Annotated in this window: 40 protein-coding genes and 1 riboswitch (2 of these 41 cut by a window edge); of the genes, 18 read left to right on the forward strand and 22 right to left on the reverse strand. The window is 42.6% G+C overall.

The window, feature by feature from the left end; translation table 11 throughout:
* Positions 1-630 carry the start of an elongation factor G gene (gene fusA / locus MSI_RS00520; RefSeq protein ID WP_009102531.1) on the reverse strand. Its footprint begins 1,467 nt before the window's first position, so 630 of the gene's 2,097 nt are visible here — the first part of the coding sequence; it begins with the start codon at positions 628-630; its stop codon lies off the left edge, out of view.
* Between the two features lie 173 nt (positions 631-803).
* Entirely contained in the window at positions 804-2,165 is a 1,362-nt protein-coding gene (locus tag MSI_RS00525; protein WP_155815445.1) for a hypothetical protein, read from the reverse strand.
* Between the two features lie 131 nt (positions 2,166-2,296).
* Between MSI_RS00525 and MSI_RS00530 the strand changes: the two genes are divergently transcribed.
* Positions 2,297-2,767, forward strand: coding sequence for an arginine repressor (locus MSI_RS00530; RefSeq protein WP_009102535.1), 471 nt, complete (start codon positions 2,297-2,299; stop codon positions 2,765-2,767).
* Positions 2,768-2,834: 67 nt separating this feature from the next.
* Positions 2,835-4,151 (forward strand): hypothetical protein, encoded by a 1,317-nt coding sequence (locus MSI_RS00535; RefSeq protein WP_009102537.1) that lies wholly within the window; start codon positions 2,835-2,837, stop codon positions 4,149-4,151.
* A 12-nt stretch (positions 4,152-4,163) separates the two neighbouring features.
* Here the strand turns inward: MSI_RS00535 and MSI_RS00540 are convergent, their stop codons facing one another.
* From MSI_RS00540 to MSI_RS00550, 3 genes are all read right to left on the reverse strand, one after another.
* Positions 4,164-7,862: an alpha-amylase family glycosyl hydrolase gene (locus tag MSI_RS00540; protein WP_009102540.1), complete on the reverse strand. Its 3,699-nt coding sequence runs from the start codon at positions 7,860-7,862 to the stop codon at positions 4,164-4,166.
* 30 nt (positions 7,863-7,892) lie between these two features.
* Positions 7,893-9,929, reverse strand: a complete 2,037-nt coding sequence (locus MSI_RS00545; RefSeq protein WP_009102543.1) for a 4-alpha-glucanotransferase — start codon at positions 9,927-9,929, stop codon at positions 7,893-7,895.
* Positions 9,930-10,043: 114 nt separating this feature from the next.
* Positions 10,044-10,835 carry a hypothetical protein gene (locus MSI_RS00550; protein ID WP_009102545.1) on the reverse strand — a complete coding sequence of 264 codons (792 nt, stop codon included), beginning with the start codon at positions 10,833-10,835 and terminating at the stop codon, positions 10,044-10,046.
* Between the two features lie 142 nt (positions 10,836-10,977).
* On the opposite strand from MSI_RS00550, the gene MSI_RS00555 reads away from it, so the two are divergent.
* From MSI_RS00555 to MSI_RS00565, 3 genes are read left to right on the forward strand one after another with little or no spacing between them, the layout of a single operon-like run.
* Positions 10,978-11,382 carry a hypothetical protein gene (locus tag MSI_RS00555; protein ID WP_009102548.1) on the forward strand — a complete coding sequence of 135 codons (405 nt, stop codon included), beginning with the start codon at positions 10,978-10,980 and terminating at the stop codon, positions 11,380-11,382.
* A gap of 9 nt (positions 11,383-11,391) precedes the next feature.
* Positions 11,392-12,432, forward strand: coding sequence for a radical SAM protein (locus MSI_RS00560; RefSeq protein WP_009102550.1), 1,041 nt, complete (start codon positions 11,392-11,394; stop codon positions 12,430-12,432).
* A gap of 34 nt (positions 12,433-12,466) precedes the next feature.
* Positions 12,467-13,357, forward strand: coding sequence for a TatD family hydrolase (locus MSI_RS00565; protein ID WP_009102552.1), 891 nt, complete (start codon positions 12,467-12,469; stop codon positions 13,355-13,357).
* Here MSI_RS00565 and MSI_RS00570 read toward each other — a convergent pair.
* Together MSI_RS00570 and MSI_RS00575 are read right to left on the reverse strand one after the other, a co-directional pair.
* The gene (locus MSI_RS00570) at positions 13,340-13,948 is read right to left on the reverse strand and encodes a 16S rRNA pseudouridine(516) synthase (protein ID WP_009102554.1); all 609 of its coding nucleotides are present in this window, start codon (positions 13,946-13,948) and stop codon (positions 13,340-13,342) included. The two genes, MSI_RS00565 and MSI_RS00570, sit on opposite strands and share 18 nt — an antisense overlap.
* Positions 13,929-14,900, reverse strand: coding sequence for a DNA methyltransferase (locus MSI_RS00575; protein ID WP_009102556.1), 972 nt, complete (start codon positions 14,898-14,900; stop codon positions 13,929-13,931). The genes MSI_RS00570 and MSI_RS00575 overlap by 20 nt, the downstream gene beginning before the upstream one ends.
* Before the next feature lie 45 nt (positions 14,901-14,945).
* Between MSI_RS00575 and MSI_RS00580 the strand changes: the two genes are divergently transcribed.
* Positions 14,946-15,428 carry a YkgJ family cysteine cluster protein gene (locus MSI_RS00580; RefSeq protein WP_009102559.1) on the forward strand — a complete coding sequence of 161 codons (483 nt, stop codon included), beginning with the start codon at positions 14,946-14,948 and terminating at the stop codon, positions 15,426-15,428.
* Between the two features lie 101 nt (positions 15,429-15,529).
* Here MSI_RS00580 and MSI_RS00585 read toward each other — a convergent pair whose 3' ends face one another.
* Positions 15,530-15,889: a hypothetical protein gene (locus MSI_RS00585; RefSeq protein WP_009102561.1), complete on the reverse strand. Its 360-nt coding sequence runs from the start codon at positions 15,887-15,889 to the stop codon at positions 15,530-15,532.
* Positions 15,890-15,904: 15 nt separating this feature from the next.
* Positions 15,905-17,860 carry an ABC-F family ATP-binding cassette domain-containing protein gene (locus tag MSI_RS00590; RefSeq protein ID WP_009102563.1) on the reverse strand — a complete coding sequence of 652 codons (1,956 nt, stop codon included), beginning with the start codon at positions 17,858-17,860 and terminating at the stop codon, positions 15,905-15,907.
* A 243-nt stretch (positions 17,861-18,103) separates the two neighbouring features.
* Between MSI_RS00590 and MSI_RS13695 the strand changes: the two genes are divergently transcribed.
* The 3 genes from MSI_RS13695 to MSI_RS00605 are packed head-to-tail and all read left to right on the forward strand — an operon-like array spanning position 18,104 to position 21,428.
* On the forward strand, positions 18,104-19,165 hold the full coding sequence (locus tag MSI_RS13695; RefSeq protein ID WP_009102565.1) for a leucine-rich repeat domain-containing protein: 1,062 nt from the start codon (positions 18,104-18,106) through the stop codon (positions 19,163-19,165).
* Between the two features lie 35 nt (positions 19,166-19,200).
* On the forward strand, positions 19,201-20,145 hold the full coding sequence (locus tag MSI_RS00600) for a hypothetical protein (RefSeq protein WP_009102567.1): 945 nt from the start codon (positions 19,201-19,203) through the stop codon (positions 20,143-20,145).
* A gap of 14 nt (positions 20,146-20,159) precedes the next feature.
* A complete protein-coding gene (locus MSI_RS00605; RefSeq protein ID WP_039923804.1) occupies positions 20,160-21,428 on the forward strand; it encodes a hypothetical protein in 1,269 nt (422 codons plus the stop codon).
* Here the strand turns inward: MSI_RS00605 and MSI_RS00610 are convergent.
* The 3 genes from MSI_RS00610 to fliS form a co-directional block, all read right to left on the reverse strand.
* Positions 21,405-21,929, reverse strand: a complete 525-nt coding sequence (locus tag MSI_RS00610; RefSeq protein ID WP_009102572.1) for a dihydrofolate reductase — start codon at positions 21,927-21,929, stop codon at positions 21,405-21,407. The two genes, MSI_RS00605 and MSI_RS00610, sit on opposite strands and share 24 nt — an antisense overlap.
* A gap of 87 nt (positions 21,930-22,016) precedes the next feature.
* Positions 22,017-22,490, reverse strand: a complete 474-nt coding sequence (flgN, locus tag MSI_RS00615; protein WP_009102574.1) for a flagellar export chaperone FlgN — start codon at positions 22,488-22,490, stop codon at positions 22,017-22,019.
* Between the two features lie 14 nt (positions 22,491-22,504).
* Positions 22,505-22,945 carry a flagellar export chaperone FliS gene (fliS, locus tag MSI_RS00620; protein ID WP_009102576.1) on the reverse strand — a complete coding sequence of 147 codons (441 nt, stop codon included), beginning with the start codon at positions 22,943-22,945 and terminating at the stop codon, positions 22,505-22,507.
* A 144-nt stretch (positions 22,946-23,089) separates the two neighbouring features.
* Here fliS and ftsH point away from each other — a divergent pair, with 144 nt between their 5' ends.
* The 5 genes from ftsH (at position 23,090) to MSI_RS00645 (ending at position 30,721) form a co-directional block, all read left to right on the forward strand.
* The gene (gene ftsH / locus MSI_RS00625) at positions 23,090-25,108 is read left to right on the forward strand and encodes an ATP-dependent zinc metalloprotease FtsH (RefSeq protein WP_009102579.1); all 2,019 of its coding nucleotides are present in this window, start codon (positions 23,090-23,092) and stop codon (positions 25,106-25,108) included.
* A gap of 137 nt (positions 25,109-25,245) precedes the next feature.
* The gene (locus tag MSI_RS00630; RefSeq protein WP_009102580.1) at positions 25,246-25,911 is read left to right on the forward strand and encodes an outer membrane lipoprotein carrier protein LolA; all 666 of its coding nucleotides are present in this window, start codon (positions 25,246-25,248) and stop codon (positions 25,909-25,911) included.
* On the forward strand, positions 25,912-27,015 hold the full coding sequence (locus MSI_RS00635) for a RodZ family helix-turn-helix domain-containing protein (RefSeq protein WP_081481330.1): 1,104 nt from the start codon (positions 25,912-25,914) through the stop codon (positions 27,013-27,015).
* Entirely contained in the window at positions 27,008-28,438 is a 1,431-nt protein-coding gene (gene rimO / locus MSI_RS00640; protein WP_009102584.1) for a 30S ribosomal protein S12 methylthiotransferase RimO, read from the forward strand. The genes MSI_RS00635 and rimO overlap by 8 nt, the downstream gene beginning before the upstream one ends.
* Positions 28,439-28,447: 9 nt before the next feature.
* Positions 28,448-30,721 carry an ATP-dependent helicase gene (locus MSI_RS00645; RefSeq protein WP_009102587.1) on the forward strand — a complete coding sequence of 758 codons (2,274 nt, stop codon included), beginning with the start codon at positions 28,448-28,450 and terminating at the stop codon, positions 30,719-30,721.
* Positions 30,722-30,822: 101 nt separating this feature from the next.
* On the opposite strand, the gene MSI_RS00650 is transcribed toward MSI_RS00645, so the two are convergent.
* From MSI_RS00650 to MSI_RS00660, 3 genes are all read right to left on the reverse strand, one after another.
* Positions 30,823-32,253 carry a sodium:alanine symporter family protein gene (locus tag MSI_RS00650; protein WP_009102589.1) on the reverse strand — a complete coding sequence of 477 codons (1,431 nt, stop codon included), beginning with the start codon at positions 32,251-32,253 and terminating at the stop codon, positions 30,823-30,825.
* An 83-nt stretch (positions 32,254-32,336) separates the two neighbouring features.
* Positions 32,337-32,433, reverse strand: a riboswitch (glycine riboswitch).
* 44 nt (positions 32,434-32,477) lie between these two features.
* Positions 32,478-33,317 carry an RNA polymerase sigma factor RpoD/SigA gene (locus MSI_RS00655; protein WP_009102592.1) on the reverse strand — a complete coding sequence of 280 codons (840 nt, stop codon included), beginning with the start codon at positions 33,315-33,317 and terminating at the stop codon, positions 32,478-32,480.
* 399 nt (positions 33,318-33,716) lie between these two features.
* Positions 33,717-35,372: a putative manganese-dependent inorganic diphosphatase gene (locus MSI_RS00660; RefSeq protein ID WP_009102595.1), complete on the reverse strand. Its 1,656-nt coding sequence runs from the start codon at positions 35,370-35,372 to the stop codon at positions 33,717-33,719.
* Positions 35,373-35,480: 108 nt separating this feature from the next.
* Between MSI_RS00660 and MSI_RS00665 the strand changes: the two genes are divergently transcribed.
* A complete protein-coding gene (locus tag MSI_RS00665) occupies positions 35,481-38,222 on the forward strand; it encodes a transporter substrate-binding domain-containing protein (RefSeq protein ID WP_009102597.1) in 2,742 nt (913 codons plus the stop codon).
* Positions 38,223-38,228: 6 nt separating this feature from the next.
* Here the strand turns inward: MSI_RS00665 and MSI_RS00670 are convergent, their stop codons facing one another.
* The 5 genes from MSI_RS00670 to MSI_RS00690 are packed head-to-tail and all read right to left on the reverse strand — an operon-like array spanning position 38,229 to position 48,860.
* A complete protein-coding gene (locus MSI_RS00670) occupies positions 38,229-40,412 on the reverse strand; it encodes an ATP-dependent DNA helicase RecG (RefSeq protein WP_009102599.1) in 2,184 nt (727 codons plus the stop codon).
* 3 nt (positions 40,413-40,415) lie between these two features.
* Positions 40,416-41,009, reverse strand: coding sequence for a YggT family protein (locus tag MSI_RS00675; RefSeq protein WP_009102601.1), 594 nt, complete (start codon positions 41,007-41,009; stop codon positions 40,416-40,418).
* Positions 41,006-44,734 (reverse strand): DNA polymerase III subunit alpha, encoded by a 3,729-nt coding sequence (gene dnaE / locus MSI_RS00680; RefSeq protein WP_009102603.1) that lies wholly within the window; start codon positions 44,732-44,734, stop codon positions 41,006-41,008. The genes MSI_RS00675 and dnaE overlap by 4 nt, the downstream gene beginning before the upstream one ends.
* Before the next feature lie 14 nt (positions 44,735-44,748).
* Positions 44,749-47,160: an AMP-binding protein gene (locus tag MSI_RS00685; RefSeq protein WP_009102605.1), complete on the reverse strand. Its 2,412-nt coding sequence runs from the start codon at positions 47,158-47,160 to the stop codon at positions 44,749-44,751.
* A 2-nt stretch (positions 47,161-47,162) separates the two neighbouring features.
* A complete protein-coding gene (locus tag MSI_RS00690) occupies positions 47,163-48,860 on the reverse strand; it encodes an ATP-grasp domain-containing protein (protein ID WP_009102608.1) in 1,698 nt (565 codons plus the stop codon).
* 397 nt (positions 48,861-49,257) lie between these two features.
* On the opposite strand from MSI_RS00690, the gene MSI_RS00695 reads away from it, so the two are divergent.
* The 3 genes from MSI_RS00695 (at position 49,258) to MSI_RS00705 (ending at position 54,963) form a co-directional block, all read left to right on the forward strand.
* Entirely contained in the window at positions 49,258-50,601 is a 1,344-nt protein-coding gene (locus tag MSI_RS00695) for an acetate kinase (protein WP_009102613.1), read from the forward strand.
* A 132-nt stretch (positions 50,602-50,733) separates the two neighbouring features.
* The gene (locus MSI_RS00700; protein WP_009102615.1) at positions 50,734-51,903 is read left to right on the forward strand and encodes an acetylornithine/succinylornithine family transaminase; all 1,170 of its coding nucleotides are present in this window, start codon (positions 50,734-50,736) and stop codon (positions 51,901-51,903) included.
* A gap of 18 nt (positions 51,904-51,921) precedes the next feature.
* Positions 51,922-54,963 (forward strand): hypothetical protein, encoded by a 3,042-nt coding sequence (locus tag MSI_RS00705; RefSeq protein WP_009102618.1) that lies wholly within the window; start codon positions 51,922-51,924, stop codon positions 54,961-54,963.
* Between the two features lie 88 nt (positions 54,964-55,051).
* On the opposite strand, the gene MSI_RS00710 is transcribed toward MSI_RS00705, so the two are convergent.
* Both MSI_RS00710 and MSI_RS00715 read right to left on the reverse strand, forming a co-directional pair.
* On the reverse strand, positions 55,052-56,458 hold the full coding sequence (locus MSI_RS00710; protein WP_009102620.1) for an ATP-dependent 6-phosphofructokinase: 1,407 nt from the start codon (positions 56,456-56,458) through the stop codon (positions 55,052-55,054).
* 291 nt (positions 56,459-56,749) lie between these two features.
* On the reverse strand, positions 56,750-57,671 hold the 3' portion of the coding sequence (locus MSI_RS00715; protein ID WP_009102623.1) for an AEC family transporter. Its footprint extends 17 nt past the window's final position; only the last 922 of its 939 coding nucleotides appear in the window; the start codon falls outside the window, past its right edge — the gene reads right to left on this strand; the stop codon is at positions 56,750-56,752.

The following is a 57,671-nucleotide window of genomic DNA, read 5'->3' on the forward strand; positions in this document are numbered from 1 at the left end:
TTTGTCTGCATCTGCTTTCATAGCAGCTGGGATTTCTGCGATGCGGAGGTCTTCACCGTTAGGACCATCAAAGTAGATAGCCTTCATTCCAACGAGGTCAACAACACCTTCAAGTTTGTCTTCCAAACCGATTGGAAGTTCCATCATGTGAGCGTTAAGACCGAGTTTTTCGCGAACCTGATTACATACGCGGATTGGGTTAGCACCCTGACGGTCACACTTGTTTACAAATGCAACACGAGGTACATGATAACGTTTAAGCTGACGGTCAACTGTGATAGACTGTGACTGAACACCAGCAACGGCACACAAAATCATGATAGCGCCGTCAAGAACGCGAAGTGAGCGTTCAACTTCTACAGTAAAGTCTACGTGACCCGGTGTGTCGATAAGGTTGATTGTGTAGTCTTTCCACTGAACCTGAGTAGCAGCTGACTGGATTGTAATACCGCGTTCGCGTTCCAGTTCCATGTTATCCATTACAGCACCGACACCGTCTTTACCACGAACTTCGTGAATTGCATGAATCTTGTTACAGTAGAACAAGATACGTTCTGAAGTTGTTGTCTTTCCTGAGTCAATGTGGGCACTGATACCGATATTTCTTACTTTTGAAATATCCCAAGCCATATTGTTACCTCTTTAAAAAAAAATTCCTAAGTTTTAAAATACTGTCCTACAATAATATAGAAATTCCTTTTCTGTTTCAATATGCAAAAACTGATTTTTTGAGGCGAGTCCCGTCACCCACTCGCATTTCGGAGCTTGCTACGCGCGGTGCGTCGCACTTCCTTCGGAACTCCTCAATTCTCCCGCCTGCCATTATCTTCAATTTTTAAACTTATTCTTCCCATAAGACAAAGCCATTTCAGCCTCCAGGTTGCCGTAAGCGAGCTAGTATTTGTCTGCTTTGTGCTGACTCCGTCCTTTTGCGTAAAAGTAAAACTTGTATTTACGCTGATTTTCGGATTTTTACAGAAGGCTGCCGAAAGCCCGAGTTTTTCACTGCTTGTAAGGTTCTGATAGTGATTTTCAGGACTCAAAGTCAGGCTTGCACTTATTCCCGGACTGATTTTCTTAAAATACCAGCTGTTTGAAAAGAGAAAACTGGCAGAATCAAAGTCTGTTTTAGGCTGCCTCTGCTGTGTATCTATGGTAAAGTTTGCAAGTGCCGAAAGTCCAAAGGAATATAGGGGAGACTGAAGTTTTGCCCCTGCCGCTGCCTTAAACTTATGCTCATTATCTGACTGTAAAAGATTTGCGGCTGTATAGGTGCTTAAACCGGTCTTTAGAAATACTGGTCTCTTTTTCCCAACCGCATATTTAGTCTGAATTCCAAGTTTAGTCTGCAGCTGGGGTTTCAGACTTGTTTCATTTGACGTGATAAGCCCCTGGTTTTCATTGTAAAAAAACGAAAGGTTTAGAGTGTAGCGGCCCGCGGTAATTTTATTTTCACTTTTATAAGTTGAAAATACTTTTCCAAAAGGGCTTTCATAAGTGGCAGCTGAAAAGAGACTTTCAAAATGAGGAAGTGAAAGGTAAAGCTGTGGCAATAGGCAAAAATGTTTCCCCTGGTGATAGTAAAAGTCGGAAGTTGTAAACCAGGAGTTAAAAGTATTTTCTTCATAGGAAAAATAACCTGCAGTTGCGGCGGCCGAAATAACGAGATTTTTCCAAAGCCTTACAGATTGCATGGCAGAAAATACCGGAAACTCTTTTTCCGGGCAAAAGAAGCAATTCACTTTTGACTGAGAAAATACTTTCTTTCTATTAATATAGCCTAATTCTGCAAAGAAACTTTCTGTCTTATTATAGGTTGAAATTCCAGGAAGTCCCGCAGTAATTGTAGACACTTCTGTTCTTGCAAGCGAAAAAGGTGATAGGGTAGAAGATAAAGTGGGATTATTGAGTTTTGAAAGACCTCCGCCAGGTGTAAGCTTTCCCGCTTTGAAGAGACAGGGAAAGCTCTTCCACTTCTTTGGGGTAAAAAGGGCTGCACCCCAGTTTATTTCTTTCTTTTCAAAATCTTGCGAAGAGCGAACTTCTGCAAAGGTCAGTAAAAGTTTTTCCTGTACTGCTGCAGAAAATTCCTGAGTCGCCAGATTTTCCATTTTTAATAAGCCTGCGAAAATTAAAATCACTCTGTAAAATACTTTTCTTTTCATATATATAATATGACCTCGTTTATATGCGTTTTGACAAAAATTACGAAAAAAAAAGTAACTTTTTTATGAATTGCATAAAATACATAAATATTGTATATTTTTTGTATATTTATACATTTTTGAGGGCAAATATGAAAGAACGACAGTCTCGTCTTAAACTGATTAAAACTCTTATTAAATCAAACAGTATTGAAAGTCAGGATGTACTATTGTCGCTTCTTCAGAAAGAGGGTTTTGATGTAACTCAGGCAACCCTCAGCCGTGATCTAAAACTCTTAAAGGTAGGAAAGGTTCCTGACGGGAAGTCTGGCTATATGTATGCCCTGCCGGATGATGATGAAAATAACGAAAGCCAGTCAATTTATATCCAGGATTTTCTGCGCGGTTATGTAAGCATTGATTTCAGCGGAAATATTGTTGTAATCAAGACTTTTTCCGGCCATGCAAATACTGTCTGCAATGCTGTTGATAACCTCAATCTTGATGATATTATTGGAACTGTTGCTGGCGATAACTGTATGTTTGCCTGCCTTCGCGAAGGGGTAACCGGTGAACTCTTTATGGAGCATCTGCGCAAAATCATTCCGGACCTGGAAGACTAAATTTTTAAATTATAAAACTATTATAAAAGTAGATTTTCGCTAATTTCTGCTGTATGATTGAATTTATATGAACTTTACAAGCACCAGAAACGAAAATCTTTGCGTAAAATTTTCACAGGCTGTAAGAGACTGTATTCCTGAAGACGGCGGAGTTTTTATTCCGACAGACATTGAAGACCTTCGCCGTTGGATTTATTACATCAATAAAAAGACAACTTTTACTTCACTTGCCGGAACCTTGACTTCGGCCTTTATCGGAGATGAATTCAGCCCTATTATCTGTAACAAAATTGCAATGGATGCTTTTCCATTTTCTCCTGTTTTAAAACAGCTGGATGACCGGCTTTTTTTAATGGAGCTTTATAACGGTTATACAGGCTATCACCGTGATTACGGAGTTTCATATCTTTGTTCATATCTTGAAACAACTTCAGAATTAAACGGCGGAAATGCCCTCTTCCTTGATTTTACTCACGGAAACCTGGGTGCTGTTCTTGCAAATACTTTACGCGGGAAAAAGCACGTTAAGGCAATTCTTGTTTATCAGAAGGGAACTGTCCGCGGACTTGAAGAAAGCGATTTGTTCTGGAACGGTGGGAATATTTATCCTGTAGAAATGGAAGGCAGTGAAGAAGAGATTAAGGCTGAAATTGCTAAGGTTTTTGCCGACAGGCTTTATGTTCACGAAAATACTCTTACTGTTGCAAATACAACCAATGTCTGCCGTCTTTTAGGTCAGGTTTTCTTTTATCCCTACAGTTTTGCAAAAATCAAAGAGCGTATTTATGGTGACTTGTATTATGCCATGGATGCGGGAAACTACGGAACTCTTACTGCAGGTCTTATGAGCTGGAAATTTGCTCTTCCTGTAAACGGTTTTGTTATTCCTTCTACTAATGCACTTTCGCGGGACGGTATGGGAAATCCTGTGATTCTTGATTCTTTTGTTGATGTAGATAAACGCGGCGCTGTAAATCCTATTGCGCCTGCAAATCTTGAACGTCTTGAGCATTTCTTTGGTAAGAACGGAGTTATGCTTAAAAACTTTGTTTACCCGGTTGAAGTTTCAGAATTTATGGCAGAGTCTGCCGCAAAAGAACTGTATATAAAGTATGGTGTTTACTGTGATGAACAGGCGGCCAGAGCTTATGCTGCTGCAAAAGAAACTGCTTCTGATATTCTTGATGAAGACGGTGCTGTAGTTCTCTTTTCTTACAGCCATCCGTCAATTCATAGTGATTTCTGCCGCCATGCAATCGGTGAATCTCCGGACATCCCTTCCATTATCAGTTTCTCTCTGGAACATGTAGATTTGAACCGACCTTTTGCAAAGGGCGCCGAAGATTTGCGTAAAATTGTTGCAGAAGTGAATAAGGGGTTTTAATCCCCCTTATCCTTACTTCTTTTTACTTGTAGTTGACTTCTTTACAGCTGTTTTCTTCTCTGGTTCAGCTTTTTTTGAAGTTCCTGCTTTCTTTGCAGGGGCTTTTACAGCCTTTTCTGTCTTCTTTGCTGTGTCGCTCTTTCGGCGGGCAGCGGTTTTTGGCATGAACTGCTTAAGAAGAAGTTCACACTTATAAGCTGCCTTGAGTTTTGCAGTCTGCAAGGTCTTGTAGAGGGCAAGTATTGCAGGAACCTGGGCTGCTTTTGCATCAAGAAGCATTAAAAGCACAATCTGATTCAGGCTTGCTTCAATTACTTCTTTATTAAACCATCTGATATTATCAAAGGTATTTGCACCACTTAATCCGCCTGCATTATTGCTGTTTACAAGAAGTTCTACAATGTTGAGTGCAAGTTTCTTGCTATCTTTTTCAAGGCCTGTAGTTGAAGAAACTGAAGCCAGAATGAAAAGCTTGATGAAGGTGTATCTGTCTTCTTTTTCAACAATCTGCTCAGCCTTAAGGAACTGACTGAGTTTGCGTCCGAATGCCCAGTTTGCAGCAAGACCGGTCTCTGCAAAATCAGCGGTCAAAGCCCAGCTCAAAAGGGCAAGTTCGATATTCGGAGCTGCAGTTTCCATGATTTTTGCAAAACTTACAGCCTCTTTGCATTTTGCAAGGCTTGCTGTTACATCTTTTGGCAACTTAACTGCCTTTTCATTATGAACTTTTGCAAGAACTTTTACGCGGCTTTCAAAAAGGGCAAGCTGCTTTTCGGCAGTAAGAGTTTTTGTATCGCCGGCAAACTTTTTAGCTTCTGTAAAGAAGGCAATGGCGCTTTCTTCTGCATCTGCAAAAATAGCCTTAAGTTCTTTATCAGAAACAGTTGCAGGTTTTTCAGCAGTTTTTTTAGCTTTTGCCTTTGTTTTAGCAGCTTTTGTTTCTGCTTCTGCACTTTCTGTCTGAGCTTCCGGCTTTTTGTATTCAAGTCCGAATGCTTTTGCAAGAGGTTTGAGTGATTTTTCTGCAAAAACGTTGAGGGCGGCATACAAATCTTTATAGATGATTTCCTGCCAGGCAATTTCGATGTCTTCGCAGCCTTTTCCGTTCAGAGTTTCACAGAGAATCTTGTAGCGGTGGTCTGCAAAATCACTTACCTGATGAACGTCCAGCAGAACCTGGTATTCAAAGCCGTTGAGGGCAACGTACATACCTTTTTCGCAGATTTCGCTTGATTTTCTGATGTACCAGAGGTTACTTCTGTGCTCGCGGAATATCACGTATTTATCATCTTCTGCGGTAAGGTTCAGGCCTTCAGAAATTGAGCGGCTTCTCATCTGGATTCCGTCTGCTGTTTTTACTGCATAAGGATCTGACTGTTTAATCCAGCCTGAAGCGCGGTCGTATTTGTTATTGTAGAATACAACTGCATATTCGTTTCCACATGAGTTTGAATAGGCAAATACGTTTTCGTTTACGTGACCGTTATCCCACAAATCATAGAAAAGGAAGTTTTCTACGTTTGCAAAGATGTGGCGTTTGTGCATAAGAGGGAAAATTTCTCTCCAGTGACGGTCAACCAGCCACTGGTTAGGCTTTTCATCCTTGTAAGCCTTTGTATATTCCATTCCGTATTTTTCTGTGTAGCCTTCAATCTGACCGTGACCGAACATCGGGAGGCCAGGCATTGTTACCATGAGGGTACAGACACCAAAGTATTTGTCGCCGTCACCAAACTGTGCAATGGCAGTTTCCTCATCCGGGTTATTCATAAAGTTTACATAGCGCTTAAGAATCTGAGGATCAAAGGTGATTGTATTTTTTACGGTGTCGCGGTATTTCTGATTTTCCTCTTTTTTCAGCATGTTCATAAAGGCTGAGTTATAAACGCGGTGCATACCAAGAGTGCGGACAAAGAATCCTTCCATCATCCAGAAAGCTTCTGCAAGAAGAAGGGTATCAGGCACTTCCTGAGCTACGCGGTCAACAACTTCACGCCAGAATTCGTTTGGAATTGCGTCGTTGAACTGCTGGGTGCTGAGTCCTGTTTCGCTTCGGGTTGCAATGTCTCCTCCGTGTCCCGGCTCCGGGTACCAGAGGCGGCGGATTGATTTTTTAGCCAGAACCATTGCCGCATCAAAGCGGATAATAGGGAAGTTTCGTGCAACGTGAAGAATCTGCTGGATAACTTCCTCACGGGTCTGAGGATTAAGATAATCCAGCTGGGCTGTATCGTTCCAAGGAAGACCTGTTCCGTCGTTTCCGTGGTAAATATAGCGTACATCGCCGGTCTGATTATCTACTCGCTTAAAGACAACGGCACAGTCGTTCTTTGAATAATAGTGGTCTTCAAGATAAACGCTTGTGCGAGGGTCGTGAGAAAGATTTTCTCCATTGAAGGTGTAAGTTGGGAATGGACAGTCGCGGCGCTGAACAAAGAGATCAGGCTTATTCATAACCCAGTCGCCGTCCATACCTGTGTGGTTTGGAACCATGTCCGAAGCAAGACGGATTCCTCTCTGCCAGAGACGCTGACGCAAATTAGCCAGTGCATCCCAGCCGCCGATATTTCCTGCAATATTGTAATCAAAAAGTGAGTAAGCCGAAGCTGCAGCCTCAGGGTTTCCGCAAAGCTGTTTAATTCGTTTAGAAGCGTTACTGCGTTCCCAAAGACCGATCAGCCAGAGGCCTGTAAATCCTTCATCACGGAGGCGGTCAAGTTCTGCATCAGGAATCTGGTCCAGACGTGTAATTGGGTAGCCGTACTGTTTTGTAAGCTGGTCCAGCCATACAAGAACGGTTTTTGCCATCAAGATTACTTTCGGCATCCAGTCGCGGTCAGGACTAAAGCGTTCATATTCTTTTGTAAGCTCTTCAAAGCTGTAAGGCTGCATATCCGGCAAATCACCGCCGCCAAAGCCCTGCCAGGCTGCCTTTTCTTCCTCAGAAATAAGGTCAATTCCGGCAAGAAGTCGTTTGAGCCATTCGCCAAGAAGTGTAGCCCAGTGCTTTCTGATGTATTCGAGCTGGCCGCGCAGACTGTTAGGACTGTAAACAACCGGCTCTCTCAGCATGGAAATCAAATCGTGATTGAATGGACCGAATTTAGGTTTTGATTTTGCATAAGCCTGAATTACAGCCCAGGATTTATTGTAAAGTGGATTTTTCTGAAGTTCTAAATCATTAAAAAGAATGGCAAAAGGTTTGAAAGCAGGGTTTTCGTTGGCAAGGTGAAGAAGAATCATTTCTTCAAGCGTCTGTTCCCGGTTAGAACGTTCAAGTCCTGTTCCCGAATCTAGGCAGTTTCTTGAAAGGTATTCTTTAGCCGAAGTTTTTTCCTGATAAACTTCTACCGGCGGGAACTCCTTCATAAAATCAAGAAGAAGGCTGTCTACTTTTTGAGCCGTAAACTGCTTATCAAGGGCTGCAAGCATTTCCTTCATCATTGAACCAAGTACGTCGCGGCGGTAAAGCATGCAGACATAATGGAAAATCTCATCCAGAAGACCCATGGCGTTCAACTGGCCGGCAGAAATCTGTTTATTTTCCTGATTACGGCTTTTAAAAACGTCATTTATCAGCATGGCAAACTTACGCACGTTTGCCATATTTTTTATTACTACGTTTCCGGAAGAAGAAAAGAGTGACAGGTCAAAATTACACAAATCACGGATTTTTCTACCTACGTGAAACTCATTGTACGAAATGTTCATGTTGTTTTTTTCCTTCCTAACTTTATTAATTTATCGTTTTGCAACAGTTTTTATTTTTTCTATTAAAGTATCATCCTTTGAAAGTTCTTCAAGTTCAATCGGGAGTCTGTAAGTCCAGTTGAATTTTGAAACAGAGCCCGGAATGTTGATTCTTTCGTCAGCGGCATTATCAAGCCAGTAGCGTTTTTCCATATAAAGGAAATCCTGAATTGGTGAAATAAACCACATGCTGTTTGCTTTAGCGCAGGAAAGCATGATTTTTTCTGCAAGTTCAGGAGTAAAATCTTCATTAGAAAGTTTTGCAGCTTCGTTCCAGTCCTTTGCAATGCCAAAATCAGAAGCATTTTCGTAAACAAAGGCTTTTGCGCTGTCTTTTTCTTCATTCCACCACTGGCGGTTTGTAGAAGAATCGTGAACCGAGGTAGTTGCAACAGAAAGAGCAGTGTAATCTGCAAACGGAATATAAGGCTGTCCGTTTTCTGCCCATTTTCTTGTCCAGCGGATTACGCGGAGACCAAGAATACCGTTCTTTTCCATTACTACAGGGACACATTCAATATTTACACCCAAATCTTCTCCACAAGGAGTCATTTTTACAGATTTTGTAAGTGCTGAAAGTATTTCGTCAGACTGTTTTTTCCAGAGAACTTCGTTTTTAGCGTCCAGAGCGTCGAATTCTTTTTTAAGACTGTCTTTTTCGCGGTCAGAAAGTGTCTGCCATGAGGTTGATTTGAAGTAAATCCAGAGTGGAACAAACTTATTTTTTGCAACTTCAAGAAGTGTGCGGTTTGACCAGTAGTCTACAAGCTTCTGACGGATGCGGTTTGCAGCATCATCATTGCAGTAGGCAGAAAGGTCTGTCCAGTAAATCTGCTGAGAGCCTTTTACAGTTTTTTTGAAGCGCCAGAGTTCTTCGTTTTCAATTTTGTCGCAGAAAACAGAAAGAATTTTGTGGGCACTTTCATGGTTCCAGGTGATGTCTTCAATAACTCCGGTTGGAATGTGAGGCTGACTGAGCCAGCGGATTCTGTCATCATCAAAGCCAAGATTGTATAAATCTTCAATTTTAAGGGCAGCATAAGGTTCTGTGTGGCCATTGATAGCATTTGCATCTGTATCAGGAATAGCCCAGATTCGGAAAAATCCCAGAATGTGGTCTAAGCGGTATGCATCATAGTATTTTTCTGAAAGGGTAAGGCGCTTTTTCCACCAGGAATAATTATCTGCCTTGAGGTTTTTCCAGTTGTAAGTAGGAAAGCCCCAGTTCTGACCGGTTGGATTTTCGTTATCAACAGGAGAGCCTGCACGTAAGTTCTGGTTAAAGAACTGAGGGAAAGCCCAGGCATCGCAGGAATCGTCGTTCATCAAAATAGGCATATCACCCTTGATTTTGATTCCCAGTTCATGAACCTTTTTTGTGGCTGCCGTAAACTGCTGATCTGCAATCATCTGGCACCAGGCATGGAAAAGATGCTCTTTATAGAAGGCTTTTGTGTTCCAGAGTTTTTTAATTTCTTCCGGAGTTTTCTGCTGGTCTTCTTTAAGCCATGCTTTCCAGCTTGCCTGTTCGTATTTATGTTTCAGATTTTTATAAACGGCGTAAGTTTTTACCCAGTCGTTGTCAGAAATCCATTTTGCGAGGTCAGCATCAGGACTTCCTTTTTTGTAAGTTTCTGTTGTGGCCCAGAGAGAAAGAATCAGGGCTTCTTTTGCCTTTGAAATTCCGTCGTAGTCGTAACGAAGGGTATAGGCAAATTTCTGAATAAAATCGTCGTAGCGTTTTTTGAATTTTTCATCAGAATTATAAAGAGCTTCAAATTCAGGGATATCTTTTAGTCTGATGTAGATTGGATGAAGAGCATAAGCTGAAAGTCCTGAATAAGGAGAGCTTTGAGTTCCAGTGTCGTTTACAGGAAGAAGCTGAATTAAATCGATATCAGCTTTTTTACAGAACTCGGCAAAAAGGGCCAGATCAGGATATTCACCGATTACAGGATTTTCTTTTGTATACAAGGCTCCAAGCGGAACCGCAATACCAGTTAGTTTTTTTGTAGATGCTTTAGCCATGCAAGAATTATAACATAAAATAAGAGAAAAAAAGAATAAAAAAAGCCTTAGGATATTGAAAAAAGTAAAAAAAAAAATCCCGCCCTAAAGGGACGGGAAATTAAGTCAAAAAAACTATTCTTTGATTTCGATTACTGCAAGACCGCCTACATCAGCACGTCTTACATCCATAATAGTTCCCTTTACGTTGTAAGTACCAGATGAAGCTGTGTTGTTTGTATAAACCAATACAGGAACATATTCTGGCTTTGGAATTCCGCCTGAACCTGTTTTGTAACCACAGAAGGCTGTTCCGTTGATGCAGTTTGCATAGCCGTCAGCATTAACAGGATCTACCTTTGTAATCTTAATTTCAAATTCAGTTGGTTTTCCGATAATCTTGTTATCGCTTACGAACTTCTTGAAAACCAGAGCAGACTGTCTTGCAAGTGTTGTCATAATTACAGGAGAAGTAAGAGCAATATCAAGCTTCTTTCTGTATTCTTTATCACCCCAAGAAGAGATGCGTTTTGCAAGATCCTTCTGAATAACCAGCTGAGTTTTTTCAGTAGATTTTCCTGTGTTAGGGTTCATTGTAGCTGTTTCCAGTGGATTTCCTTCTTTATCACAGCCGATAGATGTCATGTCAGAAATTGTAACAAGAAGTTCTGTATCAGTTCTGTTAATCTGAACTGTATAATCCTGTCTTGTATATCCTACACCGACTTTTTTAACGCCCCAACCAGAAATCAGATATTCGTTGTTGGCAATATCAGCTACCTGAATCTCGCTGTCTCTGAAATACTCTTTGTCATAGGCAAAATCCAATACTAAAGGCAGAATATCTCTTCCTGCCGGAATTTTCTGTGCGAACATGTTAGCTAAACAAAAAACCGCACTTATAGAAAGGATAATAAGCTTTTTCATATTTTGTTCCTCCTGATGAAAAAAAATGAAATATTATATTTATTATAACCCAAAAAAACGAACACGCAAATTTTTTTTTACATAAAATCGGGTGAAAAAAACTGTATGTATCATTTAATTATTTTATGTTATAATCAGTTTTATGACAGATATTGCTAAATTCAACAGCGATGTGCAGCGTATCCTTAAGCATGACCGCCAGGAAAACAGCGGTAAAGGTGATTTTATGCGCGTTGCACCTGACTTACAGAAACTTTTTGCACGTTCAACAAGTGCACCAACTACCCTTGCAAATTCTATTTTTGAATACTGGGAAAATGAATATATTCACTCTTCGGCTGAGCAGGAAAATGAACCTACTGCTACTCATCTTGATAAGCTTGGTGCCATGCTATCTTTCCTTGAAAATTCAGATGAAGGTTATGACGAACTTGACCAGCATGACTGGCAGGAGCTTGGTGATCTTGTAAATTACGAAGCTGAGGATATGCCGATTGATACCCTTCAGAGCCTTATGGCAACCCTTGTGAGTAAAGGTGCATATTAATTTTATATTATGAACGAGATAATCGATTATTCTACATATTATAAGAAGTGTACCCAGTGTCCGCGAAAATGCGGTATTAATCGTCTGGAAGGAAAAGCCGGCATTTGTGGCGAAACTGCTGCTTTGCGGGCAGCCTTTGCAGGACTTCATTTTGGAGAAGAACCCTTAATTACCGTTCACGGCGGAAGCGGAACAATTTTTCTTACCGGCTGTACGCTTCGCTGTGCCTTCTGCCAGAATTATCAGATTTCTCAGAATGGACTTGGCGCAGAGCTCACCGGAGATGATTTTGTTTCAATCTGTCTGCGTTTACAGGAAAAAGGAGCTGAAAATATCAATCTGGTAACTCCAAGTCATCATATTCCACGACTTGCAGATTTTATTAAGCAGGCAAAAGACAGCGGAGTAACAATTCCTTTCTGCTGGAATTCTTCTGCTTATGAAAGCATAGAAATGCTGGAACTTTTGAAAGGACTTGTGACAATCTGGCTTCCAGACCTGAAAACCCTTAATTCAGAACTTTCAAAGAAACTTTTTGACGCAGAAGATTATCCGAAAATTGCAAGTGACGCTATTTCCTGGATGATAGAAAATAATCCTCTTAGAATTGGTGAAAAAAACGGTTTTGATAAGGAAATCGGAAAGCAGTGCAGTAAGGAAAAAATGATTTCCGGTGTAATTATCCGTCATCTTTTTCTTCCCGGCAGATTTGAAGAAACAGCAAAGGTGCTTGAATGGCTTAAGGAAAATGCTGATGAAAGGGCAATTATTTCTCTGATGAATCAGTATACTCCGGTGCCATTTTCTGAGAGTGAGGCGGCTGCAAAAAGACGGCAGGCTGCGCTTTCTACCATAGAAAACCGCCTTGTTACTTCTCAGGAAGACAGTGATATAAAAGATTTGATTGACGCTTATGATTTTGCCTATCTTTTCTATCAGGAATTGAGCGATGATACCAGCTGGCTTCCGGATTTTACCCGCCAGCAGCCTTTTTCAAACAAGCTTGCAACTCCGCTCTGGAACTGCAACATGCAGGAAGCTCTTAATTAGAGAAAAAGACTTTTATTTCTGATATAATCGCCATATGTTCAGCGATACACATTTTCATTTTCAGAATATGACAGAAAACCGCGGAGTTGACGGAGTAGCGGCCTTGACTGCAATGGCTGCCCGCAATTGCAAATTTGGTCTTGATATTGGAACTGAGGCAGATGATTTACTCAGGCGGGAGCACTGCCTTGAGAAAGCGATAACTGCAATGGATTTTGGAGCAGCAGAGAAGGCTCGTGATTTTGTTTATTTTTCTGCCGGAATCTGGCCTAGTGTGGATGAAATTCATGCCCGGGCTGAACGCATTGAAGTTTTAAAGTCTCAGATTGAGACTGCTGCAAAAGACGAAAATCAGGATACTATGCATAGAAAAATTGTTGCTCTTGGGGAGTTCGGACTGGATCACCACTGGAATCCTGCGGGAGCAGACGGCCGCTGCGAAAGTGATTTTGACAGCGAAACTTTTTTTGGCGAGCAGGAACTTTTTGAAATGCAGCTGAACCTTGCCCGCGACATGAAGCTTCCTTCTATTATACATAGTCGAGATGCCTTTGAAGATACTCTTGAATGCATTAAGCGGGTTGGAAATCACGATGGAATTATTCACTGTTACAGCTACGGACTTGAAGAAGCAAAGAAGTTTCTTGATTTAGGCTGGTACATCAGTTTTTCCGGCAGCGTTACTTATACCAAAAAATCAAAAATGGAAGATATGCTGGCTCTGCTGCGTTATGTGCCGGAAGACCGCATTTTGTGCGAAACAGATTCTCCTTATCTTGCTCCTGTGCCTTTGCGTGGTCAGGCCTGTTCTCCGGTTTTTGTTGAGCATACTTATAAGTTTGTTGCAGATGCCCGCGGTGTGAATCCTGAAACGCTGAGCGAGACGGTAGATAAGAATATTCAGACTTTATTTTTTGAAAGATAAGATTTCTTCTTGTGTAAGTTCCCGGTATTGACCGGGGGCAAGATTTTGATCCAGCTGAAGGCTGCCGATTGAAAGGCGGTGCAGGGCGATAACTTCGTTTCCAAGTGCAAGAAAAATGCGGCGGACTTCGTGGAATTTGCCTTCAGTAACGGTGATGCGGCATTGTGTGGCACTTAGCCATTCAAGATGGGCTGGGGCGGAGTCTTGTTCCGGGGCTTTATGGTCCGGGGGCAGGGTAAGGCCGGCGGCACTTTTTTTGATGTAGTCTTCTTGCTCTGCAGGTGTTTCGACCGGCGTTTTTAGAGTTACAAGATATGTTTTTTTAATGGCAGATTCCGGTGCTGTTATGTGGTGGGAAAATCTGCCGTCGGTAGTCAGAAGAAGCAGGCCGGAACTTTCAGTATCCAGGCGCCCTACCGTGTGTAAACGGCAGCCGCGTGGGGCAGAAGATGCCTGCTTCTTCTTATCATCATCTAAGAGAGAATAAACAGTAGGATGCGAATCCGAGGCAGTGGCACAAACGGCGCCAAGAGGCTTGTTCATCATCAGGTAGATGTGGGGAAAGTCTGAGTTACGGGCGGTTTTTCGCATTTGCGGCCTTTATGAGGTTATTTGTGTTGCGTTCCCAAAAGACACCGTCGGAATAGCCCTGAATTGAGGTGTCTGAGTCTGCCATGGCAAGGCGTTTTTCTGCCAGCATGGCGTATTCTTCGTTGAGTTCAACTCCGCACCAGCGGCGACCAAGTTTTTTTGCAACTACGCTTGCAGTTCCGCTTCCCAAAAATGGGTCAAAAACTATGTCGCCCGGACGGCTGCTTGCTAAAATCAGTTTTGCATAGAGTTTTTCTGGCTTCTGGGTTGGGTGGTCGGTGTTTTCCGGCATGGACCAGAAGGGTACGCTGATGTCGTCCCAGAAGTTAGAAGGGCAGGTGTCGCGGAAGTTTCCGCTTTCTGTTTCTTCCCAGTCTTTTGGTGCGCCTCCCTGCTTGTAAGGTGCAATTACGCGACGGCGGATTTTTACGGCTTCCAGGTCAAAATAGTAGTCATCGGGATTTTTTACGGCAAACCAGATGTCTTCCATTCCGTTTTTCCAGTTTGATTTTGCGCCGCGTCCTTTTTCCCGCTGCCAGGTGATACGGTTTAATATTGTAAGTTCTTTTTGAACGGCTCGCTGAAGGGCAGAAGTACATTTCCAATCTCCGCAGATGTAAAGGGAGCCGGTTGGTTTGAGTTTTTTGCAGACTTGAGGAAACCAGCTTGCTAAATATTCGTCGTAAGCTTCTTCGGATCGGGCGTTAAAATGAAGCCCGTTGAAGTTTCTGGTCAAATTATAGGGCGGATCAATTATGATCAGGTCTGCAAACGCGTCCGGGAGTTTTGGAAGGGCAGCCAGCAGGTCGGCATTTATCGTTCGGTTTATAAAAGTATTTTCGTCCGAATCGGAAACGCCCTCTGCGTGCATCAGGCGGGATGAAAGTTGTGCCTTATCTTCCTCGCTCAAAGTAATAGTTCTGTTTCGCGGTGCACGTTTTTTTTCTTCCATATTTATGATAATATCAGAAGCGCATAGTTTTTTTAAGAGGATTTAATGTCAGACTGTATTTATAAAAACGGACTTAATTTTGAGTGTCAGCGCTGTTCATTTTGCTGCGGCCATTCGCCTGGCTTTGTTTATCTTTCTCACCGCGATTTAACAGCCCTCTGTACTCATTTTGATATGAGCGAAGTTGATTTCGCCCGTAAATATTGCCGCTGGGCGGATTATTACTACGGAACTCAGGTGCTTGCCCTGCTGGAAAAAGACAATTACGACTGCATTTTGTGGGGTGCTGGCTGTACTGCATACGAAGCCCGTCCTGTTCAGTGTTCAACTTACCCTTTCTGGAGCTGGATGCTTGCTGACAACAAGACCTGGAACGAATGTGCTGCTGACTGCCCCGGTATGAACAAGGGGCGCAAATGGTCTTTTGAAGAAATTGACGCCCAGAAGCGCCGTTACGATGCCAACATCCCGTTGGACCGCCGCGATTTTGAAAAAATGTTTTGCGAGGGAAAGGAATTCAGGTTATAGGTGTTAGGTTATAGGTACTAGGATGCAGCGTGATACGAAAACTAAATTCGAGAAGAAAACTCAGCGTCAAACCTAGAACCTAACACCTAGAACCTAACACCTCAAACCTCTTCCTCTTCGGTGTCCATAAACAAATCGAGGAGTTCTTCCAGCTTGTCGTATTCTGCAAGGTCAGCCTCTTTTTGCGGGCTGTCCGGGTGGATTAAAAAGTTATCGGCGTAAGTTGCAATAAAATCGTAAACGGCGGTAATGCTTTCTTCGTCCATCTCGGCAAGGTCGTCTATTGTCTGAACCGTCTTTAATATAGAAGAAAGTAAATCAATATCGTCTGCGTAGTCCTGGCAGATATCTTTGTATTCCGGCGTGCCCAGGTCTTTTACGTAATCCCTGCATTCCTTCATGTCTGCAAGGGCCTTTTTGAGAGTTTCTATAAAAAATATATCTAATTCTTCGTCTGTCATTTTTCTTTCCTGTGCCTAAGCTAATGCCGCCAGTTCTTCCCAGCGCGCATATTTTTCTTCCAGTTCTGCCGCAATCTGATTGTAGCGTTCGCCCGCCGCCCGTGCAACTTCAAAATCGGAAGAAGCCATTTTTTCTTCCAGTTCTTTCTGTTCGGCTTCCAGAGCTGGAATTGCGGCATCAAGCTGTTCGAATTCTTTCTGTTCCTTAAATGTAAGCTTTTTCTTAGGGGAGGGGGAAGTCTCCCCCTGCGCTCCAAAGTCCTCACTCGCTTTGCTCGCTCCGGTCTTTTCCGCTACCCTCTCTGCGGGCTCAGACGCCGCCCGCAACGCCTGCTTGTTCTGTTCCTCTTTCCGTTTTTCTTCTCGGTATTCAACATATTCACTGCACTTACCCACAAAACCTGAAATGCTTCCGTCGTCTTCCAGAATAAAAAGGGTGTCGGCGCATTTATCCATAAAGTAGCGGTCGTGGCTTACGAGTAAAAGACAGCCTTCGTAGTTCATCAAGAACTGTTCCAGTATGTTCATTGTAAAAATGTCAAAGTCGTTAGTTGGCTCGTCCAGAATCAAAAAGTTAGGATTCTGCAGCAAAAGGCTTACAAGGTAAAGGCGTTTTCGCTCTCCGCCGCTCAGGGTGCTTACCATACTGTGCTGGATTTTTCCTTCAAAACCGAACTCTTCCAGAAATTTTGTGGCACTGACTTCTTTTTTGCCGTCGTTCAAGGTCATGCGCTCGGCAGTTTCCTTAATGTATTCTAAAACGGTAAGGCTTGTGTCCTTAAAAACCGGATTCTGGGTGTAGTAGCCGAACTTTGTGTTTACGCCAACTTCCACGCTGCCAGTGTCCGGCGCCAGCTGCCCTGTAATTATGTTCAAAAAGGTGGATTTTCCGCTTCCGTTATCGCCAAAAATCCCGATTTTCTGTCCTTTGGTGAATTTGTATGAAAAGTTTTTGATAACGGGAGTTGTTTCTGTGTTTCCTGAAAAACCTTTTGGAAAGTTTTTACTTATGTTATGAAGTTCCAAAACCTTTCCGCCAAGTCGTTTTCCTTTTACTTCAAAAGTAAAGCCTTTGTCTGTGGCAAATTTTTCCCGGTTGATAAGCTGCATGTCCCGCTGGATTCTTGCCTTAATTTTTGTTCCTCGTGCACATGGGCCTCGTAAAAGCCAGTCGCGCTCAAAGCGAAGGACAGATTCTATGCGGCGTTCGGTGTTGGCTTCAATTTCTGCTTCTGTTTCCTTTTTTTCAAGGTATTTGGAATAGTTTCCCTCGTAAAGTTTAAGCTTGTTGCGGGCAAGTTCGTAAATGTTGGTGCAGACAGCGTCCAAAAACCAGCGGTCGTGGGTTACCATTAAAAGGGATCGCTTCATGTCGTGCAGGTAATTCTGCAGCCAGGTGATGGTGCTGATGTCCAGATGGTTGGTCGGCTCGTCCAGAAGAAGCAGTTTTGTGTCTTCTACCAGAACCTGTGCCAGGGCAACCTTTTTTATCATTCCGCCGGAAAGAGTGCCCATTTTGCGGGTAAGGTCGTGGAGACCTAGAGTACCTAAAATTGAAGAAATCTGAGCTTCGTAATTCCAGAGTTCCTGCTTATCCATCTTTTCCATGGCAGCGTTGTAGGCCTTCTGCGATTTTTCATCATCACCAAGTGCCGCACAGGCATCCATATATTCGCGGATTGTGTTGAGCTTTGGAGAGTGGCTTTTAAAAATATGTTCACGGATTGTGTCTTCCGCATTGTAGGTCGGGTTCTGCGGCAAAAAAGAAACTCCGCAATCCCGGTTGATTGTAATAGTTCCCTCGTCGGGCTGTAAAACTCCTGCAATCGTATTCAAAAGAGTAGATTTTCCGGTTCCGTTGCGTCCAATTAAGGCTGCTTTTTCGCCTTCCTGAATGCCAAAAGTAACTCCGGTAAAAAGCGGCTTTTCCCGCCCGATTTTTGCAAGATTATTGATAGAGAGAAGATTCATATTGTTATAGTAAAGATGGAGCCTTATAGCGTCAACTGACCGCAGGGCAGTTGATTAGCAGCATAGAGAGAGTGATAGTTTTAATGGATTTTTTAAGCTGCGGCTTATATATGTTCTAGGGTGCAGGCGCTAGGGGCAGAGAAATTTCTTTTGATTTTCTCATTTACAAGCCAGCTTCATTGTTTCTAATTAAAAACTTTGTTATAGTTTTTTTAATATATTCTAATAAAAAGAGGGAAAAAAATGAAAAAACTATTAAAAACACTCGCTTTGGCAGCGTTAGGATTTACGCTGTTCTCCTTTTCGGCTTATTCAGATGAAAGTTCCTATGATGAAACTTATGACGAATCAGATCTAGTCTATTTCTATTGGGATTCAAGCTATAATAGTTACAAAGCTTATGCTGAATACAAGGCAGATTTTTTATATGAATCGGGCAATACAGAAGATGCATTCTGGTATTACCGCGTTCTGGCATATTTCTATCCGCGATATTATAAAGGCTGGTGGGGAATTATCAGATGTTTTTCCGGCGACTTTAAGAATCTTGATTTTGTAGACAGCGAAATTCTTATTGCAAAACTTGAAAAATCAGATTTTAAATCAGCAAAGAAAAAGAATGAAAATGATGTTCTTGCACAGTGGAATAAGGAACTTCCGGCTATTCAAAAAGCAAGAAAGGAACGCGCTGAACTTGAAGCTAAAAAACGTGCTGATAATCTTTACAATATGAAATTTGTAAGGCATAACGGAGTTCTCGAGCAGTACAATGGAAGTGACCCTGAAGTAATCATCCCTGAAGATGTTACTGTAATCGGACAGGCTGCATTCCGACAGACATGCGTAAGCAAAGTCGTTTTTCATAAAAATGTAACTGAAATCCAGAAGGATGCCTTCGCAAACTGTGGTTCACTTAAATCAATTTCAATTCCTTCAACTGTAAAAGTTATTGGTGAAGGAGCCTTCCGCCAGTGCATGAATCTTGAAAGCGTTGAACTTCCAGGCTCAATTAAAAAACTTCCAAATAATCTTTTCCAGGGCTGTAAGCGCCTTACAAATGTTCAGATTGGAAGAGGAACTGAAGAAATCGGAAAAAGTTTTACCAGCTGTGAGTCATTGGCAGCAATAACAATTCCTTCTTCTGTTACTATAATTGCCGAATTTGCTTTTTCAGGCTGTACAAAACTTACGGCAATTTCAATTATGAATGACAAGGTTACTGTTGGAAAACGAACATTCTTTGGTACACATCTTGAAAATAAGGATGCATTTGTTGCCCGCTTTGGCGAAGCTGCATTCTATTAATGAAATAGTATTAAATAAAAAAGAGACTTTATAAAATGAAAAAACTGATTTTAATCGCATCATTAATTGCTGGTCTTTGTTCAAGTATTTTTGGTGAAGAATTTCCTCCATCATGGTTCTCAAACAAGCTTACTTTTACAGAAACTGAAATTACCCGCAAGAATGCTGACGGTGTCTGGGTTCCATTTATCGACAGAACTTATACTGCCTGCGAATTTGTAAAGGTAACTGATGAGATTTATTCTCTTGATATGGCCCGCGATGCCGCTGAAAAGAAGGCCTCTGAAAGACTCGATGAATATTTCAAGGATTATAAAATCCCTGAAGGATTGAAGGCTAAGCACGTTCTTGCCGGCTACAAATATAATGATTCTTTGGCTGATGGTGGCGCTTATGTTAAGGTTGATGTTACTGTAAGTACTGAAAAAGCACCGGAAATTAAAGCAGCTGCCATTGGTTCAGATTTCAGAAAAGATACATCAGAACTTTCTGAGCTTCCTCGTGTTTTGGCTTATGAAGGTTCAAGACTTACTCTCGTAGATAAAATTAATTTTGGTTCTGAAGAATCTATTGAATCTCACAAGGTTTCGTATTTTAAAAAGCAGGATGCCTATGGCACGCCAAGCAATCACACAACAGTAAAAGAAGCCCTTTATTATCCGGATGGTGTTCTTGTTTATGATACGATAATTAAGTTAGACAATTGTCTTATGGAATTCCGTTTGAAAAATATTATTAAGGGAAGAAAAACTGTAATTATTATCCGTACAGACGTAAATTCAACAAACAGTGAGCTTAAAATTGATTATAACGGAAAAGAATATACTTCCAAAATAGAAAGAGATTTGAAAAACCGCTGGAGAAACTCAATCTTTGAAGTTGAAGAAGGAACCATTGTTGAATATTCTCCAATTTTTCATATAACAGACCTTCCTGCCAAACAGGGAATTGCTTCAATCTGGGTATATCAGCTTCTCTAGTTTTTAAGGATATTATGATGAAAAAGTATATTTCATATTTTTTCGAAGGACTTGCTTTCTTGCTGGCTTTTGTTTTTGCATCCTGTGCCTCAGTTCCCCGCGTGATTTTTCCTCAGGACGGAATTTATTCTTATGATTTTGACCGTTATGTTGAAAATGTTGAACTGGCAGTTATTTATAAAGCTTACGGAATGGAGGCCTTTCAGATTATTCAGAAAAAATCTGTAGGAAATGCCGTTTACATGCAGGGCGGCTCTTTTATTGAGCCTGAAACTGGAATTATGATTTCGATTTCTGCTTTGGGAAACGTTTCTAGCCCGGACAATCCTTCTATCAGCGGAAAATATAAGCGCAACGGAGAATTTTTCTTTCAGGGATATTATGAGGAAAATTCTCAGGTTTTGAAAATCGCTATCAAGGGAATCCTTCTCCCTACTGATGCATCTTCCCGCGCTTCAAGTAAGTACAACGGTGATTTTGTCCTTGTTGATAACGGAACCGAGCGAAAGCAGAAAGTTAAGATTGAAAACGGAATTTACACCTGGGAATACGAGGACAAGCAGGCTGATGATTTTACAACCTGGCCGACACTTGTTGCTCCTGACGGTTCAATCCACTGTGGTTTTGAAATGACTGTGCACACCGGCGTAAAAGGCGCTTCTGATATGGTTGTTTCAAGCAAGAATGAAAGTTTTGGAAAGGTTACCCCTGACGGAACAATTTCGCTTAAAACCCTTACTAAAAATTCCGGAACAGGACAGTCTGGTGCTTCTGAAGAAATTACATTTAACGGAACCCGCGGTACAGAAAATCTGAATCAGATTACAAAAGATGAATCGGATGATTCTTCAGTTGAAAAATATTTCACAAAGAAGCGAAAACCTATTCAAAATCAGGTAAAGGAAAATCCGCCTGAATGGTATAGTGATTTTATCGATAATGATGAAGAATACATTTACGGTTCAGCCCGAAAGACTTTTGATGATAAAAATTCTGCCTTAAAAATTGCAGAAATTACTGCCGCAAGTCAGATTAAAATGACACTTTCATCAGAAGTTCAGGTTCATTCTGAAGCAAAAAAATCCATGTCTCAGGATGATTCTTCGGGAACAAAAATTGAATCAAGTTTCTTCAGCGCCGTAGACAGTTTTTCAAAAATCAACATTCCATATGTCGTAAAAAACAGTTTTTATGATGAAAAAACAAAAACTGCTTACGTTGTAACAGCCCTTTCTCGAGCTGAAGCTGAAAAACTTTTATCAAAGGCTGTAAGTAATAAATGATAATTTGACGGCCTTTTCGTCCGTAACCTTTTTTTCAGAGATTTTGAATTTACTTTCATCAATTTCTGGAAAAAAGGTGTCGCAGTCATAATCTGCATCTATTTGTGTTGTGTAGATTGTTTCTGCAAGGTTCATGCCTTCGCGGTAAATGCCTGCACCGCCGCAAAGAAAGATTATTGGATTTGTAAGCAATAGTTGTGGACGGGAAGGAAGAATCTCGTTTGTAGAATTAATTTTTTCTGCCAGTTCGATTGCGGCTTCCAGATTTTTTACAGTGTAAAGATTTTCGCCTTCAAATTTTTTTGTGGAAGAAACTACTATATTAATGCGGCCTGGCAAGGCTCTTCCAAATTCCTCAAAGGTACGTCTGCCAAAAATTACAAAGTTTCCTAAAGTCAGCGTTTTGTAATAGGCGCGGTCAGTCGGAAAATCCCAGACAATTTTTCCGTCTTTTCCAATGCCTCGGTTTTTCTCAAACGCCACAACTATTGCTATCTTCATAATTACATTCCTATGTTCAACTTTTCGCAGAAAAGTTGAATGATGCGGCTAGAACAAGTGGCATTGTAAACTGCATTTTTAGCCGCATCAGGCTTCCACTTCTACCAGCTGGCTGACCGGCTGTTTCTGGGCATAAACGCTTGTAAGGTTTCTGTAAGGATTTTTAAGTCCGGCAAGCTGCATTTTAATCTGGCCAAGATGTACTCGGAGTAAATCACGGTTGATTTTATTCTGGGCAAGCACGCGTTCCTGTAAAGAATTGAGTTCATTCTGAAGGTCGTTAATTTCTTTATCCTGTTCTGCGCCAGGTGCAGCCGAATGGTACATCTTTTTCATAGGGATGATAACTTTCTGCAGGTTCATAAGATTTTTTACAACCTGCTGTTCAAGTTCAGTATGGGCAAGCAGGGCTTCTGTGTTTTCGTTAGAAATTGAGTCCTGCTGTTTTTCGAGCACAGTAAGATATTCGCGGAATTTCCCCCTCTGCTGTTCAAGCAAAGTTCTGAATCTGCGTAAAATTGCCACCCTTTCGTTTAATTCTTCCTGTGTAAGTTCTTTCATAGTTTTTCCCCGGGTTATCCCTGAATGTTCAGTGCCCCTCGAACCTGTGCAGCCGGAGCATTTGCCGTACTGTTTGCAACGGTTCTCCATGATTCAAGAAGGTCGTTCAGCATTTTGTGAACTTCTTCAAGTTTTGCCTTATCCTTTTTAATGGAACCGTCAAGAAGCTGCTGGTTAAAGTAAATGTACAGTGCCATAAGGTTTTTTGCTATATCTCCACCCTTATCCATGTCCAGACTGACCTGAAGTTCGGTGATAATAGCCTGTGCTTTCTGAATAAATTTTCCAAACTGTTCAATATTCTGTGGTTTTACGCTTCCATCTGCTTCAAAAAGCTTGATTGCTCCGCTAAGGTTTTTTACTGCGCCTTCATAAAGCAGAACAACCAGACGTCCCTGACTTGCAGTGGTAACGTTGTTTTTCTGATATGCAGAATATGCGTTCTGATATGCCATAGGTTCCTCCAGAAGAAGCGCCTGTTTTAACATGACGCTCCATCGTCTTAATCTTCGGCAGCTTAATTTTATACTTTAGAGTTTTTTTTATGGAAAAAATCAGATTTTATTTGTATATTTATTCTATTATATTAGGAATTTACGATGGCAGAAGATCAGAACCTGAACAACAAGAACGAAAAAAATGATGAAAATGATCCGTACAAATTTTTCAAATTTGCCGGAGTTGAAGAAGATAAAGATAAAAAGAACAATAAACGCCGCGGCGATGGAAAATTTCCTTTCTGGCCGATTCTGCTTGTAGTCCTTTTTGGACTTGCAGTAATGGATATGTTTGTTTTCTCTAAATCAGACGGTTTAATTGACTATTCTGATTTCCGCTCGATGGTAGAAAACGGACAGATTGTTTCTGTAGAAATCGGCGAAAACTATTTTGTAGGCTACGGTCCTGAGCGCGCAAGTGATTCAGGCTCTTCGGTTGTAAAGGGAATTCAGCTTTTCCCTGTAAATCAGAAATCTGGCCGCGTTTACAAAACTGCAGCTGTTCTTATGGGAAACTTTATTGAACTTCTTGATTCAAAAGGTGTCCGCTATAAGTTTGTTGTAAAACAGAACAGTTACCTGATGCAGCTCCTTATCAACCTGATTATTCCTTTCGGAATCATCTTTTTGATGTACTTCTTCCTCTTCAGAAAAATGGGAGGAGGCGGCGGTGGAATGGGCAGCATTTTCAATGTTGGCTCAAGCCGCGCTAAGGTTGTTGAAGAAGGAAAAATCAAGACCCGCTTTACTGATGTTGCGGGCGTTGATGAAGCAAAAGACGAACTTGTTGAGGTTGTAGACTTCCTTAAGCAGCCTAAAAAATACACTGATATTGGTGGTAAGATTCCGAAGGGTGTACTTCTTGTAGGTGACCCAGGAACCGGTAAAACTTTGCTTGCCCGCGCTGTTGCTGGTGAAGCTGGAGTTCCTTTCTTCAGTATTTCAGGTTCTGACTTTGTTGAAATGTTTGTCGGCGTTGGTGCCTCCCGCGTCCGCGATCTTTTCCGCCAGGCCCGCGATAAGGCTCCATGTATCATCTTTATTGATGAAATTGATGCCCTTGCTAAATCACGAGCAAACGGTTTCAGCTCTAACGACGAACGCGAACAGACCTTGAACCAGCTGCTGGTTGAAATGGACGGTTTTGATAACGACAAGGGTCTTATCGTACTTGCCGCTACCAACCGCGTTGATGTTCTTGATCCAGCAATTCTTCGTCCAGGCCGCTTTGACCGCCAGGTTCCTGTTGAAAAACCTGATGTTAAGGGCCGTGAAGAAGTTCTTAAGATTCATGCAAAGAACGTTAAGCTTGATGATGATGTAGATTTTTCTTCTATTGCACACGGAACTACAGGCTTTGCCGGTGCTGACCTTGCAAACGTTGTAAACGAAGCTGCTTTGCTGGCTGTCCGCAACGGCCGCAAGAAAGTTACTATGGAAGATTTTAATGATGCTATTGATAAGGTAAGCATTGGTCTTAAAAAGAAGAGCCGCAAGGATAATGAAAAACAGATGCGCCTTACTTCTGTTCACGAAACTGGTCACGCTCTTGTTGGTGCCTTTACTCCGGATCATCCTCCTGTAAATAAGATTACGGTTGTACCTCGCTCTCATGGAATTGGCGGTTATACTCAGTACCGTGAAGAAGATGAAGAAAAATTCTGCATGACTCGAAAAGACATGATGAACGAAGTTGACGTTTGTCTTGGTGGACGCGCTGCCGAAGAAATCATTCTTGGTGATATTTCTACCGGTGCTTCAAATGATATTGCCCGCGCAACTTCTATCATAAAAGATATGATTACTGTTTACGGTATGAGTGAGCGCTTTAAGAATATGACTTTGGGTAAGGGGGTTCTAGGAAACCGTGGCGGCGAGCCTAACCTTATCCGTGAGTTCTCTGAACAGACTCAGAACTTTATTGATGAAGAAATTGCCCGCATTATGAACGAGCGCTACGAGCATGTACTTGGCATTCTCCGCGAGCACAAGGCTCTCCTTGAATACATTTCTGACCGCCTTAAAGAAGTTGAAACAATGGACGGTAAGGAATTCTACGAAATTGTTAAGGGCGAGCAGCACTGCAAAGAAATTACTTCAGGAGAAAATGTAGAGAACTAGGAGCCGAGTGGGACGCAGGCAGAAATTAAGGGGGGACCCGTGAGGGGAGTTACCTTGATTTTTGCCGTCGCTGGGACCCGCTCGGATTTTTATGCGTAAATAGACACTATTCTTATTTATCATTATAATTATTTTCTATGAAAAAACTTTTATTTGCAGTCTGCGCTATTTTTTCTGCCTCGCTTTTTGCTCAGAGCATTACAACTGCGAGTGCTTATTTTAAGACAATTTCTGAATACTACGGCACTCTTAAAGATTACGAAGTAGATTTTGAAATCAAAGTTGATAAAACTGAATCTGCCGGAAAACTTTCCTATAAATCACCTGACCTTATCCGAATGGATTATTCAAATCCGGAAGAGCAGGTGATTGTTTTTAACGGTGATACCCTTACAATTTATCTGCCAGGTTCTAACGCAATTTTGCAGCAGGATGTAAACACAAGCGGAAACTCAGCTAATTCCCTTGCAACTCCTCAGGGACTGTCGCTTTTGAGCCGCTATTATACAGTTGCTTATGAAACAGGCCAGAATGCCGAACCACTTGATGAAGAATCAGATGAAATGGTTGTAAAATTTGTGCTTACAAGAAAAAGTGCGGCAGAAGCCTTCCGTTCAATTAAAATCTGTGTAAATGAAGGAACAAAACTTATCCGCCGTGTAGAAGCAGTTACTCCAAAGGGAGAAACCTTCCTTTTTGATTTTTACGACTATAAATTGAATCAGAATATTACAGACCAGCGCTTTATTTACGATGCGCCTTCATCTGCAAACAATTACAACAACTTCTTGTTCTCGGAGTAAATGATGGAAAGCTATGGTGAATTGCTGAAGAAAACCCGCGAAGCTAAAAACGGTGACCTTGATATAATTGCTCACGAAATTTCTATAGAAAAACGCTATCTTATCGGCCTGGAAGAGGAAGATGATTCAGCCCTTCCCGGAAGTGCCTATCTTAAAGGTTTTTTACGCAATTATGCCATTTATCTTGAGCTTGATCCGGAATATGTTCTTAAGCTTTATCACAATAAGGAACTGCAGGAGTCTGGTGTTCCTGAAGGACTTTACGAACCGATTCATACTACAAGAAACATTCTTCCGATTCTTTTACCTATTGCCCTGCTTGTCTGCATAATAGGAATTATTTCTGGCCTTTTGATTGTAAAAAAATACAAGGTTACAGAAGATAACGTTCTTCTTTCCGGTTCAAAACGCAGCAATGTATTTGAGCTTTCGGATAAGAAATTTTTCCAGCGTGTTTATAAGGGTGACCAGTTTCTGGTGCCTTCTGACAATAATAATCCGATTGTTGTAACTGTAAGCAGTACTTTAGGAACTTTCGGCCTTGCAATGCCAAGCGGAACTTATTACGTTGAACTTTCTGAAGAGTCTGAACTTGATGTTGACGGCGATAATGTTTCTGACATGATAGTTTACGTTTCTGACATTTCAAAAACTGATGAAGCCCGTGGTGCTGAAGTAAGCGTTCTGCTCCGTCATGGTGCTCTTGCTCAGGCCAGCGGTATGAGCGATTCTGATATGGCAGAAATTGAATCTGTTGTAGACGTAAATCTTAAGAAAATCCAGCGTACTCTTATAGAAGATAATCGTGCTTATCCTTTTACAATCAATGCAAGCTTCCGCGATTCCTGCCTCTTCCGCGACCGTGTGGACAATGCTAATTCTGTTGAAGGATATTTTGCCAAGGGAGATGTATTTACAGCAACACCTCATAACAGAATCCGCCTCTGGATTTCTAACAGTAACGCTGTAAAATTCTCTGTAATTGCAAACTCGCGCTCTTATGATCTTGATATGGGCGCTGCCGGTCAGGTACAGGTTGAAGACATTAAGTGGATTAAAGATACCGACGGCAAATATAAACTGGTGGTTATTGAACTTGACTAAACAGACATTTTTTATTGATCAGCACGGATGTGCCAAAAACCAGACTGACGGCGAAATCATGTCAGGCTTTCTGGAAAGGGAAGGTTTTACTCAGGTTTTTGATGCAGATAAAGCTGATTTTATTCTCATTAATTCCTGCGGCTTTATTCAGTCTGCAAAAAAAGAATCAATTGACGCAATTTATGATGTAAAGGCTGCTTATCCTGCTTCTAAAATTGTACTTACCGGCTGTCTTGCAGAACGCTATGCAAATGATCTTTTTGAATCTATGCCTGAACTTGACGGCGTTTTTGGAAACGGAGATCTTTCAAAAATTGCAGGCTTTATGAAAAAGGTTAGCGGCGGTCAGCGTGCAGTTCAGACTTATGATCAGTGTGGAGTAAGTTCTGGTCAACGTAAAAAACTTATGAACTTTAAAGGAAGCGCTTTTGTAAAAATTACGGAAGGCTGTTCCAACCATTGTTCTTTCTGCGCAATTCCTTTAATTCGCGGTGAACTTAGAAGCCGCCCTATGGATTCAATTATATCTGAAATTAAAGAGCTTACTGGTCAGGGCGTTTACGAAATCAATCTGATTGGTCAGGATCTTGCTGCCTATGGTACAGGAGAAGAAGATAAGGAACTTCGTGCCGGCTTGAATCCTGTGCGCTCGCCTTTGTGCCAGCTGCTTGAAAAAATCAGCGGGCTTGAAGGTGATTTTATTGTCCGCCTTTTGTACATTCACCCGGATCATTTTAATACAGATATTCTTTCTGTGATGAAAAAAGACAGCCGCTTTGTGCATTACTTTGATATTCCTTTCCAGAGTGGTGATGATAAGACGATTCTTGCGATGAACCGAGTTGGTTCGCAGAAAAAATACATTGAACTTGTAGAAAAAATCCGCTCAGAACTGTCAGACTGTATGCTGCGTACTACCTTCCTTGCTGGATTCCCTGGTGAGACTGACGAAGCTGCAGAAAATACACGCAGCTTCCTAAAGGCAATTCAGCCGGACTGGTCTGGCTGCTTCCCTTACAGCCGCGAAGAAGATACTCCTGCCTGGTCTATGAAGCCTAGAGTTCCTGCAAAAGTTGCTCAGGCTCGTGCCGATGCCCTGGTTAAACTTCAGACAGAAATTACAAATGAGCGTTTAAGCCGTTTTGTTGGACAGACTGTAAAGGTACTTGTAGAAGAAATTATTAATGCTGGTGAAGAAGACGGTGGTCTAGCAATTGGCCGCGGCTGGTTCCAGGCTCCTGAAGTTGACGGCAGCATAGTTATCCGCTATGACCTGGATTCTGAAGCAGAAAAAGCAGCGGTTATGCCGGGTAACGTAATTAAAGTTCAGATTCTTGCAAGCACTGGCGTAGATCTTGATGCCCGCTTTGAAGGACTTGTAAAAGAATTCCCTAAAAATTCAGGCCTGCAGTTTATTTCCTAGGAGGCCTTTATGACCGAAAGCTTAGAAAAATATCTTTCTGTTTTAAATGAAGAGCAGCTGGCGGCGGTAAAGCATGAAGGCTCTCCGCTTTTGATTCTTGCTGGTGCCGGTTCTGGAAAAACCCGTGTAATTACTACAAAAATTGCCTATTTGATTGGTGAAAAGAACATAGATCCCTGGTCTATTCTTGCCGTAACCTTTACTAAAAAGGCAGCAAATGAAATGAAGGAGCGTGCCGTTGCCATGGATGAACGCGCCGCTTCTGCCCAGATAAGAACCTTCCACTCTTTTGGTTCCTGGTTCCTTCGTAAATATGCCGAAAAAGCCGGTCTTGATCCTAACTTTACAGTGTATGATGACGGGGATATGGAAACTCTGGTAAAAAAGGCTGTGCCTGAGCTTGGAAAAAAAGAGGCAAAACTTGCCGCTCATCAGATTTCTCTTGCTAAAGACTACTGCCTTTTTCCGGAAGATGATTTAAGCAGCATTGGTTCAGAGTTTGATTTAAACGACATTTATAAAAAATATCAGGCAAGACTCAGGGCGACTGGAAATGCTGATTTTGGTGATTTGATACAGCTGCCCGTCCGCGTAATGGACGAAAACCCTGACATTGCAGATTACATTCATTCGCGCTTTAAAGTTGTGATGGTAGATGAGTATCAGGACTCAAATATCGCGCAGTATAAGCTTTTACAGAAACTTTCGGGCTACGGGGACGGCGCCTCAGAAACTTCTAATTATGTCTGCGTTGTTGGTGATGATGACCAGTCAATCTATCATTTCCGCGGTGCCGAAGTTGAAAATATTCTATCTTTTCCAAAGAAGTTTCCGGGTACAGAAATTATCCGCCTGGAGCGCAATTACCGTTCGACAGGAAAAATCCTTCATGCAGCAGACCTGGTTGTAAGTAAAAACCAGAACCGTCTTGGAAAAACTCTGGTTGCCGACCGCGGCGAAGGAACTCCTCCTGTTCTTGCCTTTCTGGACAATCAGAATGCAGAGGCAGTTTTCTGCGCAGATTTGATTTCCAAGTCTGTTATGGGAAAAGCAAAATATTCTGACTGGGCAATTCTTTACCGAACCAACGCTCAGTCTCTTAATTTTGAAAAAGAGTTTTTGCACAGGAAGATTCCTTATGTTGTTGTGGGCTCGTTAAAATTCTATGAGCGTGAAGAAATCAAGGATGCCCTTGCCTATATTTCGCTATGTGCAAATCCCCGCGATGAAATTTCTTTCCGCCGTGTCGTAAATAAGCCTGCCCGCGCTCTTGGCGAAAAAACTCAGGATAAAATCATGGAAAACGCCGTTGATTTTGCGGCAGACGGCACTCCAGTCTATTCAAATCTGATTGAAGCCTGCCGTTCTTCTGCTCCTAACCTTTCTAAAAAGGCTAGGGAAGGGGCAGAAGCCTTTTGTAAAATCTTTTCTGAGTTAGATGGATTTTTGAGCGAGCGTACAAAGGAGCTTTCGGAAGGAAAAGAGTCTTCTTATCATCTTTCAGATTTTATTGAGAGGGTAATTAAACTTTCTGCCCTGGATGAATATCACAAGGCTAGTGATGAAATTGAAGGAACTCAGCGTCTTGCAAACCTTGAAGAGCTTGTAAACTCTGCAGGCCCTTATGAATGTTCGATTGAAGGACTTACGGAATTCCTTGACGCAATCAACCTTGATCGTACTCTGGAACTTTCTGACGGAGAGGTCAGTGAAGATGCTGTAACCCTGATTACAATTCATAACACAAAGGGTCTTGAATACAATAAGGTTATTATTACCGGTCTTGAAGAAGGTATTTTCCCTAGAATAGACAAAACCGGTGCTGAACTTGAAGAAGAACGCCGTCTTTTTTATGTTGCTGTTACCCGAGCCAGAAACGAGCTTTATGTTACCAGCTGCGCCAGCCGTTATATGTACGGAAGTCCTCAGTTTTTGAGGCCAAGTCCATTTATCTGCGAGTCTGCTTCTGCCTTTACTATGATTGGTCAGATTCCTTTCAGTTTTAAAAAGGCTGCTGCGGTAGAACGTTTTGCGGGAGTTGGAAAGAAAATTGAAGGTTCACAGTTTGATGCCCATTCGTCTTCTCATTCTCCTGAGGAAGAGGAAATTTTAAAGCGATACAAGAAGGGCACTAAAATCTATCATGATGATTACGGTTATGGCGTAATTGAAAAGTGCGAAATTAAGGAAGATGAAATTGTTGCCATTATTCAGTTTGAAAACGGCGCAAGAAAGAAGTTCCTGCCTAAATATCAGAAGAAGTCACTGGATGTTATAAAGTAGATTTTACCGGGGGGCGTTGCGGGGGTGCCCCCCGCTAGAAAGGGTAGGCGGCAACGAAGTGCCGCCGTAGGGAGAGACTTCTCCCCCTTTTTCCTTCCTTATTACAATTTAGGATACTTGTCGAAGTAAGCTTTTGTTTCCTTAGCTACGATTCCGCTGAGAACAATCAGAGAAATACAGTTAGGAATTGCCATCAAACCGTTTGTAATGTCGGCAATTGTGAATACGGCGTTTACTGTGAAGTAAGGTCCGATTGCAATTGCGGCAATGTAAATAAGACGGTAGATGAATACAAGCTTCATGCGGCCGTTTGTGATGTATTCAAGACATTTTTCTGAGTAGTAGTCCCAGCCCAAGATTGTTGTGAAAGCAAAGAAAGCAAGACAGAGCATCAAGAGGAACTGAACTGAAACACCATCACCACCAAGGTTGAAAGAAAGAGCGTTTGCTGTAAGTTCAACACCCTTCCAGCCGTTAGCCTGATACTGAGCGAAGAAGTCTGGATTTGTAAGAGCGAGAGTGATTGCAAGACCTGTCATTGTACAAACGATAAGAGTATCGATTACTGTACCTGTCATGTTTACAAGACCCTGTTCAACTGGTTCGTTTGTCTGAACTGGAGCGGCTGCGATTGGAGCAGAACCGAGACCAGCCTCGTTAGAGAAGATACCGCGTGCAATACCTTTCTGCATTGAGTCTGTAATCTGTTTGAGAGTCCAGCCTACTGCACCACCGGCAAGAGCCTTGAAACCGAAGGCTGATTTTACGATGAGTACGAATGCTGCAGGAATGTGAGTTGCGTTCATGATGATTACAGAGAAGCCGAGGAATACATAGATGATTGCCATTGCTGGAACAACTTTTTCTGCAACCTTAGAAATGCGGCGAAGACCGCCAAGAATTACGAGAGCGGCACAAACTGTAACTACGATACCGCCGATTACAGTTGCCCAGGTATACTGAGTTTCGCCAAGTGTGAAGGCGATGTTTTTGCTCTGTGGATCGAATGCCATGTTTACAGCAGAAGTGATACCGTTGATCTGAGTCATTGTGCCGATACCAAGCAAACCTGCAAGAACTCCAAAGATTGCAAAGAGAACTGCAAGCCACTTCCACTTTTTGCCCATTCCTTTTTCGATTGTATAGAAAGGTCCGCCCAAAACGTGGTCTTCTTTTACTTCGCGGTATTTGATTGCAAGCATACATTCGCTGAACTTTGTCGCAGTTCCCAAGATTGCTGCAATCCACATCCAGAAGAGGGCACCTGGTCCGCCGGCTGCAATAGCTGTTGCAACACCTACGATGTTACCAGTTCCGATTGTCGCAGAAAGTGCTGTACAAAGTGCTGAGAAGCCAGAAAGTTCTCCGTGACCTTCGTTTTCTTTAAAAATTGATTTGAAAGCTCGTCCGAGCTTTGTGAACTGAAGTCCGCGAGCGCGGATTGTCAGGATTAAACCTGTTGCCAGAATAAGAACGATTGTCGGGATTCCCCATACTACATCGTCGATGGCGTTGAGAATAGAGTCGAACATTATATTCACCCTTTTAAAATAAAATAGAGTTTGCGTCTTGCCCCTTGGCAATTTAGCAAACTCTCCAGAGTAGGAATGGAACTTTTTTTTGCCCTGTCCTTTGTGCCTGAGATATCGGCTGGAATAGCCTTAACCCTTCGGCGTCCCGCATCTTTGCAGGAACTCTCCAGAGAATCAGTACTTCAAAACACGTTGATGCACTGACCTCTATATTTTATAAGAAATTAGGCTGCGTAGTCAACAAGACGGCGGGCACGGGTCGGGTGCTGAAGTCTTGTGATTGCTGTCTTTTCAATCTGGCGGATACGCTCTTTTGTAAGGTCGCAGTGTTCTCCAACTTCCTTAAGGCTCATAGCCTTCATTCCATTCAAGCCGTAGCGCATTCTGATTACGCGGCTTTCGTTTGGCTTAAGGGTATCAAGAACGCGGTTGATGTCTTTAGACATAGACTGCTCGATGATTTTTTCTTCTGGGCGAACGTTGATTGTATCTTCCTGGAAGTCTGCAACATTTGCCTTGCTTGAATCTGAGCCAGAAACTTCTGCGTCTAAAGATACCATTTCGCGGCTGATGTTAATCATTTCTCGAACGTGGCTTGTGCTCATATTAAGCATAGCAGCAATTTCTTCGTATTCCTGATGTTCAGTTTTCTTTCCGTGAATTGATTTGCGGGCGTGTTCAATCTGAACAAGTTCGTTTGCACGGTTGAGTGGAAGACGGATTGCGCGGCTCTTTTCGCAGATTGCCTTAAGAATGCTCTGGCGGATCCACCATACAGCGTAAGAAATAAAGTGATAGCCTTTTGAAACGTCGAACTTTTCGATTGCTGTCATAAGTCCGATGTTTCCCTCGCTGATGAGGTCTGTCATATCAAGTCCGTGATTCTGATATTTTTTTGCAACGTTTACAACAAAGCGGAGATTTGAGGTTACGATTTTATTTTTTGCAAGCTTGTCGCCGTTCTTAGCTTTTACAGCCAGTTCGTTTTCTTCTTCGCGTGAAAGGAGTGGGATTTTGTTGATTTCTTTAAGGTACATTCCCAAAACTTCGTCATCGTATTTCATTTTCTTGCCTCCGCAATATCTTTTTTCATAAGATATATAGCAATAAGTGTGCCAAGTGTGAAATTTGATGAAAAAAATTTGAGAAAATTTGTTAAAAACAAAAAATCGTACAAATTTTATGAAAATTTGAACGATTTTTCTTGCCTTTTTGGCCGTTTATTATTATCTTGTGGTCTTTTTTGACACAAGGGGGATTTTTAAGGGAATTTGTGGGTAAATTTGACACAGATTTATAATTTATCGGAAATCTACTGACTGTAAGGCAAAAAATGCGTAGCGCGGGTTCCTGTTTTGCGGAGTTTAGAACGCGGGAAATTTATATAATAATTTCCAATCCGCGTTCTCGGCGGAGCAAAATAGGGTTCCGCGCGAAAGCATTTTTTTCTTACATTTGTATAACTATTTCAAATAATTCAAAACAACTTCCGTAATGAGCGGTACCAGCTGCTTTTTGCGGGAAACTACGCCCTGCAAAAAGTAAATATGGTCATCCTGCTTTGGCCAGTTGATAAAGGATATGAATTCCTCTTCGCAGTCAATCAAGAGAATGCTGGAAAGAGTTGTAATGTCGGTAACCAGAAGACAGGAGAAAAGTCCCTTGCGGCTGCGGCGCTCAATTTCCAGTTCCTTAAAGAATTCAGCCTTGCGGTCAAGAATTTCTTTTGTGCTTCCAACTTCAATCTGGCTTACAGTGTAAACAGCCTTGCCTTCTGTGTATTCCTTCATATCCTGGCGGACAAGTTCACCTGCGGCACGGTTACCGATTCTGCTTCCTGCAAGAATGATTTCGTTTCCAAGAGTCTGGATATCAAGGTTTGAAAGGTCAGAAAGATATTCCGCTGTGTCGATATCAGCCTGAGTTACAGTTGCGGACTTCAAAATCAAAGTGTCGCTGAGGATTCCGCACAAAAGAAGGGAAGCAATGTCCTTTGGAATAGGGATTTTTGCCTCGCGGTAAAGACTTGTAATCAGAGTTGCGGTAGATCCAACCGGCTTATTAATAAAGGTAATCGGGTATTTTGTAGAAAGGTTTCCCAGTCTGTGGTGGTCGATGATTTCGAGAATTTTGTAGTGATCAAGACCTTCTACCGCCTGACTAGGCTCGTTGTGGTCAACAAGGCAGACTTCTACGTTTGGTTCGCGCAACAAATCGTGCTCAGAAATAATGCCAATTACCTTGTTTTCGTTATCTACAACCGGAAGATATTTAATCAGGGAGTTGAAAAGTATTTCCTTGATTTTTGAAACGGTGTCATTCTGCTGAACCGGGGCAATTTCCTTATCGCCGATTACGCTTACAGGCATGGCAAAGGAAATCATCTCTGAAGTAGGCGAAGTTGAGTAAGGACTGATTAAAACGCTGACTCCTGCCTTTTCTGCCTGCTCGCGGACTTCCTTTTTAAGGGCAAAGCCGGAAGTAATAATAAGAACTTTTACCTTGTGAGTAATGCAGAGCTGGTGAATGTCTTCGCGGTCGCTGGCAATTACAATTAAATCTTCGCTGGCGTGGGCTTTCAGGTTGTTTTCAAACTTTTTGGTAGAAGATGAGGCTACAAGAACGTGGCCTTTGAAAATCTTATCAGCTTCAAAAGTCTGAACGAGTACCTGGGCATTTAAAGTTTTCTGAATCAGAGAAAGGCTTGTAGAAATAAAATTGTGCTTTTCCGGATTCATGAACTTAAGAACGCCTGCCGCAAAGCCTGTGTAGTGAAGCATGGAAATGTATTTTCCATCAGCATCAACTACTGGAAGAACGCGGAGAGACTTCTTTTTCATAAGACCGATTGCTTCCCAGATTGAAACGTGCTGCTGAACGGTTTCGCAGCCCTTTGGCATAAAATATTCAACCTTTGGAATCAGGTCTGGAACATAGTGGGGACGGGTAAGTCCGAATTTTTCAAAAATGTAAGTTGTCTGAGGATTCAGATGACCTGCGCGGGCAGCAATATATTCAGGATAGCCCATCAGGTTTTTAAGCTTTGCATAAGCTACGGCACTAACAACAGAATCTGTATCCGGATTCTTGTGCCCGATAACGTAAATTGTTTTATCCATGGGGATAGTTTAGCATTTTTACGGGGGAATTTAAACGAGTTCAGCCGCTTCCTGATAGTTATTCTATCAGCGTGTCTAAATTATGAAATTATGTTATAATTCGAAAATATGAAGTTATTTAATAGAATAATATTTGTTTTGTTTTGCATTTTTTTTATCAATTTTAATGTTTGTTATGCAGAAAATCAGCAGAAGAAAGTTATAGTCGGATATTATGAAAATGAAGTTTTTCAGGAAGGTGCTGAAGCGGGAGCTGTAAAACGCGGTTATGCCTATGAATATTATCAGAAGCTTTCTGAATATACCGGCTGGAAATATGAATATGTTTATGGAAATTTTTCTGAGCTTTACAATCTGCTGCTTGAAGGAAAAATTGACCTGCTTGCGGGACTTGCCAGAAAAAAGGAGCGGGAATCTCTTATCAGCTATCCTGATTTTCCCATGGGAGTTGAAAAATATGTACTCTTGAAACACAGTCAGGATTCAGAAATCACAAATGACATTCAGAGCCTGCGCAATAAAAAAATAGGTGTTCTTGAAAGTGCTATGGTAGACAGCCTTAAGAATTATCTGGCGGGAGGAAAGGTTTCTGCTTTTGTTGAAACCTTTGCTTCTTATGATGAGCTTTTTGCAGCCTTTTATGATAAGAGAATTGACCTTCTTGCAACTGAAGGTGACGGAACTTACGGAAAACATGATGCCGAACTTTTGTGCTATTTTGGAAGTACGGACTATTTTCTCTGCGTGAGTAAAAAAAGGGCAGATCTTTTAAAGCAGTTGAATCAGGCTCAGATTCTTATGGACATTGAAGAGCCGAATTATCTTTCAAATCTTCGTTCCAAATACTATCATTCTACGGTTTCCGGCAGGGCTTTGACGGACGCTGAAAAAAACTGGATAGAAAATCATCCTCTTTTGCGGGTCGGTTACCTTGAAAATTACATACCTTACAGCGGAACTGATTCTAAGGGTGATGTAACCGGAATTGTAAAGGATGTTCTTTCTCGCATGGCAGGAAGACTGGGACTTTCGGAAAAAGCGCTGGTTTACCTAAGTTATGATAATTATTATGAAATGATTGAGGCAATGAGCCGTAACGAGGTTGATGTAGTATTCCCGGTCGGCGGCGGACTTTACTATTCTGAACAGAACGGAATCTATCAGTCGCTGCCCCTCATTCAGTCTTCTGTATATCTGGTGTCGCAGCCTAAGTCTGGAAATGACGTTTTTGCCGTAAATAAAAATAATGCAATGCAGGCTTATTATATAAAAACTTACTTTCCAGATGCCAAAATTGTTGAATTCGACAGCATAGATGAATGTCTTAAGGCTGTTGCCAAAGGGCTTGCTGACTGTACTACGGTAAATGGTCTTAGAAGTGATATTTTAAGAAACCGTGAGTATAAAAAGTTTTTTGTAAGGCAGCTTACCTCAACTGATTCCCGCTGCTTTGGTGTTAATATCGGAAATGAAGGACTTTTAAAGCTTTTAAACCGTGGAATTAATATGGTCGGCGCTGATTCAGCTCAGAATTTTGCCTACCGTTATACAGAAAAACTTTACAGCTACAGGATTTCAGATTTCTTACTTGATCATATCGGGCTTGTTATTCTTACAATTCTGGCAGTTTTATTTACCGCCATCTATTTTATTGTACGCGATGCAAATCATTCCAAAAAGGCGCTTGTGGCAGTTGAGTCTGCAAATAAGGCAAAGACCCTCTTCCTTGATAATATGTCCTACGATATTCAGACTCCTATGAATTCGATTATCGGTTTTACTTCCCTTGCTGCTGCCAATATCAACAGGAAGGAAAAACTTCTGGATTACCTTAAGCAGATTACGGTTTCCAGCGAGCATCTTTTTGCAATCATTAATAATATTCTTGATATAAGCCGCATTGAAAGTCAGACGGTTTTTCTGAATGAGGATGAAATTAATCTTCCGCTTTTTATGGAGGATATTACAGCAATTCTTTCTCAGAGCCTCAGGGAAAAAAATCTGGATTTGACCTTTAATCAGAATATTGCAAATCCGAATGTCAAAACTGATAAGCTCAGGCTTCAGCAGGTGCTTCTGAACATTCTTGGAAATGCAATAAAATTTACTCCCTACGGAGGAAAAATTTATTTAACCATTAAAGAGCACACTTCTGAGGAAAAAATTGATTCAGAGCCAAAATCCCTCTTTGAAATCATCATTAAAGATAACGGAATTGGAATGAGTGAAGAGTTTTTGAATGTCATTTTCCAGCCTTTTGTCCGTGATAAATCTGGCCTGAATCAGAAGGGACAGGGAAGCGGTCTGGGGCTTGCCATTTCTAAACGTATTGTAAACCTTATGGGCGGAGATATTTTTGTTACAAGTAAGGAAGGCGTGGGAAGTGAGTTTGTAATAGAACTTCCATTAACAATCTGCAATTTTGCTGTCTTGCAGGATGAAAAAAATGCTGATGGGGTGGATTTTTCCGGTAAAAGGGTACTTGTTTGTGAAGATGTTGAAACAAATCAGATTATTATAAGAGATATGCTGGAAAACTCAGGATTCCTGGTAGAACTTGCCCGTGATGGAGTTGAGGCGGTAGAAAAAGTCAGACTGAATCCTGAGAATTATTATGATGTAATTCTTATGGAAACAAAGCTGCCTGTTATAGACGGCTATGAGGCTGCAAGGCAGATAAGGGCACTGACTGATCAAACAAAAGCCATGCTTCCTATTGTTGCAGTTTCTTCTAACGCTTATGGCGATGACCGTGCAAAAATATTTGAATGCGGAATGAATGCCTTTTTGACAAAGCCTTTTAATATTCCAAGTCTTATTAATGCAATTAAGGGGCTTGTTGCCAATTAAAAAGCCTTAGCCCTGAATATAGCCGATTGCATCCTGTCTGGCCTGGGTCAGAAGTTCGCTGTCCCGTACAAGGTCGGCTACTGCAAATTCCATAGCTCCAGCCTGCAGGGTACCGGTTAGTTCGCCAGGGCCTCGGGTTTTTAGATCCTGCTCGGCGATGTAAAAGCCGTCTGTGCTCTGGCGCAGGGCCTTCATGCGTTCAATGCCGCTTTCGGTCAGGTTTTTGCTGTAAATGAGGAAGCAGAAGGACTGGTCGCAGCCTCGGCCTACTCGTCCCCTCAGCTGGTGAAGCTGGGCCATTCCAAAGCGGTCGGCATTTTCTATTGCAATGCAGGTGGCATTCGGGACGTCTACGCCGACTTCTATTACAGTTGTAGCGGCAAGCACCTGAATGCGGCCCGCACGGAAATCATTCAATATCATTGTCTGCTCTTCTTCATCGATTTTTGAGTGAACAAGAGCGCATTTGTACTGAGGATAAATATGAGTCTGCAGGTGGGCGAAGGCCTTTTCTGCTGATTTTATGCGGGCGTTGCCGTCATCGTCTGTGTATTCGCTGTCGATGGCAGGGTAAACAAAATATGCCTGATGTCCTTTTTCCAGTTCCTTTCGGATTGCTTCGTAGGCGTTGATTTCGTTGCCTTCCTTTACAAGATAAGTTGTAATGGGTTTTCGTCCCTGTGGCATGGTGCGGATTGTAGAAACGTCCAGGTCTCCGAAAATCGTGTAGGCCAGAGTTTGCGGAATCGGGGTTGCGCTCATCATAAGAAGGTGGGGCTCAAAGGTGATTCCGTTTTCGTTTGTGCGGCCTTTAGCGATGATTGCCTGACGCTGCATTACACCGAAGCGGTGCTGTTCGTCGATTACGGTCAGCTCAAGGTCATTGTAGACAACATTGTTAGAAAAAAGCGCGTGAGTTCCGATTACAATATCTATTTTTCCGTCCTTAAGTTGTTTAAGCAGTTGAGCCCTGCCGGCTGATTTTACGTTTCCTGTAAGGAAGGCTACCCGGATGCCTAAAAAGTCCAGAAGGCGGCTTGCGGTTTCGGCGTGCTGGCGGGCTAGGATTTCTGTCGGCGCCATAAGGGCACACTGGCCTTTCCAGCTGATTACGCGGAGGCATACAAAAAGCGAAACGAGGGTTTTTCCTGAACCTACGTCGCCCTGCAAAAGACGCTGCATTGTGAAGGCGGATTTTTTAGGCAGGGGGATTCCCCGGTCAGCCTGATTGAGAATGCGGGAGCGTTCCTCGTAGCCGCGGTCGATTTCGCTGTCCATCTGGTAGATGACGGCGCGCTGGTCGTCTGTGAGAGGGAAGGGGAGTTTTTCCAGAAACTGCTTCTGCAAAGGAGAAAGGGAGTCTGTGAAAACTTGAGACTCAACAAATGGCTTTGCGGCTGCTTCTTCCGGCTGGTTTAAAGTGCCGCGGTGTTTGTAGGCACGTTTTAAAATCACAGTTTGGAAGTGGAATAATTCTTCGTAAGAAAGAGTTCGGCGGGCGGTAAGGGCTTCTTCCATACTTGCCGGTTCGTGAATCAGGCGGATTGCGTCCTGCTTGTGAAGGAGATTTCGTTTATCAATTAAGTCTTCAGGAAGCTCATCTTCTATTCCCTTTGCATACTGCTTGAGGGCGGCGGAAATTGCCTTTGAAAGCTGCTTTTGAGAGACGCCTTCTGTAAGGGAGTATATAGGAAGCACTTTGTTGTCGGCTGGAAGTCGGCTTGCAAGGTCTGGAGGAAGAAGGGCTGCTTCTTCGGGTGAAACAGGGCTTTCTGCAGGTTTTTCCAGAACGCTTGCATCAAAGCTTGATGACTGTAATGCATTGTATTTTACAAAAAAGCTTCCATGCAGGCTTATGATTGACCCCACCGGAAAAGATTTTTCAAAAAAAGGTCTGTTAAAGCAGATTAATTCCGCCTGAGCGGTTCCGTCATTAATAATCAGTTTGAGGGTACGCATGTTCCCGTAGCCGAACCACTCATGGCGGATAATTTTTGCCACTGAGTGGATTTTTGGAGTGCGGGAAAATTCATTTAAGGAAACGCGTCTAGTTCGGTCTTCGTAGTCGCGGGGATAATATTGAAGCAAATCTCCCACGGTAAAAATATTAAGCTTTGCAAGATTTTTAGTAAGTGCCGGTCCCACGCCCGACACAGAGGAAACAGGATTTTTAATCTCGGAAAGCTTCATAAATTAGAAGGGCAGCTGGTAGCAGAGTCCTACAAGAATGCGGATGAAGATGTTGCCGGCGCCAAGAATTACGGCGAAGGTTATCCAGGTGATTAAGAGGGCCTTCTGGTAAGAAAAAGTTGATTTTACAAAAGTGCCGGCTACCTTAAAGGCAAGACGCTGGAGGAACTGATCTACGTTGTTCCAGGCAGAGTTGTAAGGGGTGTAGCCGTGTTTTACTGTCAGGACAATCCAGCGGACAAGAAGCAGGATAAATAATATAGAAAGAATTGATGTGCTGACATTCCAGAGCATGATGATGATTGTGCCAAGGATTCCACCTACGTATATGCGGCCGGTCGAAGTGATTCCGCCCAGAATCGAAGAAAGCACGCTGAGGACTCCGATTGAAAGTATAGGGGAGAAGTCTATGTTGCCAAAACGGAGCCAGCCTGAGCGGCTGAAAAAGTTCATGTAAGGATCGGTGAGGGCGGAAATTGCCTTTCCAAAGCCTGTGAACTTGGCACCCGGGAACCATGAAATAATTATGTTTAAAAAGCAGAGCATTGTGTAAATTGTAACTGCTGCCGAAAGAATTCCTAAAATAGCGCTTATCATTCTGTCCAAACCTCTTTTACGTATGGTATGCCCCTCAGTTCTTTAAGAACTTCTGGAGCGGAGCTGATTGTAATCTGACTGTTTGCCTTGATTACAAAGGGATTTTTTCCTGTGTCTATATGAAAATATACTGAACAATTACCCATTTTATCAAATAAAAAATCTTTTAATTGCATTAATCCCTGTTCTCCGTTGAAGGTCGGATCAACGTTGATGTGAACAGACTGGGCTGCGTGAGTTTCCAGCGACTGGGGGTCTTCTACCGCGTCTACCAGGAAGGACGGAGTTTCGCGGCTGCCGTCAACCTTTCCGCGCAGGGCGTAAACTTCGCCATCGTGAATCTGAGGTCCAAGCTGAGCCCAGGTTTTTGGGAAGAAAGTACAGTCAATTTCGCCTTCTTTATCAAGCAGCTTGCAGAAAGCCATGCGGTCGCCTTTTTTTGTAGTGATTTCGCGGCGGCCGCTGAGCATACCAAGTGCCACATAAGATTTTCCTGCGTCACGCAGCTGATAGTATTTTGCGCCGCTTGCGGCCATGGCGTCTTTTGCGGCCTTTTCTTCAGCAGCAATTCGTGCCATATTGCTTGATTTAAGGGTAACGGCGTGGTCAATTGCCTTCTGGTAGTCGTCCAGAGGGTGACCACTTACGTAAATACCAATACATTCCTTTTCCATGTTAAGTTTTTCCATAGTCGGAATGTCTGGAATCATCTTGAACTGATATTCTGTAAAGGCGTTTGCTTCTTCGCCCAGTTCGCCAAACAAATCACCCTGTCCAATCATCTTGTCTGCAAGAATGTCAGAAGCGTAATCTACAGCACCGTCTAAGTTTGCAAGCAGGGTCGGGCGGTTTAGGAGTTCACCATTATGCTGGCCGCAGTGGTCAAAACCACCGGTTTTAATAAGAACTTCGACTGCCTTTTTGTTTACGGCAATTTTTTCGCGTCCGTCTTCGCCTTTTTCTAGTCTGGTGCAGGCGCGTTTTACAAAGTCCATAAAGTTTTTGTAAGGGCCGTTTTCTTCGCGCTCTTTTACAATTGCTGTTGCGGCACCTTCACCCATTCCTTTAATTCCTTTGAGTCCGAAAACGATTCTGCCGTCAACAACGTCAAAAATAACATCGGAGCGGTTTACATCCGGCGGGTCAACAGGAACTCCCATTTTTCGTGCTTCTTCAATATAGAAAGGAAGTCCGTCGGTTGAGGTAATTTCGTTTGTAAGGTTGGCAGCCATGAATTCAGCAGGGTAGTGGGCCTTAAGCCAGCCTGTGCGGTAGGCAAGAACCGAATAAGCCGCTGCGTGAGACTTGTTAAAACCGTAGCCCGCAAAGGGAACCATGATATCAAAAATCTCTTCGGCGTGTTTTTCTGTATGGCCGTTTTTAAGGGCACCTTCAACAAAGTCCTTTTTCTTACCCATCAGAACTTCAGGTTTCTTTTTACCCATGGCACGACGCAGCATGTCGGCACCACCAAGAGAGAAGCCCGCAATAATCTGGGCAACCTTCATAATCTGTTCCTGATAAACCATTACACCGTAGGTTTCTTTCAAAAGTCCTTCGAGGGAAGGATCAGGATAGTGAACGGTTTCTGGGTGCCACTTTCCTTCAATGTACTGAGGAATACAATCCATAGGACCCGGACGGTAAAGGGCGTTCAAGGCAACCAGGTCTTCAATTTTTTCCGGCTGGAACTGACGCAGAATCTTCTGCATACCAGGCGATTCAAACTGGAATACGGCAACAGAGTCACCGCGCTTAAAAAGCTCGAAGGCTTTTTCATCTGTTTCGCTGACGTTGGCGGTAACAAATTCCGGAGTTCCCGGAGCCCGGTGTTTATTGATGATTGCCTCTGCATAGCGGATGAGCGAGAGTGTCTTAAGTCCAAGGTAGTCGAACTTTACAAGTCCGCAAGGCTCGATAATATCCATTGTGTACTGTACACCAACTTCACCTGTTTTAGGATCCTTGAAAACCGGAGCCCAGTTTGGAAGCGGAGTAAGACCGATTACCATTCCCGAAGCGTGAAGACCTGTGTTTCGCTTTACGCCTTCAAGCTTAAAGGCAAGGTCAAAAAGCTCCTGGAAGCGCGGGTCATCCTTGTAAGGAATGAGCTGACCGCCGTCCGGCATTTTTTCTGTAGGCTCGCTGAATGCATCCTTGAGTTTTGCCTTAGGACTTTCCGGAATGCATTTTTTGAGCATATTTACTTCTGCCAAAGGAATTCCAAGAATACGGCCTACGTCGGCAATACAGTTTTTAGGTTTGAGGGTACCAAAAGTTACAATGTGTCCAACGTTGGCATCGCCGTACAAATCGCGGGTATGCTGGATAATCTCCTGGCGGAAGTCGAAGTCCATATCAACGTCGAAATCCGGCATGGATACACGTTCAGGGTTTAAGAATCGTTCAAAAATCAATCCGTAGCGGAAAGGATCGATGTCGGTAATGGTCATTGCGTAGGCAACCAGAGAACCGGCACCCGAACCTCGTCCAGGCCCGATCGGAATGTAGTGCTTAGGGCACTTGTGAACCGGGTCGTAAAGTGATTTAGACCAGTTGATGAATTCCCAAACGATAAGGAAGTAGCCCGAGAAACCCATGGAGAAGATTGTATTCATTTCGTAGTCAGCACGTTCGCGGATTTCCGGGGTAATTTCTTTGTAGCGTTTTTTAAGTCCTTCTTCTACGATGTGGCGGACATAATCGTTCTGGTCGCTCTGGTAATCGTCTCCGTGGGTACGGAATTCTTCAGGAAGTTCAAAGCGGGGAAGACATTCCTTAAGCTCCGGAGTTGAATACTGTTTAATAGTAAGATTACACATGTTGGCAATCTTAATTGTGTTGTCAAAGGCTTCCGGGCACTGAGGGAAGAGAGAACGCATTTCCTCTTCGGTTTTGAAATACCAGTTATCAAGGTCTTCGTCGCCGCCCATTTTTGCGTGCTTTTCGTGAAGAAGATTTTTAAAGCCGATACAGCGCAGGGCGTCCTGGGCAATGGCGTCTTCCTTTTCTACATAGTGAATATCGTTTGTAGCAACAAGCGGGATATCCAGTTCGTGAGCAAGATTAATCAGTTTTTCTGCAACAATTTTCTGGTCTGGAATACCGTGATCCTGAATCTCGATGTAATAATGGTCAGGACCAAAAAGGTCCTTGTATTTGAGGGCAAGTTCGCGGGCTTCCTTATCCATGCCAGCAAGCAGCATCTGTGGAAGTTCACCCTGAATACAGGCAGAACAGCAGATGAGTCCTTCGTGATATTCCTTCAAAAGTTCAAAGTCGATGCGGGGTTTTCCGTAGTAAAGGGCGTTTTCGTCACAAAAGGCACGGCTTGAAAGCCAGCACATATTTTCGTAGCCCTTCTGATTTTCGCAAAGCAGGATAAGGTGGAAGTAGTGGGCGTGACGGTCGCCTTCTTCGCCCTTGTGGCTGTAAGGAACGTCTTCTTTTTCGTAATGACTTCCGTAGGCAACGTAAAATTCTTCACCTACGATAGGATTGATTCCGTTAACGTGGCAGAGTTTTTCAAAGTTGAGGGCACCGAACATGTTTCCGTGGTCTGTCAGCGCCAGAGCCGGCATGTTCAGAGATTTTGCCTTTGCTACAAGCTTATCAATTGTGGCGCAGGAGTCCAGAAGTGAGTAGTCTGAGTGAACATGAAGGTGAACAAAGTTAGCCTTAGGAGTGCCTTCAGGGGCATCCGGAAATACGTGATAGTCTGCCATAGACTTCTATTATATCATATTTTCCTAAGGCTTGTAATTGTCATCTCCATATTGAGGGCAATTTTATAAAGTGCATAACCTTTCATAAAATTGTCGTGCTCTGTATCTATGTTGATTATTTTCAGATTTTTGATTTTATCTTCAAAACCGTTTGCCTTTTTTCCCTTCATAATAGAAAAAAGTTCCTTGTCGGTCTCCGGAGAATCTTCCCTGACATCATACTTCTGGGCCTTATAGAAGGTTACTTTGCCATCGTAATCTTCCGGCTCAAAATTAATCATGTCTTCCAGAACGATTTTGCTGTTCTTTTCTACCTTGTTAAGAAGCCCCATCTGACGGAAACGTTCAAAAAGAGGATCTTTTTTCAGGTAGTCGTCAAAATTGTCTGCGGTAAAAACCTTTGCATAAAGTTCCTTTTCCCGTTCGCTGGTCATAAAATCAGGATCAAGAAGGAAGAGATGCAGAACTTCTTCGCCCGCCTTCTTCAGCTGGCAGGCCATTTCGTAGGCAATCATTCCGCCGTAAGACCAGCCGCCCAGAATGTAAGGCCCCTTTGGCTGATCGGCTTTCAAAAGTTCTATGTACTTTGCCGCAAGATTTTTTGCGCCCTTAATCAGATTATCCTGATGAAAAACGTTATTTGGCTCAAAACAGCGCATGCTGCAGGCCGAACGCAAAAGCTTAGAAAGATTGAGGTAGGCCTCGCCGCCAGTATGCCCCGTGTGAACAAAATAGACCCGCGGAAGGGAAAGATCATCATTGTAAACAAAAATGTCAGAAACCTTCTTTTCTGCAGTTAAAAGTTCAAGCTGGCTTGTTAAAGTTCTGTTTTTGAAAATCTCAGTCGGTGTAATTGAAAGTCCAAAAGTTTTTTCATACTGAACGCTGAGCATAATCGAACGGATTGAATCTCCGCCAAGCTCAAAAAAGTCCGAATTAATGCCGATTTTGTCTGAATCAACATTCAGAATTTCTGACCAGATTTTCTGAGCCTGAATCTCCCTTTCACTTGATGGTGCTATTAATTCAACCTCATCCTCTATAATGGAAGGCAGTTTACTTCTGTCAATCTTTCCGTTGAAGTTTCGGGGCATCTGCTCCAGACACTTGAGGTGAGATGGAATCATATAGTCGGGCAGGGTCTTTTTCAAATGCTGAAAAATCTGCTTTTTGGAAAGATTTTTTGCTTCTTTCATTGTGAAGTAGGCAGCAAGCAGATTTCTTCCATTCTGGGAAATGCCGACTACCACCGCTTCCTTAATCTCCGGAATCATGAGCAGTCTGTTTTCAATTTCCTCCGGCTCAACCCGGTTTCCGTTGATCTTTATCATAAAGTCCATGCGGCCGGTAATTACAAGGTTACCATTTTCGTCAAAATAGCCCCGGTCGCCGGTGTGAATAAGTACCTGACCGTCATCGCAGACCTCAAAGGTCTTTTTACTTTCTGCTTCCCGGTTCAAATACTGACGGGCATAGTAACTTTTTACGCAGATTTCATCATCTACAATTGTAATTGTGTTGTTTTTATAGGATTTTCCAACCGGAACGTTTTCGTATTCCTTATCAATTTTAAAATAGCTGATTCCGGCAAGAGTTTCGCTCATTCCGTAAACATTCCAGATTTCAAAATAAGGAGAATAGAGATTGATAACCCGCTCGGCACCCGCAAGAACCCGTTTTACAGGAAAATCCTTATCATCTACAAGAGTACGCATGATTTTCAGCATCTGGGGATGAATATAGGAAAGGTCGATTTTGTTTTCCTTAAAAAAGAAAAGCATTTTCTTTACGTCCAGGCGGGTTTCGTTGTCTATGATAAAGGCAGTTCCCCCCTGTAAAAGAACTGAAAATAATTCCGAAGTAAAGGGCGCAAACTGAAAGGGCGGGTTAGAGGCATAACGGATGTGGTCAAAGCCTGCCATCAGTTCAAAAGTGCGCTCAGCTGCCGCAGTAAGGCTGTTGTGGTCATGAAGCACGCCCTTAGGCTTTCCTGTAGAGCCGGAAGTATAAAGTAAAATTGCGGAATCCCTGCCGGAGATGACTGGAGGCTGGAAGGGGGCATTATCTCCGTCCTTCAGAATGTTCAAAAACTCCCTGTAATCGCGGATTATATATGCCGCCTTACAGTCTTTTTCAATCTCCAGGATTCGTTCTTCCGGGTAGGCGCTTGTAAGGGGAACTCCGATACATCCAGCCATCAAAACTCCCAGGTAGGAGATAATGTAATCAGAATTCCTTCCCAGAAGAATGATTACAGGTGAGCCGGGCTTAATTCCCCTCAGTTGAATAGCCTTTGCAGCCCTTTCTGCGGCGGCAAAGAGTTCTTTGTAGGTGGTAGTTTTTCCATCACTATCCTGAATAGCAATCCTGTCAGCATTTTTTGCAGCGCTTTCTTTAAACTGCTCAAGAAATATTTTTTCAATCATACTTACTCCACCGAAGAAATCAAAAGTTCAGGAAGATTTGCAAGAGGTATTTCGACCAGATGTCCTGCGGCACGCATAAGAATTTCCATGCCTTCAATTCCGTAAGGCAGATGACACCAGGTGCTTTCCGGAACAATTATGCGACCGCCTTTGCGAATCTTTTTGAAAAAGGTAAAAATCTGCTGAATTACACTTTCCAGATCGGCAAAACTTTCAGGCTTTGACAAATCAAGAACACCGTTTTCGTAGCTGTCGTAGGCCACCGCAAGATTTTCACTGTCTGTAAAAGTTGCAAAAGGAAGATTTTCATCAGATGAATCGCTGAAAACAAGAGTCGAACCATGGCAGCGGGCAGCTTTAAGAACTTCTCCAATATCACGGGGAGCTGAATTAAAGCGTTCCTGGTAAGCCGAATCCTGAAAGAAAATCCGCGGATATTTCATTTCTATTAAATGCAAAAGATTACAGTCATTTTTTACAAGATTTTCATCATTGCTGAGAAGATAAATCATACCGCCGGCAGTTCCTAAATCCCGCGTTTCCTGCAGAATTTCAGACTGCCCGATTCCCGCAAAAGAACTTGCATAATAAGATTTCAACTGTCTTGCAATCTGCATAATCGGGGCAGATTTTACTTCCGTTTCACCCGGAAGAATAATAATTTTTAAGGCACCAAATTCGTTAGTGCGGTAAGGCTTTATATCATCCTCTTCAAATTTTTTAGGATTAAGATAGGAGTCCAGCGCTACATCTGTTTCGTGGTGGAAGAAAATCTTCTCTGTAAACTTTCTTGGTAAGCCAGCTCCCATAGGCCGGCAGTTAACCTCAATCAGAACAGGCCCCTTATCATCAATCATATATTCGCCGTGAACAGGCCCGTATTTTATGCCGATTGCATCCACCACCTGCAGGGCATATCGGCAGAGTCTTGAGTGCCCCACTTCCAGCCGCGGAATGGAAAGAGCGTAGTTATAGACATTTCCCCCGTTAGCCATTTTTACCTTATCATAAACCCAGGCCGATACAACCCTGTGCTTTCCATTGCAGGAAACCGTATTCACAATGTATTCAGTTCCCTTAATCTGCTCCTGAATCAAAATCTCAATGTTGCCCTGACCGCATTCGCCTTTAGCCGCATCAGAAAAACTTTTCCGAACCGCCTTAAGCATTTCGTCTTTTCCGTGGCAGAGAAAAACTCCCGCAGTTCCGCCGCCCCGGGTACGTTTTACAACAACGTCTTCAACTCCAAGCTGGTCATACCAGGCCAGAGCCTCTTCTTCAGAAAAAATAAGCTTTCCGCGGATATAACGAAGTCCCTTTTCGCGAAGGGCCTGATGCATGGCTTCTTTTTCCGTCATAGCCTTAAGCCTTTCGAGCGGATTGCCCAAAAGGCCTAGGTCTGCTGCCAGCCGTGTGGCAAGAGGAACTCCAAATTCACCACCAGGAATAACCAGCAGGGGATTTACTTCCTTGACCTGCCGCAAAGTTTCCTGATAGTCAGGGCTTTCCTTAATAATTTTGAAACGCCCCTTAAATTTTTCATTTATATGCTTTCTTTCTTCCATTATATAGGCAATTTCTTCGCCCGTTCCAACATAATGACCTTCCAGAAGGACAGGTTCATAACCGCGGGAAAGAACATCGTCTATATAATTTATTCCAGTCGAAACATATTCACAAATTACAATAGTTCGTTTCATTCTTTTGCCTTACAAAGAACTTAAATATAATTCCAGCCGTAATAAGCGCCGGCAACAGCACCAATAACTCCGCAGATAATTCCACCTGCAACTGATCCACTGTTCTCTTCCAAATGTTTCTTGAATTCTGCATTTGTCATATTGTGCCTCCTATGCTTTTAATCTTCTAATTCATACATAACATTATACGAGCAAGTTTAAAAAAAGGACAAAGAATTTTTTCAGGCGAGTTGCAAGACCTGTTGCACTGTGTTGAAAATCGCTTTAAATAGGAATATACTAACAAAATCTTATTTTTCTGAGTGCCTGACTGCCAGCGAGCATTTTGGGGATTTTCCCTACCCACCGACAAGCGGACACCCATTTTTTATTCGCAAATTATTTTTTAGAGGTTTTTATGGTAATCTTAACATTGAACTGCGGTTCATCATCTGCAAAGTATCAGGTTTATGACTGGGACAACAAAGAAGTAATGGCTAACGGCGTTGTTGAACGCATCGGAATTGAAGGAAGCTGCATTACTCACAAGGCTAAGGGAAAGAAAACTGAAATTGAAAGCCCTTGTCCAACTCACAAAGAAGCTATCGAACTTATCATTAAAGAAATCACTGACCCGGAAGTTGGTGTAATCAAATCTATGGATGAAATTGGAGCTGTTGGTCACCGCGTACTTCATGGTGGCGAAAAGTTCACAAAGTCTGTACTTATCACTCCAGAGGTTCTCGACGGTTTCCGCGAGGTAGTAGACCTCGGACCTCTCCACATGCCTGCTAACATCATGGGTATTGAAGCTGCTCAGAAGGTAATGCCAAACGTTCCTCACTCAGCTATCATGGATACAGCATGGCACCAGACAATGCCGGAAGAAACTTTCCAGTACGCAATTCCACGCGAATGGTACGAGAAGTACGCTGCCCGCCGCTACGGTTTCCACGGAACATCATTCCTTTACACAGCAAAGCGTGCTGCTGTTCTCCTTGGAAAAGATCCTAAAGACTGCAACCTCATCATCTGCCATATCGGTAACGGTTCTTCTATGTGTGCTGTTAAGAACGGCGTTTGCTACGATACAACAATGGGTATTACTCCTCTCGAAGGCCTTGTAATGGGTACACGTTCCGGAGACCTGGACCCGGCTCTTCCATTCTACATTATGAGAAAAACTGGAATGTCAGCTGATGAAATGGACAAGGCTCTCAACAAGAAGTGTGGTTGTCTTGGTATTACAGGAAAATACTCTGACCGCCGCGATATCGAAATCGACGCCGCAAAGGGCGACAAACTCTGCCAGCTTTCTATCGAAATGGAAGCTCTCCGCATTAAGAAGTACATCGGTGCCTTCATGGCAGAACTCGGCCACGTAGATGCAATCGTTTGGACAGCAGGTGTAGGCGAGCGCGGACCAATCACACGTATGAAGGCTTGTTCAGGTCTCGAAAACTACGGCATTAAGATTGATGCACAGCGCAACGAATGGAGCTTTACTGGAAACGCTGAAACATACATCCACGCTGATGATTCAAAGACAAAGATTTTCGTTATCCCAACAGATGAAGAGCTGGTAATGACAGAAGATGCTTACGCTCTCATGAAGGGAACTTACGACGTTCATACGAACTTCAAGTACAGCTTCCAGGATCCTAACTACGTAAACAAGGCCCGCGAAGAAGGCTTGAAAGGTGACCTAGTTAAGAGACCTAACATTGCAAAAATCTTGGCACGTGATATTATTGGTAAGTAAGGTTTCATGTTCTAGGTTCTAGGTTCTAGGCGAGGGGAAAGTCTTCCCCTCCTTTTTATTTAACTTGCATTTTTATTCAAATAACGGCATAATTCTGCATATTTATACAATCTTCGTATTTGTGAGGGAAATATGGAAAAGAAAATTGTAAACAACTACGGAAGCTTTGACATTGTAATGGCAAAGGGTAAGGGTTCGACTCTTTGGGATGTAAACGGGAAAAAATACATCGACTTTATTGCAGGTATTGGTGTTAACTGTCTTGGTCATAATTATAAGCCGCTTGTAAAGGCTGTTGCTGGTCAGGCAAAGCGGGAAATCCATATTTCAAACTACTATTTTTCTGACATAGGACTTGATTTTGCAGAAAATCTTTTGATGGTAACTGGTTTTGAACGCGGATATTTTGGAAACTCTGGTGCTGAGGCTAACGAAGCCGCAATTAAACTTGCCCGCAAATACGGTCAGCTCAATGGCGGCAGCAAACGCAAGACTATCGTAACTCTGGAATCTTCTTTTCACGGACGTACTCTTGCAACCTTGACTGCAACCGGCCAGGATAAATTCCACCCGGACAGCTTTGCTCCATATCCGGAAGGATTTAAAACAATTAAGGCAAACGATTTTGACGCTCTTAAGGGCGCTTTTGATGATACAACTGCCGCTCTCTTTATTGAATGTATTCAGGGTGAGGGCGGTGTAAACCTTATCAGTCCTGAATGGGCTCAGGCTGCGGCTAAGGCTGCACGCGAGGCTGGTGCTATCGTTATGGCTGATGAAGTTCAGACTGGCGTTGGCCGTACCGGTACCTTCCTTGCAAGCGATTCACTTGGTTTTAATCCTGAAGTTGTTACTCTTGCCAAGGGAATTGCAGGCGGCGTTCCAATGGGAGCCTGCCTCTTCCGCGGTAAGGCAGCAGATGTTTTTGTTGCAGGCGATCATCAGTCAACTTTTGCAGGAAACCCTCTTGCATGTGCTGCAGGTCTTGTTGTACTTGATACTGTAAGCGACCAGGCTTTCCTTGATCGTGTAAATCACGCCGGAGACTATATCCGCGGTCAGATTGCAAGCTGGAATCTTCCTATTGTAAAGGACGTTCGCGGTAAAGGTCTTATGATTGGAACTCAGATTGACCTGAGCGTTAAGCCTTTTGATATTGAAGTTCGCTGTCTGGAAAAAGGACTCTGTACAACAACTGCCGGTGCCGATGTTGTCCGCTTCCTCCCTCCATTGAACATCTCTGACAAGGAAATTGAAGAAGGATTGGCAATCTACAAAGAGGTACTGAAAGAATTCTGCTAATCTGATATTATTATATCCATGAAAAAAGGAAAAATTGCAAAAAGAACAATCGCGTTTTTTATTCTGCAATTTTTCCTTTTTTGTTTTTATGCCCCCTCTCTTTTTGCGGGCGAAATGATAAAGCCCCGCATTATCTATCAGCTCAAAACAAAATACTTCAACATTCTTTATTCAAAGGAAAGCACAGAAACTGCAAAACTGCTTGCCCAGAAGGCAGATGCCCTTTACGAAAATGCCGCCGAATTACTTTCGGCAGACAAAAATTATGAAACTCCCATCGTAATCACTCCGGATTCAGATCTTCTGTCTGTAACCTATACTGCTTACCCCTATAACCGTATTGTCGTAAAGGAGGGTCTTCCTTCTACCGCCGGCAAAACCTACGAAGACGAGCTGCTTACACTTTTTAACAGCCAGATTTTTAAGGCAACTGCGGCATCAATAAAAAGTCCCTTTAATAAAGTCCTTTCAAATTTCATGACCTGGTGGCAGCCAGTCGAAGTTCTTAACCTTCCTTTTTCTGCTCTGGATGGCGTTTCCTATTTAGACCAGATTTTGACCGGAAAAGGCGAGTACAACGACGGATATTTTCTGCAGGTGCTTTCTCAGGCTAAGGTTGAAGGGAACTTTCCTTCCTGGCTTCAGGCTGGTGCCGCTTCCAACGCCTATTCAGACACCCATCTTGCGGTAGCTGCTAATTCTGCTTTTGCCGCCTATCTGATTGGAACTTATGGCATAGAAAAATATTCAGATTTCCTGCATGAATGTGGAAAAATTAAATTTCCCCGCCTTACAAAGGGCATTTTCAAAAAGGTTTATAATAAAAAGCTTGATGATGAATGGAATGTCTTTAAGGAGATGATTCCCCTTCCGGAAAAACTGCTTGTAGAAGAGACAGAAGGCGGACTTTCCCTGATTCAGAGGATTTTTTCTACCAGCGACGGCACTTATAAAAATCTTCTTTCAACTCCTTATGGCTTTGTCTATTATGATTCTATAAAAAACGAAGTCCTGCTTGCAAAGGAATACAAAAATCCCATAAAAAACAGGCCGGAATTATTTAAGTATCATCTTTTATTTGCAAAGGATGTTACAAAACTGGATCTTTCGCCCGATGGCCGCTATCTTCTGATCTGCTGTAACGAAACTTACTATCGGGAAAATTTTGTCCTTCCAAATGTCCGCTTTTATGATTTAAAAAGACACTGCCTGCTTACAGGAAAATTCAGGCTTCGTGATGCAGCCTTTGTTGCTGGCACAGACAAGCAGCTTTATGTAGCAGGAATTAATTCTTCAGACAAAAAAGCAGCCCTGGAAGTTTATGATTTTGAAAGTAGGAAGAAAGGGCAGAAGAAGAAAGTTCCTCTTTATAAAAAGGTTTTTGCCCCTGACGTAAGTCTGGAAAGTCTTTCTTTCTGCGGGCCGGATAATTTTATCTGTCTTTTAGGGCAGGGCGAAGAAATTTCACTTTTGAAAATCAATATTTCGGACTTGGAAACTGAAATTGAAGATAAAGAAAGTCTCTATTATCTTTTAAACGATAAGGATAAGGCCTTTAAGCCTAAAAATCTTCGTTTTTCAGCCGGTGCTGCCCCTGAAAATCAAAAGCTTACCTTTGAGTTTGTAGACCCTCAGGCTCATTCCTTCACTCGCCTTGGAATCATAGAATTAAATGAAGCATTTGAGCCTGTAAGCCTTAAGCTTCAGCAGAATGATATTTCAGGTGGTCTTCAAAGTCCTGCCATTTCTGACCACCTGATTTATTTTTCTCGATCCTTTACAGATCACGATGAAATTGCCTATATAAATCTTCCTTTTATTGAGTTTACGGAAGGAAAAATTATCAAAAAAAATCCGTTGCCAGAACTGGACACTTTCGATCAGCCTGCTCCTGTGACTCTGGAAGAACTGAGAATAAGCTTCCCTCACACCCGCTATTATCCTCTTAAATATGCCTCTGCGGGTGCCATGTATCCTTTCTTCCCGATTGCTTCCTTTGATTATAAAAATGACGTTGTACTCTGGCCGGGACTTGGTATTTCCTATACAACAAATTCTGACCCCTATGATAATACGACAATCATGGCCTCTGTAAGTTTTGGTCTTTCTCAGTATGGAATCGAAGATTTGGGAAAAAACTTTGTAGATGAAGTTGACCGCATAATCCAGAACTTTAAGAAATTCAAAAATGATATAAGCTTTGGAACTCTTATAAAAAATACTTCAACGCCTCTTGATTTGAGTTTTGGCTCAATTTTCAATTTTTCAAGCAGCGGAACTTATGCCTGGAAATCTCTTGCCGGTGCAAGCTTTAAACTCCCTTTTATCTTGAATATGAATGCTCTGGAGTTTAATTTTAAGCTGCAGTATATTGCTTCTTCAATGTATCTGGGCTTTGACGAAAGTAAAGTTCACCCGGATTTGACTCATTGGCCCTCTCTTTCCGCTGCCTATCATTTTACCGAGATATATGCCAATGTAAATTATTCAAATATCCACCAGGATGGAAACAGCCTTTTTGAAAAGTTCGGTTTTGCAGGCGGAATAACTACCATTGCCGATTTTGAATCAATTTTCGACAGGGTTAGCCGATATACAGTCGGTTTTGACAGCTCTGTAGCAATTCCCCGTCTTCTTCCTTTTGATGATTATCAGGGCCTGGTCTTCTGTCTGCCGGCAGAAGCCTTCTGCGAAGCTTTTGTTACAGAAGGTACTGCCTTCAAAGTCGGCGGTCAGCTTCTCCTGCTTGGAAAAGAAATTAAAAATGGCCTTTATCCAGTTTTTATTTCCCGAACCGGAATCTATGCAGGTTATTCTTTCAACCTGAATTATGACACTAAAACCCAGCAGCAGCCTGATATAAGGAATCTGTCAAATTACTGGGATACCTTTAACCGCGCAGAAAAAGTTGATGATATTTACCTTAAAGTGATTCTTGATATCGTTCCCGTTATCGGAACTCTTTCCAACCAGAACATGCGGACAGAATTGCAGCTTTCCTATCTGCCCCGAATCAATAACTTTAAGCTCTATGTCGGCATATATATGAATTTTGACTAGGCTGGCCAAGACTGAATTAGGGTAAAAAAAATCCCGCGATTAATTACCGCGGGATTCCTGCACTAGCCGGGTTAACCCCAGCTATTGCTTATTTACCTTTTTTCTGCTCGCTTGGTTTAGACTTAGCACCAGCCAGAGCAGCTGCCATCTTTTCCTTAGCCTTTTCAATGTCGTTTACCATCAAAATTGGCTGACCTGTAGCATCCAGAGCATCGCGCCAGAGTGAACCTTCAGGATCAACAGCGTTGCGGTGAGCTGTTACAGCCTTAATTGGCAGGTGAACGAACTTGTCGTGAACCAGACCGATTACACACTTTGTTTTACCAGCCATTGCAGCGTGAACGGCGTTGTTTCCAAGACGCTCACAGTAAATTGAGTCAGCAGCTGTTGTAACAGAAGCGCGAACCTGGTAAGAAGGATCGATATATTTAAGGTTGATTTCGATATTCTTTTCTTTGAAGTATTTTTCAATCTGAGATTTAAGGAAGAGACCAATATCAGAAAGTTTTTTGTTTCCAGAAGCATCAGTAGCGCCAGTGCTTTCAAGCAAGTCCTGACCGGCACCTTCAGAAACTACGATTACAGCGTGACCGCGTTTTGCAAGACGGCGTTCAAGGCAAGCAAGGAAGCCTTTTTCACCTTCCATTTCAAATGGAACTTCAGGAATCAAACAGAAGTTTGTTTCGTGGCTGGCCAAAGCAGCTTCAGTTGCAATAAAGCCTGCTTCACGACCCATGATTTTTACAAGACCAATACCGTTAATCTGGCTTGCAGCTTCCATGTGAACAGCAGAAACAGCTTCCTTAGCGCGCTGAACGGCAGTTTCAAAACCGAATGAACGGTCAATGAACATAAGGTCGTTATCAACAGTCTTTGGAATACCAACTACTGCGCATTTAAGACCGCGTTTTTCAACTTCGCATGCGATATCATAAGAACCGCGCTGAGTACCGTCACCACCAATAATAAAGAGCATATTGATGTTGTCGCGCTCAAGACAGTCAACGATTTCAGAAACACGCTGTCCACCACCACGGCTGGTACCAAGATAAGTACCGCCAATCTTATGAATTTCATCAATTAAATATCTGTCCAGATCAAGAGGAGCATAACCTTCCTCTGCAAAGAATCCGTGGTAACCAAAGCGGTAACCTTTTACAGTTTTTACGCCGTAGCGTGTATTCAAACAGCGAACGATAGCACGAATAACGTCGTTCAAACCAGGGCAGAGACCACCGCAGGTACAAATGCCGGCACGAACATGAGCCGGGTCAAAATAGATTTTTTCACGAGGACCGGCTTTTTCAATAAGATTTGAAGAATCCAAAACGATTGGTTTTGATGTATCATAAACGTTAATCTGATTGATAACGTAAGAGTTGTCGTTTACATAGTTAGCTGTTCCGTCACCAAATACCGATGAAAGTTTTATAGGAGACTGTATAGAACAAGGTCCCAAATTTTCAATGGAAAAATCATATTTTTCTTCAGCCATAGCCTACTCCTGTGTAAGGCGGCCGGTCAGAGCCGCCGGTGTTCTATAGCAAAGCGTTAAAAAAAATTGTGATTCAGCAATTTTTTAGCTTTACTTATCTGTTTGCAATTAAGATAGATTATCTTTTATAGAAGAATTTTTCAAGTGAGCTGGGTGAACTCTGCAATTGGAGTAAAAAGTATTATAGAGTTGTAAGTAAAACTTGGCGGAGGGAGAAGTCTCTCCCTGCGCCCGCACTTCGTTGCGTGCTACCCTCTCTGCGGGGAGTTCCCCGCAACGCCCCCGATTTACTTACTTCAGTAAATTCTCTGCCAGAGCAACAAAGGCCGGCACAGAAAAAATACAGAGTAAGCTCGAAACCGACACTGTCAAACTTGCATAAGCGGCATCCTTGTCAAAAAGTGCTGCAAGTCCCGGAACGGTTGTCGCAGCAGGACAGGATGCGCAGATTAAAACTACAAAAAGAATTGTTCTTGCATCGCTTACGTTTAGGTTCATTTTCCAGAAGGCAAAAATAATCAAAAGTGCAATAAAAGGACACAAAAGAAGGCGTCCAAGAACTGCCTTGATAAGGCGAAGTGTATATTTAGAAGAAAAATGGAAATCAGCAAAAAGAATTCCAACCATAACCATGGCAAGGGCTGTGTTACAGTCGCCTATCATTTTAATCGGGCGGATTATTGGCTCCGGCAGGGTAAAAGGCATCAAAAAGAGGAAGATACCGAATACAGCACTCAAAATTACCGGATTCACAATGATTTTTTTAAGACTGATAGTTCCGCTCATCTGGTAAAGACCCCAGGTCCAGGCCAGAATGTTGAAAACTGTCAGGTAGCCCATTAAATAGAAAACTCCTGCATTTCCCAGCGTTCCCTTAATCAGAGGAATGCCGATAAAGCCGCAGTTTGTAAGCACCATGGCAAGGCGGTCAATGTGATTGTAAGAACGGTTTTCTGCATTTTTTGAGTGAGTCAAAAGGAAGGAAACAAAAATCATCGAAAGATGGATGATTAAGGCAATCAGGGCTGCAAAAAGAAAGCGGCGGAATTTCTGAGCGTCGTATTCCATATTGAAAGAATCAATGATAAGGCAGACATTTACAAAATACAAAAGCAGTTTGCTCAAAAATTTCTGCTCTTTATCACTTACTTTTACGATTCTGGCAAAAACAAAGCCGGCAAGCGCAATAAGTGCCATCACAATAAGCTGATTC

Origin of the sequence: Treponema sp. JC4, from assembly GCF_000260795.1 — a bacterium.
Classification (GTDB): domain Bacteria; phylum Spirochaetota; class Spirochaetia; order Treponematales; family Treponemataceae; genus Treponema_D.

Bases quoted from the DNA above. Each gene is read 5' to 3' on its own strand.
- MSI_RS00525 (WP_155815445.1), bottom strand. From the start codon at position 2,165: ATGAAAAGAAAAGTATTTTACAGAGTGATTTTAATTTTCGCAGGCTTA.
- MSI_RS00530 (WP_009102535.1), top strand. From the start codon at position 2,297: ATGAAAGAACGACAGTCTCGTCTTAAACTGATTAAAACTCTTATTAAA.
- MSI_RS00535 (WP_009102537.1), top strand. From the start codon at position 2,835: ATGAACTTTACAAGCACCAGAAACGAAAATCTTTGCGTAAAATTTTCA.
- MSI_RS00540 (WP_009102540.1), bottom strand. From the start codon at position 7,862: ATGAACATTTCGTACAATGAGTTTCACGTAGGTAGAAAAATCCGTGAT.
- MSI_RS00545 (WP_009102543.1), bottom strand. From the start codon at position 9,929: ATGGCTAAAGCATCTACAAAAAAACTAACTGGTATTGCGGTTCCGCTT.
- MSI_RS00550 (WP_009102545.1), bottom strand. From the start codon at position 10,835: ATGAAAAAGCTTATTATCCTTTCTATAAGTGCGGTTTTTTGTTTAGCT.
- MSI_RS00555 (WP_009102548.1), top strand. From the start codon at position 10,978: ATGACAGATATTGCTAAATTCAACAGCGATGTGCAGCGTATCCTTAAG.
- MSI_RS00560 (WP_009102550.1), top strand. From the start codon at position 11,392: ATGAACGAGATAATCGATTATTCTACATATTATAAGAAGTGTACCCAG.
- MSI_RS00565 (WP_009102552.1), top strand. From the start codon at position 12,467: ATGTTCAGCGATACACATTTTCATTTTCAGAATATGACAGAAAACCGC.
- MSI_RS00570 (WP_009102554.1), bottom strand. From the start codon at position 13,948: ATGCGAAAAACCGCCCGTAACTCAGACTTTCCCCACATCTACCTGATG.
- MSI_RS00575 (WP_009102556.1), bottom strand. From the start codon at position 14,900: ATGGAAGAAAAAAAACGTGCACCGCGAAACAGAACTATTACTTTGAGC.
- MSI_RS00580 (WP_009102559.1), top strand. From the start codon at position 14,946: ATGTCAGACTGTATTTATAAAAACGGACTTAATTTTGAGTGTCAGCGC.
- MSI_RS00585 (WP_009102561.1), bottom strand. From the start codon at position 15,889: ATGACAGACGAAGAATTAGATATATTTTTTATAGAAACTCTCAAAAAG.
- MSI_RS00590 (WP_009102563.1), bottom strand. From the start codon at position 17,860: ATGAATCTTCTCTCTATCAATAATCTTGCAAAAATCGGGCGGGAAAAG.
- MSI_RS13695 (WP_009102565.1), top strand. From the start codon at position 18,104: ATGAAAAAACTATTAAAAACACTCGCTTTGGCAGCGTTAGGATTTACG.
- MSI_RS00600 (WP_009102567.1), top strand. From the start codon at position 19,201: ATGAAAAAACTGATTTTAATCGCATCATTAATTGCTGGTCTTTGTTCA.
- MSI_RS00605 (WP_039923804.1), top strand. From the start codon at position 20,160: ATGATGAAAAAGTATATTTCATATTTTTTCGAAGGACTTGCTTTCTTG.
- MSI_RS00610 (WP_009102572.1), bottom strand. From the start codon at position 21,929: ATGAAGATAGCAATAGTTGTGGCGTTTGAGAAAAACCGAGGCATTGGA.
- flgN (WP_009102574.1), bottom strand. From the start codon at position 22,490: ATGAAAGAACTTACACAGGAAGAATTAAACGAAAGGGTGGCAATTTTA.
- fliS (WP_009102576.1), bottom strand. From the start codon at position 22,945: ATGGCATATCAGAACGCATATTCTGCATATCAGAAAAACAACGTTACC.
- ftsH (WP_009102579.1), top strand. From the start codon at position 23,090: ATGGCAGAAGATCAGAACCTGAACAACAAGAACGAAAAAAATGATGAA.
- MSI_RS00630 (WP_009102580.1), top strand. From the start codon at position 25,246: ATGAAAAAACTTTTATTTGCAGTCTGCGCTATTTTTTCTGCCTCGCTT.
- MSI_RS00635 (WP_081481330.1), top strand. From the start codon at position 25,912: ATGATGGAAAGCTATGGTGAATTGCTGAAGAAAACCCGCGAAGCTAAA.
- MSI_RS00645 (WP_009102587.1), top strand. From the start codon at position 28,448: ATGACCGAAAGCTTAGAAAAATATCTTTCTGTTTTAAATGAAGAGCAG.
- MSI_RS00650 (WP_009102589.1), bottom strand. From the start codon at position 32,253: ATGTTCGACTCTATTCTCAACGCCATCGACGATGTAGTATGGGGAATC.
- MSI_RS00655 (WP_009102592.1), bottom strand. From the start codon at position 33,317: ATGAAATACGATGACGAAGTTTTGGGAATGTACCTTAAAGAAATCAAC.
- MSI_RS00660 (WP_009102595.1), bottom strand. From the start codon at position 35,372: ATGGATAAAACAATTTACGTTATCGGGCACAAGAATCCGGATACAGAT.
- MSI_RS00665 (WP_009102597.1), top strand. From the start codon at position 35,481: ATGAAGTTATTTAATAGAATAATATTTGTTTTGTTTTGCATTTTTTTT.
- MSI_RS00670 (WP_009102599.1), bottom strand. From the start codon at position 40,412: ATGAAGCTTTCCGAGATTAAAAATCCTGTTTCCTCTGTGTCGGGCGTG.
- MSI_RS00675 (WP_009102601.1), bottom strand. From the start codon at position 41,009: ATGATAAGCGCTATTTTAGGAATTCTTTCGGCAGCAGTTACAATTTAC.
- dnaE (WP_009102603.1), bottom strand. From the start codon at position 44,734: ATGGCAGACTATCACGTATTTCCGGATGCCCCTGAAGGCACTCCTAAG.
- MSI_RS00685 (WP_009102605.1), bottom strand. From the start codon at position 47,160: ATGATTGAAAAAATATTTCTTGAGCAGTTTAAAGAAAGCGCTGCAAAA.
- MSI_RS00690 (WP_009102608.1), bottom strand. From the start codon at position 48,860: ATGAAACGAACTATTGTAATTTGTGAATATGTTTCGACTGGAATAAAT.
- MSI_RS00695 (WP_009102613.1), top strand. From the start codon at position 49,258: ATGGTAATCTTAACATTGAACTGCGGTTCATCATCTGCAAAGTATCAG.
- MSI_RS00700 (WP_009102615.1), top strand. From the start codon at position 50,734: ATGGAAAAGAAAATTGTAAACAACTACGGAAGCTTTGACATTGTAATG.
- MSI_RS00705 (WP_009102618.1), top strand. From the start codon at position 51,922: ATGAAAAAAGGAAAAATTGCAAAAAGAACAATCGCGTTTTTTATTCTG.
- MSI_RS00710 (WP_009102620.1), bottom strand. From the start codon at position 56,458: ATGGCTGAAGAAAAATATGATTTTTCCATTGAAAATTTGGGACCTTGT.